The organism is Mesosutterella multiformis (assembly GCF_003402575.1).
Classification (GTDB): Bacteria; Pseudomonadota; Gammaproteobacteria; order Burkholderiales; family Burkholderiaceae_F; genus Mesosutterella; species Mesosutterella multiformis.
In genome coordinates this window covers 1052501-1110171 of sequence record NZ_BGZJ01000001.1, presented here as the reverse complement: position 1 = coordinate 1110171, position 57671 = coordinate 1052501, and the positions used below count along the sequence as shown (strand labels likewise).

Genomic DNA, 57671 nt, shown 5'->3' with positions numbered 1-57671 from the left:
AAGCCGATCACGGACTTCCAGTACCGCTTCAACGGCGTAGCCGCCAAGGCTGTGCGTGAAGCGCTCGCCTCTGTCCGCCAGCAGGCTCAGAAGTAATTCTCCCCCAGGCAGCGTCTCTCTTAAAGAAAGCCCTCAGGTTCCATCGGGAACCTGAGGGCTTCATTCTGTCTGTCTCCGGGAAAGAGACGTGAGGCTAATCTTCCATACCGGCCTCTGGCTTCACTTCCTTCCAGGCCAGACGCACAATCTCACCGGCTTTCTTCGTTTTCCAGAGCGCCGGATCCGTGAGGAGCCGTCTCCAGTGACGGGCGCCCGGAAGTCCCAGCGCGAGTCCCATCAGATGGTTCACCGCGGTTCTCGCGGCGAGCGGTTCGCGCTCCTGCACGAGATCCACATAGTCCGCCATCTGCTCCACCACTTCATCCCGCGTGAGCGTGCTCTCCGGGTCGCCGTACAGCGCGTGATCCACCTCCGTAAGAAGCCAGGGGTTGTTGTACGCCTCACGCCCGAGCATCACACCGTCAAAACGCCCAAGTTCCGTCTGACATTCGCTGAGCGTCTTGATCCCGCCATTCACGACAAAGATGCTGTCCGGGAAATCCGCCTTCAGCTGTGCGGCAAGCTCACGGTTAAGCGGCGGAATATCGCGGTTCTCTTTCGGGGACAGCCCCTTCAGCCAGGCGGCTCTCGCGTGCACGATGAAGACCCGGGTGCCGGCCTCATGAACCGTGCCGACGAAGTCACGGACAAAGCCGTAGGAGGTCTGATCATCCACGCCGATCCGGTGCTTCACGGTCACCGGTACCGACACGCTGTCCTGCATGGCTTTGAGACAGTCCGCAACCTTCTGCGGGGAAAGCATCAGGACCACGCCGAAGTCCCCGGACTGCACGCGGGGCGATGGGCAGCCGCAGTTGAGGTTGATCTCGTCAAACCCAGCCTCTTCCCCCCATTTCGCGCACTGGGCGAGCTCCGCCGGATTGGATCCGCCAAGCTGCAGCGCGACAGGATTCACACCCTTCTCATACCCGAGGAGCCGTGCCCGGTTCCCATGCACCAGCGCGGGCGACGCGATCATCTCGGTGTAGAGTCTCGCGCGCTTTGAGAGGAGCCTGTGAAAGTGCCGGCACCACTCGTCCGTCCAGTCGATCATCGGCGCGACGCAGAATCGCCAGTCCTCAGGCTTCAGCTCTGTCTGAAGTGCCATTATCTTTTTCCGTCCTGATAACACCGGCGGGAAGCCTCCCGCCGATTGAAAAAAAGAGCGGCATTTTTTAATCTGCCGCCCTTCTCCAAACCTACTTCTCGAAGCAGTCGCCGTCGAGATAAAGCCATCGTCCTTCCCGCTTCACGAACCGCGACAATTCATGAAGCCTGAAGGCTCCGGCGCCTCCCGAGCGGCCTCGCGCCACGTATTCAACCTCTGCGGTGTCAGGCCCCGTTTCCCGGAATGAGCGGATTTCAAGCCCGAGCCACATGATGGGATTGGCCTTCAGATCCAGGTCCGCGGGGCAGTTTTCCTCGCACCACGTGTCCCGAACGTACTTCTCCAGTCCCAGCGCGTAGGCGCTGTAGCGGCTTGCCATCAGACTCCGGGCGTCAGGCGCCGGAGTCCCGGCGTGATACCTGCCGCAGCAGTCCTCATACGTCTTCCCGCTGCCGCAGGGGCAGAGGGAAGGAGCGGTATGCTTCGATTTCTTCACTTTCTGAAGCGATTCCGAAGGAATTATTCCTCGGAAACGTCCGGATCGCCGAACTCAGCCTGAGCCGCACGGGCAGCGCGCTTGCGTTCGAATTCCTTCAGATAGCGCTTGCGCAGACGGATCGACTTCGGGGTGATTTCCACGAGTTCGTCGTCGTTGATGAATTCCACAGCGCTTTCCAGCGTGAGCTGGGTCGGGGGCACGAGGCGGATCGCTTCGTCGGAGCCGGAAGCACGCACGTTGGTGAGGTGCTTCGTACGGATCGCGTTCACGACGATGTCGTTTTCACGCGAATGCTCGCCGATGATCATGCCTTCGTACACAGCGTCGCCCGGGCTCACGAAGAGACGGCCGCGTTCCTGGATGTACCAGAGAGCATAGGCCACGGCATTGCCGTCTTCACCGGAGATGATGGCGCCGGAACGGCGTTCGCCGACGCTGCCCTGCTTGATCGGGGCGTAGTCGTCAAACACGTGGCTCATGATGCCGGTGCCGCGGCACATCGTCATGAAGAGGCTCTGGAAACCGATCAGGCCGCGGGCCGGGATACGGTACTCAAGGCGCACACGGCCCTTGCCGTCCGGCTCCATGTCGGTGAGTTCGCCCTTGCGGCGGCCGAGCTCTTCCATCACGGAACCCTGATGTTCTTCTTCAACATCAACCGTCAGGAGCTCATACGGCTCCATCTTGACGCCGTTCTCTTCCTTGATAATCACGCGCGGACGGGAAACGGCAATTTCGAATCCCTCGCGGCGCATATTTTCAAGAAGAACCGTGAGATGCAGTTCACCGCGGCCGGACACGAGGAACACCTTCTCATCCTTCGTGTTCTCGACGCGCATGGCGACGTTCGACTTCAGCTCGCGGGCGAGACGCTCACGGATCTGGCGGCTCGTCACGAACTTGCCTTCCTTGCCGGCGAGAGGCGACGTGTTCACCATGAATTCCATCTTGAGGGTCGGCTCATCGACGTGCAGCATCGGGAGCGCTTCCGGATGATCCGTGCTCGTGATGGTTGTGCCGATGTTCAGATCTTCAATACCCGTGACGAGAACGATGTCGCCGGCCTGAGCGGAGGGCGTTTCCTTGCGTTCAAGGCCTTCGAACTGAAGAATCTGATTGATCTTGCCGCGCTTCGGCGTATCTTCCGGACCGTCCATGAAGCAGACATTCTGGCCAGCGGTCAGGGTGCCGCGGTGCACACGGCCGATACCGATCTTGCCGACGTAGCTCGAGTAGTCGAGCGAGCAGATCTGGAGGATCAGGTTGCCGTTCGGATCGTCTTCACGGACCGGAACCTTTTCGAGCACGGTGTCGAGAATGGCGTCAAGGTTGCCGATCTTCTTCAGCTCTTCGACGTCGTCGGTGAGGCCTGCGTAGCCATTCAGGGCGGAGGCGTAGATCACCGGGAAGTCGAGCTGTTCCTCGGTCGCACCGAGCTTATCGAACAGATCAAACGTCTGGTTCACAACCCACTCAGGACGGGCACCCGGACGGTCAACCTTATTCACGATCACGATCGGCTTCAGGCCCTGGGCGAGTGCCTTGCGGGTCACGAAGCGGGTCTGCGGCATCGGGCCGTCAACCGCGTCAACGAGCAGCAGCACACCGTCCACCATGGAGAGCACGCGCTCCACTTCACCGCCGAAGTCGGCGTGCCCGGGGGTATCGATGATGTTGATGTGAACGCCCTTCCACTCAACGGCGCAGTTCTTCGCGAGAATCGTGATGCCGCGTTCCTTTTCGATCGCGTTGCTGTCCATCACGCGCTGTTCAACTTCCTGGTTTTCACGGAAGGTGCCGGCACACTTCAGAAGGCCGTCCACCAGGGTCGTCTTACCGTGGTCAACGTGGGCAATAATCGCAATATTGCGAATGGCTCTTGTCATTTCTCTTAGTCTCTTTAATCAGTAGCTATTAATCTTTCCGGAGCAAGCACGCCGCGTTCATTCACCGTAGCGGTCCCCAGCAATTCCTTTCCCGGTCCATAGACCCGCACTCTCCCGCGTTCCGCGAGGTGAAGCGCAAGCCTCTGTCCGTTCTTAAACCTCTCAGTCTCAGCGGCCGCCAGTTCAACGGGCGCGAGGCTCTGGATCAGCTCATCTGGCGGACGGAGCATCGCCCGGCGTTTTATCGCGTCGGGTTCCCGCTCCAGTGTCTCCAGAGTAATTGCATCCTTCAGATCCAGATCTCCAACGCGGGTCCGGCAAAGCGCTGACATCGTCGCGCCACATCCGAGGAGGTGTCCAAGATCTTCAATCAGAGTGCGGATATAGGTTCCTTTGGAAACCACACACTCCATTTCCACCGTATTTCCATCAAGCGACAGAATGTCAAAACGGTAGATTGTAACCAGTCTCGGCTCTCTTTCCACCGTTTCACCCTGCCGGGCGAGGCGGTATAGCGCAACTCCGTCACGCTTCAGAGCCGAATACATCGGCGGAACCTGTTTGATCGGGCCGGTAAGTTTCGCGGCAGCGGCCTTCACTTCATCCAGTGTCACAGAGACTTCATGCGTCTTCAGCACAGTCCCCGTACGGTCGCCGGTATCCGTTTCCACGCCAAGCGTTGCCACGGCTCTGTAAGCCTTGTCAGCGTGCAGCAGATCGGCGGAGAACTTCGTTGCCTCACCGAAAGCGAGCGGCAGAAGTCCGGTCGCCATCGGATCGAGCGTTCCGCAGTGCCCGGCCTTCGCCGCGTTCAGCAGGCGGCGGGCCGTCTGCAGTTCGCGGTTAGAGCTCGCGCCTTCCCCCTTATTCAGGAGGAGTACGCCGTTCACGCGGTCGCCATGATGACCTCTTGGCACGTTACTTCCCCGGATTCTGATCCAGCGCTTCCGCGATCAGCTTATCCATCGCGAAGCCGCGGTCCACACTCGTGTCATACACGAAGTGAAGCGTCGGAACCGTGTGGATGCGCAGCTGCCTGAAAATCAGGCTGCGGAGCATACCGGCCGCGGCGTTGAGCCCTTCGCGGCAGGCTTCCGGTTCAGAACCGATCACCGTGAAATAAATGTTCGCGTGCGCGTAGTCCGGCGTGATTTCGCAGCCGGTCACAGTGACAAAACCAACCCGAGGATCACGCACCTCTTTCGGGATCAGTTCGGCGATATCATGCGCAATCTGATCGGCAATTCTGGTCGAGCGCCCGGGCTTAGCCTTTCTCACGTTATCTCTACCTCAAATCAAAATTCAAAAAATCAGAATGCCACCTGCCCCCGGATTGCTCCGGGGAGAGGCGGCATGCGTTCCGCTGCTTAGAGCGTACGGGCGACTTCCGTCACCTCGAACACTTCCAGCTGATCGCCTTCCTTGATGTCCTCGTAGCCCTTCAGCGAGATACCGCATTCCTGGCCGGCATTCATCTCGCGGACGTCATCCTTGAAGTGCTTCAGAGAGGCGAGTTCGCCGGTCCAGATCACCACGTTGTCGCGCAGCAGGCGGATATTCGCGTTGCGGCGGATAACGCCTTCCACGACACGGCAGCCGGCGATGTTGCCAACCTTCGGCACGTGAATAACCTGACGGACTTCGGCAAGACCAAGGTTCGTTTCCTTCTTCACCGGGGCAAGCATACCGCCCATGGCAGCCTTGATCTCGTTCACGGCATCGTAAATGATGTCGTAGTAACGGATCTCAACGCCTTCGTGCTCGGCAAGCTTTCTCGCACCAGCATCGGCTCGGACATTGAACCCGACGATGATGGCGCCGGCAGCAATGGCGAGGTTGACGTCGGTTTCAGAAATACCGCCCACCGCGGAGTGAACGATCTGAACGCGGACTTCGTCGGTCGACAGCTTCTGGAAGGCCTGGACGATAGCTTCCTGGGAACCCTGAAGGTCAGCCTTGACGATGAGGGGCAGAGTCTTCTGCTTGCCGTCATTGTCCTTGAAGATGTTCTGCAGGCTGGCGGCCTGAGCCTTCGCGAGCTTCACGTCACGGTACTTGCCCTGACGGAAGAGAGCGATTTCACGTGCCTTGCGTTCATCAGGCAGGACGAAGAATTCGTCACCGGCCTGCGGAATGCCGGAAAGACCCTGGATTTCCACCGGGATCGACGGACCGGCATCTTTCACCGGCTTGCCGTTTTCACCGACCATCGCTCGGACACGGCCGAACTGAGCACCGGCGAGCACCACGTCACCGCGGTTAAGACGGCCGGACTGCACGAGGACAGAGGCCACCGGGCCACGGCCGCGGTCGAGTCGGGATTCCAGCACGACACCGCGGGCCAGACCCTGATCCGGAGCCTTGAGTTCCAGCATTTCGGCCTGGAGCAGTACGTTTTCGAGCAGCTCATCGATACCGAGACCGGTCTTCGCGGACACGTTCACGAACGGAGCGTCGCCGCCGTACTCTTCCGGAATCACCTCATTCTGAACGAGTTCCTGCTTCACCACTTCCGGATGGGCGCCGGGCTTATCGCACTTATTGATAGCGACAACGATCGGCACGCCGGCGGAACGGGCGTGAGCAATAGCTTCCTTCGTCTGGGGCATGACACCGTCATCGGCGGCCACCACCAGAATCACGATATCCGTCACCTGGGCACCGCGGGCACGCATGGCGGTAAACGCCTCATGGCCCGGGGTATCGAGGAAGGTGATGATGCCGCGCGGCGTCTTCACGTGGTAGGCGCCGATATGCTGCGTAATGCCGCCCGCTTCGCCAGCCGCCACACGGGTGCGGCGGATGTAGTCGAGGAGGGAGGTCTTGCCGTGGTCAACGTGACCCATGATCGTAACGACCGGGGGACGCGGAACCGCGGGGTATTCATTCTTGTCACCGATTTCGCCGAGGAAGGCTTCCGGATCGTCAGCCTTAGCAACGACCGGCTTGTGGCCCATTTCCTCAACAACGATCATCGCGGTGTCCTGATCGAGCATCTGGTTGATGGTGACCATCTGGCCATCCTTCATCAGCTGCTTGATCACTTCCGTCGCCTTCACAGCCATCTTGCGGGCGAGATCCGCGACCGAAATGGTCTCCGGAACTTCCACCTCGCGCACGATCGGTTCATTCGACTGATTCTGCGAGGAGTTGCCGCCATGATGACGGTCCTGACGACGGCCGCGGCCGCTGCGCCAGGAGGATCCATCATCATCCATGCCGCGGGTCTTGATCTGACGATGACGGCCTTCGTCATCGCGGTGTTCGCCGGCCTTGCGGGTCTTCTTCGCGGGGCGGGCGGAGGCACCGTCACCGGAAGCCTTCGGAGCGGCGGCCGGACGCAGATGAGCCGGGCGCTTCTGCTCGGTCTTCTTGGCGGCGGTCTTCGCGGGCTTTGCTTCTTCAGCCTTGGTCTCGGGCTTCGCTTCCTCAGCGGGCTTCGGCTTCGGAGCATTCTTCGGACGGTTCAGCATTTCGCGGATGGCGGCAGCTTCAGCCTCAGCCTTCGCACGGGCAGCGGCGCGGCGCTTCTCTTCCTCTTCGCGCTGCTTTGCGCGGGCGGCATTCAGAGCGGCAGCCTCAGCAGCAGCCTTTGCGCGGGCAGCCTCACGGCGGGCGGCTTCAGCCGGATCCACCTTGGCGGCCTTTTCAGCGGCAGCCTTGGCCTGCATAGCGTGGGATGCGCGGATAGCAGCCGCGTCACGCTCGGCGCGGGCGCGTTCCTCAGCCTGACGGCGGGCGCGCGAGGCGTTCTTCTGCTCACGCTGGTTCTTTTCATGCTCAGCCGCAGCGCGGGCCTTTTCTTCAGCGGCGCGGCGTTCAGCCTCTTTGCGGGCGGCTTCTTCAGCAGCCTTCTTCTCGCTTTCTTCAGCGGCGCGGGCAGCCTCTTCAGCCTGGCGGGAAGCCTGTTCAGCTGCCTCACGCTCGGCGCGGGCTTTGTCCTCAGCATTGCGGGCCGCAAGTTCCTTCTGGATCTCAGCGTCACGGGCAGCTTCGGCAGCCGGATTCTTCACGAAAACACGGCGGCGGCGCACTTCCACCTGAACGGTGCGGGTGCGGCCCGTGGAGTCAGCCTTCTTGATCACGGACTTTTCCTTGCGGGTAACCGTAATTCTGCGGGGCTTTTTCGGCGCCTCGCTGCTTTCCTCATTCGCGCGCTCTAGGCGGAGCGATTCAAGCAGCTTCGTCTTATCGCCTTCGGAAAGTTCGTCGGTTTCAGAGTTCTTGCTCACACCGGCTGCCTTCAGCTGAGCGAGCAGGGTCTTGGCTGCTACCTTCAATTCCTGGGCGAATTCGAAAACTGTTTTATTTGCCATAAATATTTTTTCCCCTAATCTCTTTCAGCCTACGGATAAACCACTGCGCGAGCTGCAATAATCAGATCGGCGGCCGTTTTCTCATCAAAGCCAGTCTTTTCAACCAATTCGTCAGTGGCCAAATCAGCCAAATCATTAACGTTTCTGACGCCGGCGGTCACAAGAGCGCTCACCTTGTCGCCGTCAAGCCCCGGAAGCTCCAGCAGGCTCTTATCGGCGAGGCGGAGGTTCTCTTCACGCTTGATAGCGCGGCGCGTCAGCACTGAACGGGCGCGGGAACGAAGTTCCTTGACGGTATCTTCGTCAAAAGCGCCGATTTCGAGCAGCTCCTTCTCGGGGATGTAGGCAACGTCTTCGATGGAGGCAAGGCCTGCATCGATCAGAGCATCAGCGGCATCTTCGTCAAGATCAAGCTGTTCCATGAACTCGCGGCGGCTGGCGTCGGTTTCGGTCTTGTGCTTTTCGTCTGCCTGATCTGCCGTCATGATATTGATCTGCCAGCCGGTCAGCTCAGAGGCGAGACGCACATTCTGACCGCGGCTACCGATCGCCACGGCGAGTTTCTCTTCCGGAACCACCACATCAGCGCTCTTGTCGTCTTCGTTCAGAACGATGGACTGAACTTCAGCCGGCTTCAGAGCCTCAAGCACGTAGAGGGCCGGATCCTCGTTCCAGAGCACGATATCAATATGCTCGTTGGAAAGTTCGGCGGTCACCGCGTTCACGCGGCTGCCGTGGATACCGACGCAGGTTCCGATCGGGTCAATGCGGGAGTCGTGAGCAAGCACAGCCACCTTGGCGCGAAGGCCGGGGTCGCGGGCGACGCTCTTGATCTCGAGGAGACCCTCTTCGATTTCGGGAACTTCAAGCTCGAACAGCTTCTTCAGGAAGTCCGGGCTCGTGCGGGAAAGAATGACCTGCTTGCCACGCTGGCTGTCTTCGACACGCAGCACGTAAGCCTTCACACGGTCCCCAGGATGAATATTTTCGCGCGAGATCATCTGATCACGCGGGAGGCGGGCATCAAGACGGCCGAGTTCAACGATCGCGTCGCCCTTATCCATACGCTTCACCTGTCCGCTCACGATCGATTCGCCGCGGTCCAGGAACTCCTTCACGATCTGAGCGCGCTCAGCATCGCGGAGGCGCTGCAGGATGACCTGCTTCGCATCCTGAGCAAAACGGCGGGCGTCAGAGTGAGCCGGAGTCACCGGGCGGACGATGTAATCGCCCTCGGAGAGATCCGGGTAGTCATCATGAATGTCGCTGTACATTTCCTCGCGGTCAGGCTCCTGCAGACCCTGATCGTCAGGAACAATCAGCCAGCGGCGCTCAGCGGAATAGTCGCCCGTTTCGCGGTCGATATGCACCACCACATCCGCATCCTCGCCCGGGAAAGTCGAGCGCTTGATTGCCGTGGCGAGAGCCACTTCCACAACGCCAAACACAACGTCGATGTCAACGCTCTTCTCGTGGGCAAGAACCTCGACCATATCAAGAAGATCTTTGCCGCTCATCGCTTTATTCATTTACGTCCACCTTTAAAATCAAGTTCTGCAATCAAGTGCGCGTGTTCTACTTCGGAGAGGGGGAATTCCACCGTAATGGGGGCTGCCTGCTCATGAGAACGTCCGCCCTTGCGGGCCTCCAGCCGACCGCGGAACGCCTGGGACGGCGTGCGGAAGGGCTTCTCGCCCGTGAATTCAAATTGAATCTGTTCGCTGCCCGGCTCGCCTGAGACCGAAAGAATCCGGCCATCAAGCTTGCGGCGCCCCGCTTCAGGAAAACCTTCGGCAAACATCGGGGCGAAGAGTTCCACGTGAGCCAGAGAACCCGCGAAACGGATCCAGTCCTTTGCTTTCTTCAGAGGTCTTTCAACACCCGGGCTCGTGACTTCGAGCCGCTTGTAATCCACATCTTCCGCGGCGAAAAGAGCGGTCAGCTGATTGCTGACGGCCTCGCAGTCGTTGACCGAAATGCCCCCCTCCTGTTCCGTGTCAATCGTGACGCGGAGCATAGAGCCAGGAAGGCGTTCCAGTTCAACAAATTCATATCCCATGCCCTCGACGGTATGGGCAATTGCCTCGCTCAAATCCATTGTTCTGGCAGTCATGTACTCTTTATATGTTCTTCGTTAGATAACTAACTGACAATTAAAAATGTTCAAAAAAAAATGGGCACAGCGCCCATTTTCATTCGCCCGAATTCATTCCGGGCATTCCGGAATCTGAAAAAACGAAACCGGATATATGAAACCGAGACGCAGGACCAAACAGCAGTCCTGCGATTTAATTTTTGAATTATAACCTATTTTTTTCTCTCATTGCTAGGAAAATCCCGCAAAGTTAAAGGCGGGTACCGCTTCCATGGGCCCTTGGACGCCGGGCTCCGGTACGGCCTGATCCACCCTCCCGGTTTTCCCTCTTTGGAGCCTGTGATCGACGGTCTCTTCGCGGCGCGGACTTTCTGCCGTGGCCGTGTGAAAACTCCCCCTTCTCTGCCGCCTTCTGCTGCGCGAGCTTCAGGTGAAGGAGCCACTCCTGCACCGATTCCCGGCTCATTTCTGACTTTTCGCCGCGCCTCAGGCCGCGCGGCAGCTCGAGGTCGCCGAACCGCACCCGGATCAGCCGGCTCACCACAAGTCCCACCGCTTCAAACATGCGGCGCACTTCACGGTTCCGGCCTTCAGAGAGTCTCACGAGATACCAGTGATTCAGTCCCGTGCCGCCCTGATCAGAAATATGGGCAAAACGGGCCGGACCGTCGTCCAGCATGACACCGGTCACCAGACGCTCTCCCATTTCGTCGGTGAGCTCACCCGTCACACGCACCATGTACTCACGCTCGATCGCGTTTCTTGGATGCATGAGAAGGTTAGCGAGCTGGCCGCTCGACGTAAAGATCAGCAGCCCTTCCGTATTGAAGTCGAGACGGCCGACCACAATCCAGCGGCCTTTGTCGATCGGAGGCAGGTGATCAAAGACACTCGGCCGGCCTTCCGGATCCTTCATAGAAACAATCTCGCCCTCAGGCTTGTTGTACAGAAGAACGCGCGGCAAATCTTCCTCAGCGTCATCCCGCGAGACTTTTTTCCCGTCCACGCGGATTTCATCCTCGGGAAACACCCGGAGTCCGAGATAGGCGGTCTTCCCGTTCACTTCCACCCGGCCTTCATCAATCACAACTTCCATGGCGCGGCGCGAACCGAGTCCCAGATCAGCGAGCACCTTCTGAAGCTTCTCAGACTTGCCGCTTGCTTTGGCCTTCATTGCGGAAAGCGTACGCTCAGCCTCGAGCTCCGAGCCGGAGGGCACTTCCGGCATGCCGGGCTTTTCTTCAGGATTCGTCATTTTTCTGCTCTTCCGTTTCTAAAGGTTCATCAGGTTCATTGGGAACCGGTTCCTGGACAGGTTCAGGATCCGGTTTGATATCAGATCCCGATCCCGCGCCGTTTTTCGAGAGATCCTCGAACCCCGGCAGCCGGGGCTGCACTTCCGTGCTTTCAGGAATAACCGGCAGCGCTCTGAGGGACTCAAGTGAGAAGTCCTCCAGAAACTTAGCGGTCGTAGCCCAGAGGGATGGCCGGCCCGGCGTATCGCGGTGACCGACACACTCGATCCAGTCCCGGTCCTGGAGCTGCTTCATGATATTGGAATTCACCGTGACGCCGCGGATATCTTCAATATCACCACGCGTCACCGGCTGCTTATAGGCGATAATCGCCAGCGTTTCGAGAAAACTTCGTGAGTAACGAGGCGGTTTATCAGTCGTAAGCCGCCTCAGATAAGGCTCAAGTTCCGAGCTGCCCGAGAACCGCCATCCACCAGCGACCTCTGTGAGGTGCACAGCGAGACCGGACCATTTCTGCTGAATTTCGCCCAGCCACTTCAGGATGTCGCTCCGGCTGTAGGCATTCGAAAAAAGGAGCCGCATTTCGCGGACAGTCAGCGGACGGCCGGCGGTTAAAAGCGCACCCTCCAAGATCACCAGAGGATTTTCTAGCGGCATCTTCTCTAAACGTCTATTAAAAAGCGATTAATCGATTAATATTTTTTGGTCCGGAATATTCCCCCTGAGATGGAGAAACCGCCGGAGAAATTCCCCCGGTCAGGGACACATCAGACCGGCACTGAGTTTAACACGACCCCCCGGCCGCTGACCGGGCTAGAAATACGCCTGAAGGCGATGGAGATACGGATGCCCGCAACCAACGGAAGAAAGAAGCGACTCACACCGAAACAGTTTGCCGTCTTCAAATTCATCCGCGATCAGATTTCCACCTCCGGAGTCCCCCCGTCACGGAAGGAAATCTCGGACCATTTCGGCTTTTCTTCCCCGAATGCGGCGGAAAGCCACCTCAGGGCGCTGGAAAGGAAAGGACTGATTTCTACCATGCCGCACCAGGCTCGCGGCATCCGTCTGGAGGTCACATCGGCTCCAAAGTCCTCGCTTCCCAAAGAAGAAAAAAAACTCGGTCTGAAAAATATTCCGCTTGTAATTCAGAACGAGAGGCTTCACGTGGGAGGTTCTGATGTTCAGGAAATCTTCGAGGTAATGGACAGCGAGCTGGAAGCCGATGGCATTTCGAAGGGCGACCTGATGGTCATCCGCTCTATACCGGCCCAGGAACCCTCAACAGGTTACTTTCTCATCCGTGAGGACGGGAAGAAGCGCCTGATGAGGGCCGACGAGTATCTGGAAAAGAAAGAAAAAGCCGAAGCCGTCCCGGAGCTGATCGGAAGGGCCGTGACACAGTATCACATGCGCTTCATCGCTCCGGATGTGGCTCCGGCTGATGGGACTCAGAAGAACTGAAGCCCGGCCGCCTTACAGAATCTTCGAGAAGAACTGCTTCGTACGGTTATGCTGCGGGTTCGCGAAGACTTCTTCCGGAACACCCTGTTCAACAATCTGGCCGTCGGCCATGAAGATCAGGCGGTCACCCACTTCACGGGCAAAACCCATTTCATGCGTCACGACGATCATTGTCATGCCGTCATTCGCAAGCTTCTTCATAACGTCGAGCACTTCCTTCACCATTTCCGGGTCAAGGGCTGACGTCGGCTCATCAAACAGCATGACTTTGGGATTCATCGCGAGAGAACGGGCGATAGCAACACGCTGCTGCTGGCCGCCAGACAGATTCTTCGGATAAACGTTCGCCTTGTCCTTCAGACCGACCATATCAAGAAGCTCAAGCGCCTTCTTCTCAGCCACTTCACGGCTTTCACCGCGGACCCGCATCGGGGCCAGCATGATGTTCTGAAGAACGGTCTTATTCTCAAACAGATTGAAGTGCTGGAACACCATGCCGACTTCAGCACGGATCCGGTTGAGGTTCGTCTTCGGCTCAATCTTCTCGCCATCCACCCAGATTTCGCCCGAGGAAGCTTCCTCCAGGTAGTTGATACAGCGCAGCATGGTCGACTTGCCGGAACCCGACGGGCCGATCACAACGACCACCTCTTTCGGAGCCACGGTCAGGTTGATGCCGTGGAGGACCTCGATATCACCATACCGCTTGTGAAGGTCCTTAATCTCAATCATGGTTTTATTATCGTTCATCTGTTCTGAATTTCCGTTCAAGGAAGGCAACAAACTGAGAAATCGTGAGCGTCATCGCAAGGTAAATAATGGCGACGCTGGTCCAGATTTCAAACGAGCCGTAGGTCTGAGCAATAATCAGCTGACCGGAACGGGTCAGTTCTTCGAAACCGATCACGGACACAAGGGAGCTGTCCTTCAGCATGGCAATGAATTCGTTGCCGAGCGGGGGAATGATCCGCTTGAAAGCCTGCGGAATAACGATCTCGCGCATGGTCTGGAACCAGGTGAGACCGAGTGAGCGGCCGGCCTCAGTCTGACCGCGGTCCACGGACTGAATACCAGCGCGGAAGATTTCCGCCACATAGGCACCGGAATTGATAGAACAGGCCGACACCGCCGCAACGAACGGGTCAACTCGGGTATTGAGAATGACCGGCAGAGCGAAATAAATCAGGAAGATCTGAATCAGAAGCGGAGTGCCGCGGATGAAATCCACGTAGCAGCGCGCGGGAATCCTCACCCACCAGTACGGCGTGAGTGACGCGACGCCGGCGAGCAAGCCGAAAATCAACCCCAGGCCGACAGAAAGGGCCGTAATCTTCAATGTCACTAGCGCGCCCTGCAGGAGTAGCGGCAGAGATGACATCACGAGTGAGAAGTCAAAATCCATTGGGAAGATCCAAAAGTTTATTTAGAAATTTTTATGGCAATGAAAACCGCGTTTCATTTGCTTGAATTGGATTGCTAATAATAGACCACACAGCGTGCAGATACCACTGAAAAAGCTAACTTTAGGCAGAAAAAAAGCTGACCCGGGGAAGGGTCAGCTCTTTTTATAGTTGAAAGACGGTATCAGCCGGCTTTCTGTTTCTCAATTTTATCGAGGAACGTTTCCTTTTCACCTTCCTCGTGCCAGCGGTGGAAGACCGTTGCAAGGATCGGACCGGAAACGTTATGCCAGAAGGAGAACACCGCGGACGGCACGGCAGCCATCGGCATAGCGGCGAAGTGAGTGGTAGCAAGAGCAACACCAAGGCCGGAATTCTGCATACCCACTTCAATAGCGAGGCACTTACGCTTGGCAAGGTTGAGACCAAGGAGCTTCGCGGTCCAATAACCGAAGAGATAGCCAAAACCGTTATGAAGCACGACAACCAGGAAAACGAGCGGGCCGACAGCGAGAAGCTTATTCGCAGTCGCGGCAACCACGGCAGCAACAATCAGAGCGATGGCGACAACCGAGATAAGCGGCATGGCCGCAGCGAAGCCTTCAACCTTCTTGCCGAGCACTGTGTGAACCACAACACCGAGAGCGATCGGAAGCAGCACGATTTCCACAATGCTCACGAACATGGCAACAGGGGAGATATCCACCCACTGTTTAGCGAACACCCAGATCAGGAACGGAGTCACAACCGGAGCGAGAAGCGTGGTGCAGGAAGTGATGGTCACAGAAAGCGGAAGATCACCGCGGGCAAGGAACGTCATCACGTTGGAAGCCGTTCCGCCAGGGCAGCAGCCAACCAGAATCACACCAACAGCGATCTCGGGCGGCAGATGCATCACGAGGCAGAGCAGATAGGCAACGATCGGCATAATGAGGAACTGGGACAGAATGCCGATAATCACATCACGCGGCTGACGAACGACTTCCCGGAAGTCAGAGGCCGTAAGAGTCAGCCCCATGCCGAACATCACGATACCAAGCAGCGGGGCAATGTAGGCACCAAGAGGCTTAAAAGTGGACGGGAAGGCATAGGCGAGCGCACCGACAACGATGACCCAAAGCGCAAATGTCTTATTGAAGAAAAGACTTAATTTTGCTAACAGCTGCATGATGGTGGTTCCAATATAAGAAGGAAATCCGGCGGATCCTGTTTTATTTCTTCCTCTGCCAGTTCTCAGGGAAGACAGGCTGACTGCCGGTAACCAAAATCCTCTCCAACGGAATAAATGTTGGAATATATATATTTTATATTTCTATCCAGAAAATGCCGTTCTGATAGCCTTTATGCGCTATTTTTAGTGTGATTATTCTGATTTAAAAGCTAAAACGTAGGTAACTCTGCTTAGATAAAAGATGTCAGAAACATCCCTGGAAATAGATTAGGTTCAGAAAATATATAAATATCTAACAAAAATCGAATAAAAAAAGAGGCGGGAGCGCCAGCTCCTGCCTCTTTTTATCTGTTTTATCAGCCTTGTATAAAACAAAACCCTCGAAAGAAAAACTTTCGAGGGTTTTGAAAGGGGGAGCCTGACAGTGACCTACTTTCACCGGAAATACAACCGACTATCATTGGCGCGAGAGCGTTTCACCGTCCTGTTCGGAATGGGAAGGGGTGGGGCCACTCTGCTATGGCCGTCAGGCAAAGGCTTTGCTTTCGAAGTTTTTTAAGGACTTCTCAAGCGAATTCTTTGGGAAGGAATGAAATCACATGGCTTGCTTTTCCACATTCACATACTTCTTTCTTTTTGCAAGCTTCCTTTCAAAACCATTTGCTGTCATTTAACTAAGCAGCACGGTTATAGGATCAAGCCGCACGGGCAATTAGTACCAGTTAGCTTCACGCCTCACAGCGCTTCCACACCTGGCCTATCAACGTCCTGGTCTCGGACGACCCTTCAGGGAGGTCAAGCCTCCGGGAAGACTAATCTTCAGGCAAGTTTCCCGCTTAGATGCTTTCAGCGGTTATCTCTTCCGCACATAGCTACTCGGCAATGCGACTGGCGTCACAACCGATACACCAGAGGTGCGTCCACTCCGGTCCTCTCGTACTAGGAGCAGCCCCTGTCAATCTTCCAGCGCCCGCGGTAGATAGGGACCAAACTGTCTCACGACGTTTTAAACCCAGCTCACGTACCTCTTTAAATGGCGAACAGCCATACCCTTGGGACCGGCTACAGCCCCAGGATGAGATGAGCCGACATCGAGGTGCCAAACACCGCCGTCGATATGAACTCTTGGGCGGTATCAGCCTGTTATCCCCAGAGTACCTTTTATCCGTTGAGCGATGGCCCTTCCATACAGAAGCCACCGGATCACTATGACCTGCTTTCGCATCTGCTCGACTTGTCTGTCTCGCAGTCAGGCACGCTTTTCCCATTGCAGTATCCTCACGATTTCCGACCGTGATTAGCGTACCTTCGCACTCCTCCGTTACCCTTTAGGAGGAGACCGCCCCAGTCAAACTGCCCACCATGCACGGTCCCCAGCCAGGATCACTGGCCCAGGTTAGAACCTCAAACAAATCAGGGCGGTATTTCAACGACGGCTCCGAATGAACTGGCGTCCATTCTTCAAAGCCTCCCGCCTATCCTACACAGATCGGTTCAAAGTCCAATGCAAAGCTACAGTTAAGGTTCATGGGGTCTTTCCGTCTAGCCGCGGGGAGATTGCATCATCACAAACATTTCAATTTCACTGAGTCTCGGGAGGAGACAGTGTGGCCATTATTATGCCATTCGTGCAGGTCGGAACTTGCCCGACAAGGAATTTCGCTACCTTAGGACCGTTATAGTTACGGCCGCCGTTTACTGGGACTTCGATCAGGAGCTTGCACCCCATCAATTAATCTTCCAGCACCGGGCAGGCATCACGCCCTATACGTCGACTTTCATCTTTGCAGAGCGCTGTGTTTTTAGTAAACAGTTACAGCCACCGATTCTCTGAGACCTCTTCGCCCTCCGGGTTTCTCTCCCGTCAAGCTACAAAGGCACACCTTCTTCCGAAGTTACGGTGTCAATTTGCCGAGTTCCTTCTCCCGAGTTCTCTCAAGCGCCTGAGCATATTCAGCTCACCCACCTGTGTCGGTTTACGGTACGGTCGCCGTTGAACTGAAGCTTAGAGGTTTTTCCTGGAAGCGCTTCCAGTGGCTTCGCCTTCAAAAGAAGGCCCGATCCTTCGTCCTGGGTATACGCCTGCGGATTTGCCTGCAGGCACCCATCGCTCGGAAGCCGGGACATCCAACACCCGGTCCACTCTGGCTGCTCCGTCACCCCATCGCATTCAACGCCGGTTCAGGAATATTAACCTGATTTCCATCAGCTACGCTTCTCAGCCTGGCCTTAGGAACCGACTCACCCTGCTCCGATTAACGTAGAGCAGGAAACCTTGGGTTTGCGGCGAGCGGGCTTTTCACCCGCTTTATCGTTACTCATGTCAGCATTCGCACTTCTGATACCTCCAGCAGACCTTACGATCCACCTTCGCAGGCTTACAGAACGCTCCCCTACCACTCACACTCAAAGTGTGAATCCGCAGCTTCGGTTATCAACTTAGCCCCGTTACATCTTCCGCGCGGAAGGACTCGATCAGTGAGCTATTACGCTTTCTTTGAAGGATGGCTGCTTCTAAGCCAACTTCCTGACTGTTTTAGCCTTTCCACTTCGTTTTCCACTTAGCTGATATTAGGGACCTTAGCTGGCGGTCTGGGTTGATTCCCTTTTGAGTCCGGACGTTAGCACCCGGTGCTCTGTCTCCTGCGCGAAGCTTTCTGGTATTCGGAGTTTGCCATAGTTTGGTAAGACGCCATGTCCCCCTAGCTATAACAGTGCTCTACCCCCAGAAGCTCATGCGCAAGGCACTACCTCAATAGTTTTCGGGGAGAACCAGCTATCTCCAGATTTGTTAAGCCTTTCACCCCTAACCACAGCTCATCCTCTGGTTTTGCAACACCAGTAGGTTCGGCCCTCCAGTGTGTGTTACCACACCTTCAGCCTGGCCATGGTTAGCTCATCTGGTTTCGGGTCTATGCCATGCGACTGAATCGCCCTGTTCGGACTCGCTTTCGCTGCGCCTCCCCTAGTCGGTTAGGCTTGCCACATAACATAAGTCGCTGACCCATTATGCAAAAGGTACGCAGTCACCCCGAAGGGCTCCTACTGTTTGTATGCATGCGGTTTCAGAATCTATTTCACTCCCCTCCCGGGGTTCTTTTAACCTTTCCTTCACAGTACTAGTACGCTATCGGTCGATCACGAGTATTTAGCCTTGGAGGATGGTCCCCCCATGTTCAGCCAGGGTTTCACGTGCCCCGACCTACTTTTCGAATCCTCAGTACCTTGAGATGAACGTCCCGTACGGGGCTATCACCCACTATGGCGAGCCTTTCCAGACTCTTCCAGTGTTCTTCTCAATATCGAATTCAGGCTGTTCCGGTTTCGCTCGCCGCTACTTCCGGAATCTCGGTTGATTTCTTTTCCTGCAGCTACTGAGATGTTTCAGTTCGCCGCGTTCGCCTCCATACGCTATGTATTCACGCATGGATCAAGCTAAAGCTTGGAGTTCCCTCATTCGGAGATCCCCGGATCAAAGCTCGTTGTCAGCTCCCCGGGGCTTTTCGCAGACTGCCGCGTCCTTCATCGCCTGTGATCGCCAAGGCATCCACCACATGCACTTAGTCGCTTGATCCTATAACCCTGCCGCCTTTTACCCGGCACGGTTTCAATCGACTTGTAACGTGTCGCTGTTCTCTAAATGTTGCTTCGGTTTCTTGGAGAAACTTGCAAATTTGTGAATGCAATCACAACCCATGTTCATAACTGCCCTGAAATACCCTCATCAAGTATTCCAAGCACTTAGAACTTTCATTCCTTCCTAATTGTTAAAGAACAACCGAACATAGTCTCCATTTCTCAGAAGACAACGAACGATAAGTATGAGCACCTGTCTTGAGAACTTCGTTCTCTTAAAAGGAGGTGATCCAGCCGCACCTTCCGGTACTGCTACCTTGTTACGACTTCACCCCAGTCATGGAACCCACCGTGGTCGCCGTCCTCCTTGCGGTTGGACAAACGCCTTCTGGCAAACCCCACTCCCATGGTGTGACGGGCGGTGTGTACAAGACCCGGGAACGTATTCACCGCGGCATGCTGATCCGCGATTACTAGCGATTCCGACTTCATGCAGTCGAGTTGCAGACTGCAATCCGGACTACGATCGGTTTTCTGGGATTAGCTCCGCCTCCCGGCTTCGCTGCCCTCTGTTCCGACCATTGTATGACGTGTGAGGCCCTAGCCGTAAGGGCCATGAGGACTTGACGTCATCCCCATCTTCCTCCGGTTTGTCACCGGCGGTCTCATCAGAGTGCTCTTGCGTAGCAACTGATGACAAGGGTTGCGCTCGTTGCGGGACTTAACCCAACATCTCACGACACGAGCTGACGACAGCCATGCAGCACCTGTGTTCAGGCTCCCTTGCGGGCACTCCAGACTTTCATCCGGATTCCTGACATGTCAAGGCTAGGTAAGGTTTTTCGCGTTGCGTCGAATTAATCCACATCATCCACCGCTTGTGCGGGTCCCCGTCAATTCCTTTGAGTTTTAATCTTGCGACCGTACTTCCCAGGCGGTCAGCTTCACGCGTTGGCTTGGTTACCCAGGAATTGCTTCCCGAACAATCAGCTGACATCGTTTAGGGCGTGGACTACCAGGGTATCTAATCCTGTTTGCTCCCCACGCTTTCGTGCATGAGCGTCAGTCATGTCCCAGAGGGCTGCCTTCGCCATTGGTGTTCTTCCGCATATCTACGCATTTCACTGCTACACGCGGAATTCCACCCTCCTCTGACAAACTCTAGCCGTGCAGTCACAAATGCAGTTCCCAGGTTAAGCCCGGGGATTTCACATCTGTCTTGCACAGCCGCCTGCGCACCCTTTACGCCCAGTAATTCCGATTAACGCTTGCACCCTACGTATTACCGCGGCTGCTGGCACGTAGTTAGCCGGTGCTTATTCTTCAGATACCGTCAGCGGAACGTATTATTCGTGCGTCCCTTTTCGTCTCTGACAAAAGCGGTTTACAACCCGAAGGCCTTCATCCCGCACGCGGCATGGCTGGATCAGGGTTTCCCCCATTGTCCAAAATTCCCCACTGCTGCCTCCCGTAGGAGTCTGGGCCGTGTCTCAGTCCCAATGTGGCTGATCATCCTCTCAGACCAGCTACTGATCGTCGCCTTGGTAAGCTTTTATCTCACCAACTAGCTAATCAGACATCGGCCGCTCCTGTCGCGCGAGGTCTTGCGATCCCCCGCTTTCACCCTCAGGTCTCATGCGGTATTAGCTGATCTTTCGATCAGTTATCCCCCACAACAGGACACGTTCCGATGCATTACTCACCCGTTCGCCACTCGCCGGCAGGAGCAAGCTCCCCCGCTGCCGTTCGACTTGCATGTGTAAGGCATGCCGCCAGCGTTCAATCTGAGCCAGGATCAAACTCTTGAGTTCAATCACTGCTATTACTTCATTTGCCTCAGTTTCCTGAGGCGTCGCGCTCAAAATTATCGACTGGTAATTCTCAGAAGCTCTCGCTTCTGCATCATTCCATTCGTCTTTTCAAGCACCTGATTTTTTATGAGCTGAAGCTCTTCAAAACCAGATGCTCACGCTTATCGGTTCGTTATTCAGTTTTTAAAGATCGTCACTGCATCGCAGCGACAGGATGAGTATCTTACCCTCTCAATTTTAAAAATGCAAATTTTTTTTGCTCTGAAGTTGATTATTTCGATATTTTGCCATTAAGCATTTAATTTTTATTGAGAAAAAATTTAAAAAATTTTTTCTCAATTCATCTTATCCTTCCGGACTAATAACGAAAAGCTTCTGATCAAACGCCTGCTCGACTAAACTTTCCGTAACTTTCTGCTCATAGCTAGTAAATGGAGGCAGCATGCCCAATTATCCCCACCGCCCTTCAATCACGGCCGACGAAGCCAGGGCGCGCATTGATTCACTGTGCCACGCCGTTTCTGAAACGGAACAGCTTCCGATTGCCGACGCTCTTGGCCGCGTTCTGGCAGAGGACGTTGCGAGCCCCGTTAATGTTCCTGAAGCCAACAATTCCGCGATGGATGGCTATGCGATGAGATTCTCGGATCTCAATGCCGATGGTTCCGGAGCTCTCCGGGTTGCGGGGAAATCTTTTGCTGGACATCCTTTTGAGGGTGAACTGGGATCCGGCGAATGTATCCGGATTATGACCGGGGCGGTTGTTCCTGCCTCCTGTGACACCGTGATTCAGCAGGAGCTTTCCTCCGTTGACGGCGATACAGTCACTTTTGAAGCCGGCATCCGTCAGGGAGACAACGTTCGCCTGAAGGGGGAAGAGCTTGCGCTTGGCAAAGTGGCCCTCTCGAAGGGGCTTCGTCTGACTCCTCCGCAGATCGGACTACTGGCTACCCTTGGTATTCCCACGGTCCGTGTATTCAGAAAACCGGTTGTCGCCATTCTCGCGACTGGTGATGAACTGGTCCAGCCGGGCACTCCGCTGAAGGATGGTGAAATTTATGACTCCAACTCCTTCTCTCTTGAAGCCCTGGCAAAGAAGGCAGGCGCTGATGTAATCCGCGTTGGCATTGTGAAGGATTCCCCGGATGCGCTTTTCAGCGCCCTGGAAAAAGCCTTTACGGCTGATATCGTACTGACAAGCGGCGGCGTTTCTGTCGGTGAAGCGGATTTCACCCGTTTCGTCATCTCTCACAGCGGCGAGATCTTCGACTGGGAAATCAACATGCGTCCAGGCCGGCCGATGGCGGTAGGCGTAATCAGCGGCAAGCCGCTCTTCTGCCTACCGGGGAATCCAGTAGCAGCCGCTGTGACCTATCTCGAATACGCCCGTGCCGCTATTCGCAGAACCGGCGGTGAGTCCGGTGACCTTCGCCCCGTAACTCTGACTGCCGTCGCCGAAGGCCGATTCAAAAAACGCCTCGGCCGCTATGAAATGCAGCGGGGAATTTTCCGTATCAATGAAAACGGCGTCTGCGTGGTCAAGAGCACCGGAATGCAGTCCTCGGCCATGCTCACTTCGCTCTGCCGCGGAAACTGCATCGTCTGGCTGGATGCAGACCGCGACATTGTTCAGCCCGGGGAAACCGTTGAGGTTCAGCCCTTCTTCGGCCTGTTTGACGTCTGATCGAGACTCCGCCAGGGCTGGGCAATTACCTTGCCCGACAGGCCCTGGCCGCGGCTCCCGGCTTTATCCGGAAAGACGAGGATAGAGGTTTCACCTTTCGTCTCAACAACGGCGTCGCCCCGCGCTTCAAGCGCGGCGGCATCTTTGGGGTCAATCTGCGCTTCGACCACTACCTCTCCCCGCAGATTCACAATCCCTCTGAGCCCTACCGAACAGACCTGAATGCCGCTGTATTTGCCGTAGCTGATACTTTCATGCTGATGGCCGTGAAACAGCCATTTCACATGAAGATCCATCGCCAGACGGTCAATCGCGGCAAACCCTTTCCGATGGCAGGACGGCGCCTCATGCGTCACAAGGATATCCGCATGCTGACGGGACAGGTTTTCATAGACGGAAGGGAAAATAGAGGAGCGATGACGCCTCGGCAGTCCACCTCTCCACGTGTTGTTTTTCCCAACCCGATGCAGAAAAGCTCCAACCGAGGCATAGTTCGGCTTTCCGTCCGGCATCCAGATCTGCCCCCGGAACACGCCCCCGAGCCCGGCAATCCGAACCCCTTTCACATTGCCGACACGGCCGTGCAGGTTATGTGCCGCAAGCGGGCTCTTCCAGAGATTGTCATAAATCGCGTCAGAATCGGTATCGTGATTCCCCGGAATCCACCAGATTTCCGTAAATGCCATGGCTTCCGCCAGTACTTCCTCAAGCGGCTTTGATGGCTGAAGATCACCGAGAATCACCATGGCCGCCGGCTTGTAGTCTCTCGCCGCGGACAGAATCTGGGAAAACTCTCCATGCGGATCGCCGCAGAAAAAGATCTCCGGCAGTTCCTGTTTCTTTCTCTGTTTCTGAGGACGGTGACCGTGACGGCGTTTCTGCTCTTCTGTCATGATGCGTTCTCCAGAAAAGCAGCGAGCCCTCTCTGCGATACGAAATGGGTGCGGGTCTGAAGCTCACGGGCTGACACAATCCGGTCAACCGGAAGCAGCGCAAGCGCGGAAGCCTCATGCATCCAGACAGCAAGCAGCCAGCCGATTCTGCGGGAAATCATCCGAAGCGGGGAAATTTCTAGCGAGCTGACGCCAGGCATCACTGAAACAGACAGACGCCGCTGAGAAACCAGAGCATGCCCCACGGTTTCAAAAACGCCGGCCTCCGGAATCGACTCCGGTTCTTCCTCGAGAGTCACACGTTTCAGAAGCTCTTTCCTTTCTCTGTCACCAGAGCCGAGCTTCATATAAATCCGGGCGAGTTCAGCCCGTGCCTCCGCCTCGGTAAGGCGAGAAAAGGCACCGCTCTCGAGCAATCGGCGAAGCGACTTGTAGCCGGCGAGAAGGACTGGCAGTTCAGAGGGCGAAAACCAGAGATGCGGAAGCACCGCTTCCGCGGGAACACGGACCGGCTCTCCGCCGCTCTCACTTCCATAGCGGTAGCCGTTATTTTTCCGTGAATAAACAATGGGAAAGCCCAGCTTCCCACGCATATACTTCAGGTCACGCCTGAGAGTCGGAATACTGCTCCCAGTCGCACGGAGCAGACCTTCCAGGGGGACGATGCCGTCCGACTGAATGGCCTGATCAATGCGCTGGACGCGCATGTTGAAATCCATCAAGGACCCCCAGCAACGGATCAAGGGGCACGAGGCCCATCGACCCTTAATTCTTAAGATTCTTTGATTATAAGAATATTGCGGGGATTCTCGTGAAAAACTGCGCTTTTACTGACGGAGAATTTCCGCCCCTTTCGGGGGACGGAATTCAAACGCTGAGCTGCTGATAGAAGGATTCTTTTTCATATCAGACATATGAAGCGTAATCGTCTGTCCAAACGAATCTTTAAGCGTCATCGCAGCGGGAAGTCCATCCCTGAATCCGATGCGGATATCGGTGAAACTCGTATCGTGCAGCTTCGGCACAGCGTCGATCCACTCAAGACCATCCTTCGTGCCGGCATCCTTCACCGTGAAATCGCGCCGGAAATCATTGTTTCCGAAAAGAATGGCCGCCGGGCTTGACGGCATGGAGGAAGCAATTGCCTTCACCGTCACCTGTCTCAGATCCGGATCCCAGACAGAAATCGTCCGGCCGTTGCAGTAAATGCCCTGCTCGTAGGGCTTTTCGTAATTCCAGACAAACTTTCCCGGTCTCTGGAATTTGAATACCCCGGACATGGCCTGTCCGGTCTTTCCCTTCCGGTCCGCGGTCACCTGGGAGAAGGATCCGCTCGCCGAATGAGTCCCTTTCAGGAACGACGCGAGCTGCTCCGTTCCGGAGGCAAGCGAAGGAATGGAAAAACTGCCGAGAAGCAATGCGGTGGCAAGCGCCGCACACGCATTTTTTTGCATCTGATTCTGTCCCAATCAATAGTGAAGCCTGACGGCCTCTTCTTTCTCCTCGACATTTCGGTAAAGGAGTTCGCCGTCGGAAAGCGTCTCTGCCCCCACCGCCATCAGCGCCATGACAGAATCACGGCGGCTCGGCACCCGGAGGCAGACACGATCACCCACTTCAGCTTTCAGGAGCGCCGGCAGTCCTTCGGGCGCCGGATTCTGCGTGCAGACATACGGAAGCATGCCGCAGGCTCTTCCGTACCGTGCCGCGTAGCAGAGCTTATCGAGGAAGGTGTGACCAAGACGGGATACCGTACCCGGAAGATCCTCAATGAAGAACATCCGGAAGGGCAGCAGGTCACGCCCGGCCGCGGCAGACGCCGCATTGTAATGCGGGAGGTTATTGGAGCCAGCCTCATGCATCACATCAAAACGGCGGTTCTGTTCCTCGACAAAGGTTTCGAGCCGCGAAAAAATCTCAGCCGGTTCGGAAACCGCGGTCACATCCTTCCGTCCCTCGGCCCAGGCGGGCAGCGTCTGACCAGCCCAGATAAGCTCGGCGTTTCCGACGCACTCCTGATGGAAAAGACTCTCCAGCTGAGCCGATGCGAGAGCCCGCAGCGCCTCCGCGTCAGAGCCCGAGGCGATGATTCCATGGCTCTCATGAAGAGCCAGCGGCCAGATGGCGCCTGAATCGGTCCGCCCAAGCACGAGCCTGAAGCTGTATCGGTTCAAATCTACCTGAGAAGGTTCTGTCATATTGCAAATTTCCGTTACGGTTGATGAGAGACTGCGCGGAGTCTCTGGTTAATCCGGTCCAACAGGGGTGAGAATCGTACGCTTTCCTGAGGAATCAGGGGCTGACACAATACCGGCTTTTTCCATCGCTTCGATCAGATTGGCTGCGCGGTTATACCCGATTGAAAGATGACGCTGGACAGAAGAAATCGTCGGCCGCTTGGTGGACAGCACAATCTCAACCGCCTTGTCGTAAAGGGCATCTGACTCACCGCCGTTCTGCGTGGGACCCGCTTCCGGCTCCACCTTCTCCATGACGTCATCCACATACTCGGGGCTGCCGTATTTCTTCAGTTCAGCCACCGCGCTGTCCACGTCATGGTCTGAAACATAGCAGCCCTGCAGACGCACCATGGAGCTCATGCCGGGGACGCGGAACAGCATGTCGCCGTTTCCGATCAGGTTCTCCGCTCCCGGCTCACCCATAATCACCTGCGAGTCGTAGCGGGTCACCACCTGGAATGCGATATGTGCCGGAATGTTGGCCTTGATCAGCGGAGTCACCACATCGGTGCTCGGCCTCTGGGTCGCAAGGATCAGATGGATACCGGCCGCGCGGGCCTTCTGGGCGAGACTCGTGATGAGGACTTCGACCTCGCGGCGGGAGCCGACCAGAATCAGATCAGCGAGCTCATCCACCACAACCACGATATAAGGCCAGGGTTTCAGCTCTTCCATCTCATCAGGATTGGAAGCCGAAGGCACTGAGATCGGGCGGCCCTGCTCCTCCGCTTCCTTCACCTTTTCATTGAACGCCTCAAATCGCTTGACACCAACGCGGCGCATGAGCGAATAGCGGCGGTTCATTTCCCGGGTCAGCCACTGCAGAGCGTTCACAGCCTTGCTCATATCTGTTACCACCGGGCAGAGCAGATTCGGAATCCCTTCATAAGGCGAAAATTCCACCATCTTCGGATCGATCATCACGAAGCGGACTTCGTCCGGGGTGCTGCGGTAAAGGATCGACAGAATCATGGCGTTGATGCCGACTGACTTCCCGGAACCGGTCGTACCGGCAACCAGCAGATGCGGCATCTTCGCGAGATCAACCACGTAGGGGTTGCCCGCGATATCTTTGCCAAGCGCGAGGGAGAGCTTCGACTTTGAGTTTGTGAATTCCTCGGACGCAAGAATCTCGGAAATCCTGACCGTCTGACGATTGGCGCTTGGCATTTCCAGCCCCATGCTCGTCGTGCCGGGGAGACTCATCACGATACGGAGATTGCCGACACCGAGGGCCCGGCCAAGATCATCACAGACATCCGCGATACGGGATCCTTTCACGCCTTCCCCAGGCTGAATCTCAAACTGCGTGATCACGGGACCGGGGCGGGCGGCAACCACAGCCGCATCAATGCCGAAACTCTTCAGTTTCGATTCAATAAGACGGCATGTGAGCGCGAGAGAATCCTCATCCACCGTATCCACTTCCGGATCCGGAGGATCGAGTACAGAGAGCGGGAATCTCGGACCGGCGGGGAGATCAGTTCTGAGAGGAATGGGAGCGGAGGGCCTTGTCGCCGGACGCTTCGGAGCCTCTGCTGCGGAAGATTCATCCGCGTCACCAGCGACGTCCTCGTGCTCAGCCTCCGGCGTCGCGGCTGCCGGTGCCTTTTCAATACTCACTTCGTGCTTCACCGGGAGGGTCTCTGAACTCTTTTCCTGACGGACCTGTTCGCCGATCCGCCGGTCTTCAGCCTCCGCTCTGCGGATTGATCCCCAATGGAGAACAGTGTCAATCGCTGTGCCGATCCTTTCGCAGATATCCATCCAGGAAAAACGGAACAGCAGCGAGGCACCCAGAATGACCATCACGAGGAAGACCGCCATTGCGGGATAGACACCGATTGTGTGAACAATCGGGCGGCTGAAGAAATGCCCCACAACGCCGCCCGGTCCCGCGGGAAGCAGACCATAGACTCCAAGCTCAAGGAACCGCTCGAGGCAGCAGGAACCAAACATCAGGCAGACGAAACCGATGATGCTTACGATCCATGAGAGCCCTCGCTCCTGCTCCCGGACTTTATCTGAGCGCCTCGATCCGAGAGCCAGCGACAGAAGCGAAAACACGCCCGTCACCACAAGCCACCATGAGGACACCCCGAACATATAGATCAGGGCGTCCGAGATCCAGGCTCCGGTCCGGCCGAGCCAGTTTTCCACCTGATCAACATGCATGGAAATTGAGAAACCGGGGTCCGCCGGACTGTAAGTCGCCAGCGCAACCGTGAGCAGGAGGATCAGTATGGCAATCACGAGCCAGACTGCTCCGCGGCTGATCCGCGTGAGGAAACGTCTCACACCGGTGAAATCTCTCCGCTTCGGTGCCTCAGTCTGCTTCATGGACTGTCTGAGATACGGACGGACGACCGGTGCGCGGCGCCTTTTCACACTGGTGGAAGGTGAAGGATTCTTAGTCATGGGTGCCATTATATGAAAGCGCAAAGCGGAGAAATTCTGCCATTTTCCCCCAAGGCGCCTCTCCTGAAAAGCGGGCTTTAATTAACATACAGAAAAATGCGTGCCATTTACAGGAACACAAAATGACTTCTTCTCTGCATAGCCCCGTTATTATCCTTGGTTCAGGCCCTGCGGGCTGGACCGCCGCGATTTATGCCGCCCGGGCGGGGCTGAATCCCACCCTGATCACCGGTCTCGAGGCCGGGGGTCAGCTGACTACGACAAACGAAGTCGATAACTGGCCGGGTGCCGTTGAGGGTATTTTCGGCACGGAGCTGATGGACCGGATGGCGAAGCACGCTGAGCGCTTCGGCACCAAGGTGGTGAACGATGTCATCACCTCAGCTGATCTGTCCGCCAAGCCCTTTGCCCTTACCGGCACCCAGGGTGTCTACACAGCTGACGCGGTCATCATCGCGACCGGCGCCTCTGCCCGGTACCTCGGTCTGCCGAGCGAAACCGCGTTCCGCGGCAAAGGGGTCTCCGCCTGCGCGACCTGTGACGGATTCTTCTACCGCAAGAAGCCTGTGGCTGTTGTTGGTGGCGGAAGTTCCGCCTGCAGCGAGGCGCTCTACCTGTCAAACATCGCCTCTGTCGTGCATCTCGTCCACCGCCGTGACACCTTCCGTGCGGAATCGATTGAGGTCGCCCGGATTATGAAAGCCGTGGAAGAAGGAAAGATCATCCTTCACCTGGAGCGTGAAGTGGATGAGGTGCTTGGCGACAAGATGGGGGTTACCGGCCTCAGGCTTCGCAGCACATCTACCGGCGAAACGGAAGAAATCAAGGTGGACGGCGTCTTCATCGCGATCGGCCACAAGCCGAACACCGATATCTTCGCCGGACAGCTCGCGCTTGAAAACGGATATATTGTCACGGGCCGCGGCACCGACGCGAAGACTGCGACGTCAGTCCCCGGAGTCTTTGCCGCGGGCGATGTGCAGGATCCGGTCTATGCCCAGGCCATCACTTCGGCGGGCACCGGCTGCATGGCCGCGCTCGACGCTCAGAAGTGGCTTGAGGCGCTCGACCGCTAAAATCGCAATACCGTCCGGTTAGGTTTAAGGCATCAGAATGACAACACTCAGCAGTTTTCAGGATCTGAAGAAAATCGGCAAGGAGCTTGAGGAGAAAGCCCGGGCCGCAGAGGAAGAGCGGAAACGCGCTCAGGCTTTGAAGGAAAAGCAGGCGCATGACGCCCAGACGTTCGCATCCGCTATGTCCAATATGGGCGTGGAACCGATCCGGACAAAAAAGCGCGCGGAGCTTCCTCACCCGAAACCCGCACCGATTCCCCGTCAGACCCAGGCTGAGCATAAGGCAGTCCTTCAGGCCTCCATCTCGGACGATGTTGATCCCCTCACCTTCCTGCAGAGTGAGGACGGGCGATGCTTCTGGCGCGACGGCCTGCCGCCGGATATCTGCAAAAAACTGCGCCGCGGCGACTGGACCGTGCAGAACCACATTGATCTCCACGGTCTTCGGGTGGATCCGGCGCGTGAGGCCGTCATGCAGTTTCTGAAGGCCTCGCAGAAATCAGGAGCCCGCTGTGTCCGTATCGTTCACGGAAAGGGGTATGGAAGCGAGGGCGGACACTCAGTGCTGAAGGAAAAGGTGCGCCGGTGGCTGAAGCAGTGTGACTGCGTGATGGCGTTTGCTGAAGCGCAGGAAATTGACGGCGGATCTGGGGCCCTGATTGTGCTTCTGAAGGGTCTCGCCCACGCCCCGTACTCGGCTCCGAGACCGTAAGGACCGTAACCGTCAGAACATGCTGCTTTTTTCCATTATCTCGGCCTGCCTTCTCGCGACTGTCATCGCGATTGTCACAGCGTATTCGCTGAACGGCCGCATTCTGGACCGCTGGGGCGCAGGGCTTTCCTGCGTTTCCACCGGTCTTCTCCTTACGCTTGCCTTCACTCACCTGCTGCCTGAGGCATTCGAGCACGCGGCGGATCCCCGTCACATCGGCATCGCGCTATGGGCAGCCTGCGTGCTGCTTTTTACGCTTGAGCAGCTTTTCGATCTGCATCACCACAGCCACGGCTGCGAGAAGCCGATAGACGGCTCTCTCCGGATCCGCGGAGTGTGGCCGATCGTGATCGGTGACTCTCTGCATACGTTTACGGACGGCATCGTGATCGCGAGTTCGTTTCTTGTCTCGCCGCACCTTGGCTGGGCCATTACGGCGGGCATTCTCCTTCATGAGCTTCCGCAGGAAGTGGGGGATTTTGTGCTGCTCACCCGCTCCGGACTCAGCCGCGAAAAGGCCTTCCGGCTTCTGCTGCTCGCGGGAGCCTCTGCCGCGACCGGCGGCCTTCTCGGCTATCTGGTGCTTGACTGGATCCGCGGGATGCTTCCCTACGCGCTCGCGCTGTCCGCGGCAAGCTTCCTCTACATCTCCATGTGTGAACTGATTCCGAGGCTTGCGGTGGAAGGCGGCGGTCACAAAGCCTTCCGGAACCGCATTCTGCTTTTCGGACTGGGCTCAGTCATTGCTTTCCTGATCGGACTCGAACACTGATTCAAAATCAAAAAAGGGCGCCCGCTAAGAAAGAGGCGCCCTTTCTGCTGCCAGACGGCAGCGCACAGCACTCAGTCTGATCAGACCGCCGCGTCCCCGGTTTCACCCGTACGGATGCGGATAACCTGCTCAAGCGAGCTCACAAAAATCTTGCCATCACCGATCTTGCCCGTGTAGGCCGCTTTCTGAATCGCTTCAACGCAGGTGTCACAGAGATCATCCGACACCACGGTTTCAATCTTCACCTTGGGAAGGAAGTCAACAATGTACTCGGCTCCGCGGTAGAGCTCCGTGTGGCCCTTCTGGCGGCCGAATCCCTTGACCTCCGTGACCGTAAGCCCGGAGATCCCCAGATCCGCCAGAGCCTCCCGGACTTCATCAAGCTTGAACGGTTTGATGATCGCGACAATCTGTTTCATCTTTCCCTATCCTTTTTTGGAATGCAGACAAATTAGAAATTAACTTTCCCCGTGATGGGATACCGCCAGTCGCGGCCGAACCCCACAGGCGAGATTCTCGGACCGGTCGGGCTCTGACGGCGTTTGTATTCAGAGCGGTGGATCATGGTGATTATGCGCTTTACCGTCTCAGGATTCATCCCATCAAGGCGCGCAATGTCACCGGGAGCCATGCGTTTCTCAACATAGCTTTCGATGATCCGGTCAAGCACCGCGTAGGGCGGAAGCGAGTCCTCGTCCTTCTGCCCTTCACGCAGCTCAGCGGACGGAGCACGCGTGAGAATACGCTCAGGAATCACGGGCTCCTGCCGGTTTCTCCAGGCACAGAGCCGGTAAACCCGTGTTTTCAGTACATCGCGGATCAGCGCAAAGCCGCCCGCGAGGTCACCGTACAGCGTCGAATAGCCGACCGCGCTTTCGCTCTTATTCCCGGTCGTGAGAACGAGGGCTCCGGTCTTGTTGGAAAGCGCCATCAGAATCATGCCGCGGATCCGGGCCTGAAGATTCTCTTCAGTCACATCCCACGGACGCCCTTCAAAGTAGGGGTTGAGCATCGTCATGTACTGATTGAAGACGCTGCTGATCGCGATAACGTCGTAGCGGACTCCCAGCGTGCGGGCGAGTTTCTCCGCGTCTTCAAGACTGATATCTGCCGTGTATTCAGTCGGCATCATGACAGCGCGGACGCGATCCGGTCCCAGAGCGTCCGCGGCAATGGCAAGTGTCAGCGCGGAATCGACGCCGCCCGAAAGCCCGAGAATCACGCCCGGAAAGCGATTCTTCCCCACATAATCCTGAACCGCGAGCATCAGGGCGCGGTAGACCGATTCATCCTCTTCAAGCGGCTCAGACGGAGCGGCATCAGAAAGAATCCGGCCGCCCGGCGCGAAAACCGCTTCGCCGCACGCTTCTCGGAACTCAGGAAGCCGGCTGATCACTGTGCCGTCACCATTCAGGACAAAACTGCCGCCATCAAAGACGAGCTCATCCTGACCGCCCACCATATTGACGTACACCGCCGGGAGGCCTGTCGAAGTGAGACAGTTCCGCGCGGTCTTCAGCCGCTCATCAGCCTTTCCGACTGAGAAGGGAGAAGCATTGATGGAAAGGAGCACCTCAGCCCCCGCGGCCCTGGCTTCCGCCGCGGGATCCGGGTACCACCCGTCCTCGCAGATCAGAATGCCGAACCGGACGCCGCCCGCCGTAAAGACAAGAGCGCCTTCGCCCGGAGCAAAAAGCCGGGGCTCATCAAACACGCCGTATTCCGGCAGATGGTGCTTCAGATAAAAAGCTTCAACCGCGCCATTCCGGATCAGGGCCGCAGCGTTATAGGTTCTGCCATCCTTCTGAACCGGCGTGCCGACAATGACCGCGAGATCCGTGAGATCACGAAGGTCAGAGGCAAGCTTCCGGACCGCGTCGCCGCAGGAAGCGAGAAACTCCTTTCTCGACACCCAGTCTTCAGGCGGATAGCCGCAGATCGAGAGTTCAGGCGTCACAAAAACCGAGGCGCCGGAAGCCGCGGCTTCCCTCGCTTCAGTCAGTATCTTTGCGGCATTCCCCGCGATATCACCCACCATCGGATTGATCTGGGCGAAAACCACTTTTGCCTGCATTTCCATTGATCCTTTCTGAGAAAAAGCCGTTTGCCGGAGTCCCTCAGCCGATATCAGCCGAGCCCCTCCGCACAGGCGATCACGTTCTTCTCGACTTCGTCATCGATCGGGGAGGACATCCGCACGAGATGGAATCCCGCCTCGAGCACCTTCGATTCACTTCTCGGATGAATCACCACAACCGCGCCGGAGGTGATCCACTCCCAGGCTCCCTCCACCGGATGCACAGCCCGGAGCAGCGACACAATCGCTTCCGAACTCGTGATGTAGGTCACCGGGGCCGGTCCCTTCATCGCTTCCCGGAGTTCATCCTCCTGCTGCACCGTGAGCTGCAGCGGGAGGCGTTCGTAGCACATCAGTTTCTGCACATCAGCGCCTTCCGAGAGAAGCTCTTCTGAAAGCCACTCGCGTCCGGTCTGCCCGCGGCAGATCAGCACCCGGGAAGGAATGCCCCGCTTCCGGAGCTCCGCCATCAGCGCTTCGCTTCCGGAATGCGCGGCGTCACCCGCCGGATAAATGATCGGCACGGACTCACCCCAGGCCGCGCGGGCAACCCGCGCGGTTCCCTCTCCCACCGTGGCAAGCGTCACGTGAGAGGGCCAGTGATCCACCCAGTGAGCCACCGCGGCCACCGAGGCCGGACTCACCAGCAGCACGAGATCAATATCCGAAAGGTCGGAAAAACGCTTCACAACGGGCGTCTCGTCCTCCGGCAGCCTGATCGTGAAGGCAGGCCAGGCGAACGTCCTGAAGCCGAGCTTCGAGAACCGGAGGGCGAGCCTCTGATTCACCGCCCCGGTCCTCGTAAGGATCACAGGGTGCTGCTTCAGTTGAGTCTCCGTCATGAACCGAGCACCTCCTTCAGAATCCGTTCAGCGCCCTTCGCCCGGAGGGCTTCAAGCACTTCAGCCGCCACATCGAGCGGGGACTCCATCGGACCGCGGGCTTCTGCAAACACCGCTTCGCCCGTGTGATGATTGCCGACCATGGCGCGAAGCCAGATCCGGCCGTCAGACTCGGGGACGGCGTAGGCCGCGAGCGGCACCTGGCAGGAACCGCCGAGAGACCGTGACACTTCCCGCTCCGCCGCGGTGCAGGCCCGGACTTCAGGCGAATTGATAAAGGAAACGAGAGAGAGCGTCTTTTCATCCCCCTCACGCACCTCGATGCCCAGTGCCCCCTGCCCGGGAGACGGGAGGCTCACCGAGGCGTCGATCACGGCGCGGATCCGGTCACCGAACCCAAGGCGCTTAAGACCGGCGGACGCCATGATGAGCGCGTCAAACTGACCTTCGTCGAGCTTACGGAGACGCGTTCCGACGTTGCCCCGGACCGGCTTCACAACGAGCTTCGGGTAGTGGCTGCGGATCATAAGTTCCCGCCTCAGTGAGGCGGTGCCGACAACCGCGCCGTCCGGCATCTCATCGAGACTCGCATACTTCGGGCTCACGAAGGCGTCGCGGGGATCCTCACGCTCGGATACCGCGCCGAGCACGAAACCCTCGGAAAGCTCCATTGGCACATCCTTCAGCGAGTGGACCGCGATGTCAGCCTTTCCCTTCCGCATCGTTTCCTCGAGCTCGACCACGAAAAGCCCTTTCCCGCCGATCTTCGAGAGAGTCTTATCGAGGATCTGGTCGCCCTTTGTCGTCATGCCGAGAAGTTCGACCGCCATGCCTTCATAACGGTTTTCAAGAAGAGCCTTCACATGCTCCGCCTGCCAGAGCGCAAGCGGGCTTTCGCGTGTCGCGATCACGCAGCGAGAATTATCCGACATCAGTGTCCTGCCTTTATATGTAATCAGAGACCGGACCGTGCGCTCTGCCGCACCGTACCCGGTCAGGTGCTCCGATTGTATCAGCGGGACAGAAGCTGATCCTTAAATGACGCGATGCGGTGCCGAAAAAAGGAGCATTCAGGCGCGCTCTGCCCGGCAATCGAAGTAAAATTACGTTTTTCCTCCAAATTAATGACGTTGGTCATGGCAAATACGAACGACTCTTCTGATCCGCTGCACGCGAAAAACAAGGCCTGGTCGGGCCGCTTCTCCGAACCTGTCGCAGACTTCGTGCTGCGATATACCGCTTCGGTGAATTTCGATAAACGGATGGCGAAAGCCGATATCAATGGCTCTCTCGCCCACGCTGCCATGTTGGAAAAGGCCGGTGTGATTTCCGAACAGGATCTCGCCGATATCCGCCGCGGCATGAAGCAGATCAGTGAGGAAATTGCCGCAGGCAAGTTCGAGTGGCAGCTCGCACTCGAAGACGTGCATCTCAATATCGAAGCCCGTCTGACGTCCCTGATCGGCGACGCCGGCAAGCGCCTCCACACCGGACGCTCCCGTAACGACCAGGTCGCGACTGACCTCCGTCTCTATCTCCGGGACGAAATCGACGGCATCGTCGCGCAGCTGAATGAACTGCAGAAGGTGCTCGTGCGCGTGGCGGAGAAAGAGTCCGACACGGTGATGCCGGGCTTCACCCACATGCAGGTCGCGCAGCCGGTCACCTTCGGTCACCACATGCTCGCCTACGTCGAAATGTTTGAGCGAGACCACGAACGCATGCTTGACCTCCGTCACCGCGTGAACCGTTCTCCGCTCGGCGCCGCCGCTCTCGCCGGCACCACCTATCCGATCGACCGTGAGTACACGGCTGAGCTTCTCGGGTTCGAAGGCGTCATGCAGAATTCGCTTGACGCGGTTTCTGACCGCGACTACGGCGTGGAATTCCTCGCCGCGGCCAGCCTCATCATGATTCACATCTCGAGGCTCTCCGAAGAGCTCGTCTACTGGATGAGCCAGCGTTTCAACTTCATTCACCTGCCGGACCGCTTCACGACGGGGTCTTCAATCATGCCGCAGAAGAAGAACCCGGACGTTCCCGAAACCTCCCGCGGCAAGGCTGCCCGCGTGATCGGCGAACTCTGCGCTTTCTGCGTGCTGCTGAAGGGCCTGCCCCTCGCCTACAACAAGGACCTGCAGGAAGACAAGGAACCGATTTTCGACGCGATCGATACGGTGCGCGACACGCTCCACGCCTTCATCGAGATGATGCCGGGCGTCGAACCCCAGCGTGATGTGCTCCGCGAAGCCTGCCACGCGGGCTACCCGACGGCGACTGACCTTGCTGACTACCTCGTCCGCAAGGGCGTGCCGTTCCGCTCCGCCCACGACATCGTGGGGCAGATCGTCCGCGCCGCGGTTGAGATGAAGTGCGGTCTCCACGAGATGCCGCTTGAGAAACTGCAGTCCTTCAGTGACAAGATCGGTGAGGACGTTTATGACAGCCTCACGCTTGAAGGCGCTCTCAAGGCCCGCAACCACACGGGCGGCACGGCGCCTGCGCAGGTGCTCCGTCAGGTCGGTCTCTGGAAGGACCTCTTCGCCCGCCGCGAAAAAGATCCTTCGGCCGGTGAATATTCAAAGTAAACTGTTGTTCCGGGGAAACTTCGGGCGGATCTCCGCCTGATGAACACACCGCCTTCCGGAGTCTTTCCCAAGGCGGTGTTTCTGTTTCTTCAATTCAAGATTTTTTAAAAGGCGCAATACATACATGCAGATCATGGTCAGAGATGCCTACGCTTTCGGTGACGACGGCGAGGAAGAGTACGACGGCCCCAGCAAGTCTGAAGTGAAGCGCCAGCTGCTTGCCCTCCAGGATCTCGGCAAACAGCTGACCGCCATGCCGCAGGAAACCCTTTCAAAGCTCTCTCTCCCGGACGACGTGCTGAGGGAAGTGCAGGAGTTCCAGCGCATCAAGACCTTCAAGGCGAAGCAGCGTCAGATTCAGCATATCGGGAAACTGCTCCGGAATGCCGACGCGGACGCGATCCGGAAGGCCATTGCTGACGTCAAGGGACAGAGCGCCGGCATGGTGGCGCTGCAGCATCGCTGCGAGAAACTGCGCGATGAACTGATCGCGTCGGATGAGCCGCTTACGGCCTTTGTTTCCTCACACCCTGACGTGGACCTTCAGAGCCTGCGTCAGACGATCCGCATGGCGCGGCGCGAAGCCGCGAAGGAAGATCCCGCGAAACGGAACCCGAAGTTCCAGCGCGAACTCTTCCGCGTGCTGCGTGAGGCGCTGCTCCCGGAATTCCAGAGCAGCCCGGAAAAGACCGGTGACACCGCCGGGGAGGATGAGGCATGAGTGACAGGGACGAAGAAGGCATTCTGATCGGTCTCGTTTCGGTTTCTGACCGGGCGAGCAGCGGCGTTTATGAGGATAAGGGCATTCCGGCTTTGCGCGAATGGTGCACCGCCGCGATCGAAACCCCGGTCCGCTTCGCGGAACGCCTGATTCCGGATGACCGCTACACGATCGAAAAGACGCTGACAGAACTGGTCGACGATGAAAAATGCGACCTCGTTCTCACGACCGGCGGCACGGGCCCCTCGCGCCGCGACGTGACGCCTGAAGCCACGCTCGCCGTGGCGACCCGCGAGCTCCCCGGGTTCGGCGAGCAGATGCGGGCGATCTCGCTTAAATTCGTCCCGACCGCGATTCTTTCGCGCCAGGTCGGCGCGCTTCGTGAAATACCGGATCACGCGGCCCTCATCATCAATCTGCCCGGTCAGCCGAAGGCCATCGCGGAGACCCTCGGGGGCCTTCGGGATGAAGACGGGAAGGTGATCGTTCCCGGCATTTTTGCCGCGGTTCCCTACTGCATCGATCTGATCGGCGGTCCATGGGTGGACACGCGTCCTGAGGTCTGCAAAGCTTTCCGTCCGAAATCCGCCCTGAAGGCGCGGGAAGAGGCTCTGAAGGCCGCGGCCGAAAAGGCTGTCCCTGACGTGCCGGAAAAGACAGAAGCGCCCCAGCCCCCGGAGAAGGCGCCTGAAGCGGAAACCCGCCAGACACCCCCCTTTGTGGATCCGGCACCGGTTCGGATTCCCGGAAACCGGAACGCTGTTCCGGAACCTCCGGCGTCTGACCTCGAAACCATTGTGATTGAGCCCTCTGATACCCGGCTCCCCCCACCCTGCACCGTTGTGTGGCTCGGAGGCATGGGGGTCGACATTCATGACTTCTCAGATCTGCCTTCCGAAATCGAGCAGCTTGGCGGCCCTGCCGCCCGGTATGTGATGGTGAACGCTCCTGAGATGCAGCTCTCCATGGATCCCGCGAATCCTCTCCGCGCCTGGTACGACCTGCCGGGACGGAACCTGATTGATTACGAGGATGAGGAAGGCATTCGGATGAGCGCCCGCCGGATCAGCCGCCTGATCGACTCGATCACGGCCCGCGGCATGCCGCGCCAGAGAATCTTCCTCGCGGGCTTCTCGCAGGGCGGCTCGATGGCGCTCTTCACCGGACTCCGCGAAGAGCTCTCGATAGCCGGCATCATTTCGCTCTCCGGATACCTGCCGCTCGCCGGCCGGATCGCTGATGAAATCCGCCCGGGCGGTCTTGCCACGCCGGTCTTCATGGGGAACGGTGACTTCGATGAAATCGTGCCGATTCCGGTCGCTCAGCAGTCGCTTCAGGCGATCAGCCACGCAGGCGCCGCGGTTTCCTGGCGTGATTATCCGACCGAGCACACGCTGAGCGGCGAAGCGCTCCGCGACACCGCGCTCTTCATGCGCCGTGTCCTGGGGGGAAAGCACTGATCAGGGCCCCCGGTTCTGACTCCGCGTAAAAGCGAAAAACCTCTGCTTTATCAAAGGAGCAGAGGTTTTTTCGTGGTCTCAGTCACGATCATCGCTCGACGCACCCCCTATTGACTAGTTCATTCGAATTACATAGAATCCGTTTCCAGTTGGGAGACGAATTCGAATAAAAATAAGAAAAAACCGAGCATTTAGGAGAGTTGCATGAAGTTCCGTACTTTTGCAACCGCACTTCTGGCCGGAGTTTTTCTCGCATCACCCGTTCTCGCGGCCGATCAGCACTTTCTCGCTGACCGCCATGTAGCGAAGGGGGTGAAATGCGAGTCCTGTCACAATCCTGGAGCGCCCAGCTCCAAAAACGTCACGCCGCAGAACTGCCTCAAGTGTCATGGCGGAAGCTATGAAAAGCTTGCTGAGCAGACAGCCGGCGGCGATATCAATTACCACAACACGCACCTTGGCCCTATCGCCTGCACCGAGTGTCATCAGGGACATAAGCCCCCGAAGCTCGTCTGCGATCAGTGCCATGAGTTTTCCGTGAAAGTTCCGTAATCGTTTTTTTGCTGACTCCCACTCCAGGAGAAAAATTATGAATTTCAACCGCAGAAATCTGCTTAAGGGCGGTGCTGCCGCTGTTGCGTCCCTTCCGTTTGCCAGCGCTATCGCGAAACCCTATTCCAAGGACATCCGCTGGGATAAGGAGACCGATGTTCTCGTGGTCGGCTACGGCAGTGCCGGCGCCTGTGCCGCTATCACCGCGCATGACGCGGGCGCGAAGGTGCTGATCGTCGAAAAGATGAAGGAGGGCGGCGGCAACACCGCGGTTTCCTCCGGCGGCTTCATGATCCCGAAGAACGAAGCTGACGCCCTCACCTATCTCAACGCGACGTATGACTTCGCGGATTCGGAAAAGGATCCTGAACTTCTCAAGGTCTTCTGCAAAGAGATCATGGGCGTGAAGAGCTTTATGGAAGGTCTTAAGCCTGACACCAAGCTCTGGGTCTACGGCCACGCCGGGTTCCAGAATCTGAAGGGCTGGGAAGCGATTGACAAGTGGCGCGTCCGCGGCAAGAAGCGCGGCGGCGACTGTCTCTTTGACCTCTACCGCTACGCCGTCGAAGAAAACCGCCGCATTCCGATCATGCTGAACACCGCGGTGAAGCAGCTGATCAAGAACGGCGACGAAGTGGTCGGCGTTGTCGCGGTGGCCGACGGCAAGGAAATCAACATCAAGGCGAAGCGCGCCGTGATCCTTGCCTGCGGCGGCTATGAGTTTGATCAGGAATCCCTCACCACTTTCGCCCAGGGCCACAAGTTCCACGCTCTCGGCAACCCGGGCAACACTGGTGACGGCGTCCGCCTCGCTCAGTCTGCCGGCGCCCGTCTCTGGCACATGACCGCCTACTCCTGCCCGCTCGGCTGCGAGCTCCCGGGCTGCAAGGCTGCCATGCAGATTCAGATGATGTCTCCTTCCTTCATCTGGGTGGATCAGGACGGCAAGCGCTTCTGCGACGAGTTCTCGGCTGACGGCCACACCCGTGCCTACATGGTGAACCGTTTTGACCCGATCACCCATCGCTACCCCTATATCCCCTGCTACGTGGTGTTTGACGATGTCGCGTTCAAGCGCGGCCCGATCGGCAGCATCACGTCCGGCTACTCCGTGAACCGCGAAGGCTACAAGTGGTCCTTCGACAATTCGAAGGAAGTCGCGAGCGGCGTGATCAAGAAGGCCGATTCCCTTAAGGAACTCGCCAAGATCATCGGCGTCCCGGCTGAAAACCTCGAAGCCTCGGTGAAGAAGTGGAATGAAGACGTGAAGGCCGGAAAGGATACGCAGTTTGCCCGGCCGATCCACAATCCGCATAAGAGCGTTGTTCATATCGAGCGCAAGTCGGGGAGCATTGTTTCCGCTCCGCTCGCTGAGAACGGCCCGTACTACGCGATTGTTCTCTACCCGACCATGCTGAACACCCAGGGCGGTCCGAAGAAGGACGTGAACGGACACGTGATGACCCCGGAGAATAAGCCGGTGCCGCGTCTTTACGCTGCCGGCGAACTCGGTTCCATGTGGGGCAACATCTATCAGGGCGCGACGAATAACGCTGAGTGCATCGTCTTTGGACGTCTGGCCGGGCGCGCCGCCGCGGCTGAAAAGAGCTGGAGCTGACGCTTCTCAGAAGCCGGACCGCGGGATGTCTCCTTCGGTCCGGTTTCTGACCGCAATATTCAAACGCTGAGTCCAATAAAAACCGGCTGACTCCTTTTCATTTCAGGAACCAGCCGGTCTTTTTATTCACTTCAGAAGAGGTTCAGTGAATCAGTTCCCGAACCACTTCTTGTAGATCTTCGCCGTTTCGCCGCTCTTCTCCATCTGGAGCAGCGTGCGGTTCAGCTGATCAAGCAGCTTCTTATTGCCCTTGCGGACAGCGAAGGCGATTTCTTCCTTCGGGAAGCCGGTCTGTACTTCCACCATCGAGCGGGTGCCGCGCTGCTTCAGGTAGTACTCTATCGCGGGCTTATCGGAAATCACCGCGACGCAGCCGCGGTTCTGCATTTCCAGAATATCGTCAGCGAGAGAATTGAAGGTCTTCAGCTTCGCGCCCGGGATCGTTCTCGCCAGCTCAGCGCCGGCAGACGCGATTTCAACGCAGACGGTCTTGTTGCGGAGATCCTTTTCGCTCCGGATGGCGTGTGCGTCGGACTTATTCACGAGCAGGACCTGGGAGGAGTGATAAACCGGGCGGGTAAAGTCAATCTTCTTCTGACGCTCGGGGGTAATCGTGAGACCAGAGGTAATCAGATCAATGTTGCCGGTCATGACGGCAGGAATCAGGCCGTCGAGCCCCATCGGGGCGAATTTGATCTCATAGCCCATGTGCTTCGCCGCGGCGCGGATCAGGTCAATATCGTAACCGACCAGCTGCTTCGTACGGCCGTCAACAAATTCGAACGGCTGGAAGACCGGCTGCGTACCGACATTCAGCACCGGGAGGGCGAGTGCTGAACCCGCGCAGGTCATGGCCGCTGCGGCCGCAATCAGAAATTTCTTCAGCATTGAGTATTCTCCGTATCAATAGCCTCTTTTGGGCTTTTTGGCGATTCCTTGGGGAATCTTTGATTGGTTGGGTGGAAAAACGGAACTCATCACGCGTTGCGTGAGCACGGAAAGGACTGTGGAAAAACTGAAGAAGCCGGTGCCTTTCCGGTCCCGGCTTCTTCTGCCGCCTTCCGGCGGCGAATGGATTCAGGACGCTTTACTTCGCGGTGCTGAACCACTTCTGATGAATCTTAGCGGTTTCGCCGCTCTTGTCCATCGCGGCCAGCGCCTTATTGAAGGCATCCAGCAGCTTCTTGTTGCCCTTGCGGACAGCAAACGCCATTTCTTCCTTCGGGTACCCGGTCTGGACTTCAACCATGTTGCGGCCGCCGCGCTGCTTCAGGAAGTATTCGACAACGGGCTTATCAGCGATAACTGCCGTGCAGCCACGGTTGTTGAGCTCAAGAATCGTGTCAGGAAGGGTATTGAAGGCCTTCACCTTCGCGCCCGGAATCTTGCGGCCGAATTCAGCGCCGACCGTGCCGATCTGCGCGCAGAGGTTCTTGCCTTTCAGGTCCTTTTCACTCTTCACAGAGCCGGCATCAGACTTGTTGACAAGAATCACCTGGGTCGACTGGTAAACCGGGCGGGTGAAATCAACCTTCTTCTTGCGTTCAGCGGTGATCGTCATGCCGGCAGCAGCGGCATCGATATTATTCGTCATCAGAGCCGGGATCAGACCGTCGAACCCCATGTTGACGAACTTCACCTGATAGCCCATGTGCTTCGCAGCGGCGCGGATCATGTCCATATCGTAGCCGACGAAATCCTTCGTACGGGCGTCCACGAATTCAAACGGCTGGAAGGTGGGCTCGGTACCGACGGTCAGCACCGGAGCCGCCAGCGCGGAACCCGCACAGGCCATGGTTACGGCAGCTGCCATCACTAGATTCTTAAACATTCAATTTCTCCGTGTCATCTGAACCCGCTTCCGAGAGCGGGCTTCTCTTATAGAGAGCTTCCTCAGAACCGGGAAGCACAGGGGGTAAAAGTTGTTGAAGCAGGGGAACTCTCTTGCTCAATCCGACTGAAGATACTCGGAAACATTCCCCTGCGCAAGATGGATCTGGATCTTAGTTGTTGAACCACTTCTTGTGGATCTTCGCGACCGTGCCGTCCTTCTGGAGGGAGACCAGCGCGCTGTTCAGAGCGTTCAGCACCTTCTTGTTGCCCTTCTTCACGGCAAAGCCCCAGTCTTCCGTCGTGAGCTGGGTCGGAAGCTCATGGAAGTAGCGGCTCTGGCGGCTTTCCTTCAGGAAGTATTCAATCACGGGCTTATCGGCCACGACGGCATCGCAGCCGCCGTTGCGGAGTTCCATCATGGCTTCGGCCGCGTTATTGAACGTACGGGCCTTCTTGCCGGAAATCTCCTCAGCCTTCAGCTGACCGGTCGTGCCAAGCTGTGCGCAGACCTGTTTGCCCTTGATGGCAGCAGGAGTCTTATAGGCCGCAGCGTCCTTCTGACGGACCACAGCAACGAGACCGCCCTTGAAGACCGGCACCGTGAAGTCGACCTTCTTCTTACGCTCCGGGGTGATCGTCATGCCGGAGACACCGACATCCACCGTACCGGTCATCAGAGCCGGAATAATGGCGTCAAACCCCATCGACTGAACGGAAATGTTGTAACCCGCCTTCTTGCCGACAGCGTTGATCAGATCGATCTCGTAGCCCACGAACTGTTTCGTCTTGACATCAACGAATTCAAAAGGCGGGAAGGTCGTTTCGGAACCGACGCGGAGAGTCGGAGCCGCAAGGGCGGAAGCGGTATAAAGGGAAGCCATGACGGCGGCACAGACCGCAAATTTTTTCAGCATAAGTTATCTCCTCTGAGCCTGAGATTCTTCAGGGAATCAGAAACTTTTTACGTGTGAGAAAACCGGAGCAGGACCTCATCAGCCGTTCCGGGATCGAGGTTTCATCAAGCTCAAAGCAAATAAGGCGATGTGCGGCGCACAGTACGGCTGCCGTGACTGGTGACAGTACGGCCGTAGAAGATAAAGCTATCCGACGGAAATGTTCCTGCCGGCCCCACGCGGAGCACCTTGCCAGCAGAAACAACGCCGTTCAGCTTTCCTTCACCGGTGAGAGCCGGGAAAGCGAACTTCGTCTGCATTGTTTTAATCCTTGTCTCTTTTCTTAAAGAGGCCTGCCGGGAACTCTTGATACGTCCCCGCCAGTGCGTGATGAATGCCCAATTCATTTGTACGGATCGGGCCTAATAACAGTACTCTTTTCAGACGGATTTCTGCCGCCTCACGCTTGGATTTCTGACGCAGGGCAAAAAATATCCCCTGTATTCCTGAGGGGATAGCTTATTGATGGGATAGCTGAAGAGGGTTCTCCGGTCAGCTGTTCAGGTGCCGGTCATCACGCGGCGCCACACCGAAAAACCGCCGGTAATCATTCGTGAGCTGGGAACTGCTTGCGTAACCCACAGCTCCTGCGGTGAATCCGACTGACTTCCGGTCTGCCATCAAAAGGCGCCGAGCTTCGTAGAGTCTCAGGGTCTTCTGATACTGGATCGGCGAGTATCCGGTCAGCGCCTTGAAGTGGCGATGGAAACTGGCGGATGACATTCCGATAGAGGACGCGAGCGTTTCCACGGAAAGATTGGTGCGGAAATTTTCCTTGATCACAGCGATCGCGTGCGAGATCTGCTGCAGGTGCTGGCTGCCGGCGCAGATACTCCAGAGCCAGGTACCGGCCTCACCAAGAAGAAGTCTCGCGTGCATTTCCCTGATCAGAATCGGCGCGAGGAGCTGCACAGCCTCCGGCTTATCGGCGATATCAAAGAGCCGCAGGGCATTTTCTCCGAGATCCGCCGAGCAGGGAAACACGGCGTACGGGGGCGTATCACCGGAGCTCAGAGGTTCTCGCCGAGGGGCAAGTGACAGCGCGAGCTCCGTGAGAAGCGCCCGGTTCAGCTCCATTACGACTGACACAAAGGGAGTCTCGGGGGATGCCTCTTCAATATAGGTAACGGATGGGAAATCAATACAGGTGATGATGCAGTCTCCTGGACCGTACACATACTCGTACTGCCCGATCTGAGTCCGCTTCTTTCCCTGAAGCACAATCGCGAGGTACGGACGGGAAAAAGACCGCTTCTCCCCAGCCTGGGTCCGGACCACAACGGACAGCCCCGGAATGCCGGTCGGATTGAACCCCACGCTGGTGTCTTTTTCCAGCGCCCGGCGCTTCAGTTCCGTCAGGACTTCTGTCAGATGATTATCTTCCATTTTTCCCCTGCGATTCGTTTTCTGTCTGATAAAAGCATCATACGCCTGTTCTCTTAATTTCTTTCTGTATTGATATTTTTTAGCAGATAAATGAGGAAAACAAAACAATTTGCGACCCGATCCGGCAATAAGATTTTCCACATCAGACAGGCAGACAGTTATCAGGAGACAGAATGGAATTACGAAATTTATTCCCAGTTGCCGGTGCCCTTGGAGCCGCCTTTTTCCTCATTGCTGACGCTGGCGCCGCTCCGTCACTTCCGGCCAGCCTGAACGGATTTGTTCACTACAGCACGTCGAACTACGGCGGAAAGATCAGTGACAAGTACGTTCAGAAAACAAGCATCCAGGCACTGCAGTCCGGAAAAACTCTTCCTTACGGCACGGCTGTCGTCGGAATTGAGTACCGGGATCAGAACGGGAAGCGCGGCCCCGTGCTTCGCTACATCATCATGGAAAAGGTGAGGAACGGCGGGAAGGACTATCCGGCCTCTGTCCGAAACGGAGACTGGGAGTTCGCTTCCTTTACTCCTGCCCGTGCCCTGATCACGAATGATCCCGTTACACGGTGCCTTGCCTGCCATAAGAGCCAGGCCCAGAGTGACTATCTCTTCGGTCTGAACGAGATGAAGAGCTACAAGCTGAAGTAAGGATGATCTGATCATGGAACGAAGAACGTTGATCAAAGGTGCCGCAGCAGCCGGTCTCAGCCTCCTCTCTGGAACCGGTTTTGCCGCCGCTCCGAAGAAAAAAATTCTGGTTGCCTATTTTTCCCGGGCTCGCAGCATTTCCCGCGGTATGGATGCGATCACTTACGCCACACCCTGGGTTGGCAATACGGCAGAAGCTGCCCGCGTTATCGCTCAGACACTGAATGCCGATGTTCACGAAATTGTGACGACAGAAAAGTATCCCCTGCTTCACCGCGAGAATTCGCGTATTGCCGAGCAGGAAATGAAGAGTGACGCGAGACCGGGAATCGCCCCCTCAAACCTCTCACTGAACTCTTACAGCGTGGTCTTCCTGGGATTCCCAATCTGGTGGTACCGGGAGCCCATGGTGATCCGGACATTTCTGAGCCGCTATCAGTGGAAAGGCAAAACGATCATCCCCTTCTGCACGTCACTTGAAGTGGATATTCCTCAGGCCCGAAGTGACATCATGAAGCTCGCGCCGGGAGCCGCTGTCCTTGAGGGCCGCCGGTTCGCGACCGAGAACGCGAATCTCGCCTCTGAAGTGAAATCCTGGGTTCAGGGCCTCCATATCTGAGGCCAAAGGAAAAGGAAATGAAAACTGCAGCCCTGATTTTCGCGGCCGCGCTGGGAATAGCTTCGCAGACCGCATCCGCCGATACGCCGGTTCAGATGGTGATTAACGGGAAAGCCTATACCGCCACAGTCACCGACACAGCGGAAGGCCGGAACTTTCTCGGCATGCTGCCGCTTCACGTCAGAATCAGCCGCGGAGAGCATGACTTCTGCGGCGATATGCCGCCTCTCACGCATTCAGAATCCAGTGTGAAAAACGGCTTCCGGAACCGCGACATTGCCTATTGGGTCCCGGGGCATGACTTCGTGATTTTCGTGAACGGCGAAGAGCACTCTTCCTCCATCGGCGGAATTGTTCACCTTGGAAAGCTCCAGATCCCGCAAAATGATCTCCTGAAGCTCTCCGGCACGCTCGACGTCAGAATCCTTAAAAAATAAGGAATCCCTATGAAACGCAGAAATTTTCTTCAATTACTCGCAGCCTCGGCTGCAGGAGCCGCCCTCACTATGAGTTCCGCTGAAGCCAAAAACACCGGCCGCCGCGTCCGGATTTCCGCCGGAAACCGCACCTGGTACGCCACACTGGATGACAACGCCACCGCCCGCGCGCTGATCGCCAAACTGCCTCTTACCCTTCCTCTTGAAGATCTCTACGGACGTGAACTCTGTTACCGGTTCCGCGACGCGCTGCCGGCAAACGAAGTTTCCTACCGCGGCTACGAAGTGGGTGAAATCGTCTACTGGCCTCCGCGGCACAGTTTCGTGATTCTCTACGCGCAGAATGGAGAGCATTTCGATATGCAGCCGATCGGCCGCATTGAGAAGGGCGTGGAGGAAATGGGACGTGTCGGTTCCATGAAGGTCACCATCACGCTGGACAAGTAGCTTTCTCTGGTCCTCTTCTGGAATGACAAACCCGCCTGATCCGAAAGGATTCAGGCGGGTTCTTTTGCCTTATTACAGGAGCGGGGGAAGAAGCCCGCTCCGTCAGGCCTGGATTACATGCCCTTCTTCTGCTGATCGATGATGTTCTCGACAGCAATACGGGAAGAGTTAATAGCGAAGGAAGAAGCCGTGCCTTCACCGATCCTCAGGTCATAGGAGTCACCGTACACACCGCCGGCGTCATGGCCCAGAGCGTAGAGACCCGGAATCACCTGATCCTTGGCATTCACAACCTGCAGGTTCTCAGTCACCTTGACACCGTTCAGAGAAGCGAGCGTGTGGAGCTTGCCCTTCACGATGTAGAACGGAGCCTTGGAGACCGCGCGGATGTAGTACTTATCCTTTCCGAACTCGGTGTCCTTGCCCTGCTTGGCAAACTTCGTCATATCAGCCGCAGCGCGCTTCAGGTTATCCGCGTTGAGACCGGCCTTCTTGGCCACTTCCTCAATCGTCTTGCCTTCAAAGACATCGCCGCGCTTCACGCCATCCTGCAGCAGCTTCGGCAGTTCCTTCGCCACCTGGCCGCGCTGGATGAAGTTGCCGCAGGGGTTGAGGTAGCCCTTGCCCTTCGTGCCGAGTTCCTTTACGAACGCATCATCGAAGAAGAGGTAGGTCCATTCACCGGAACGCAGAATAGCGTTCGAAGCCACAGGCCAGTCAAGCGTCAGCTGCTCGTTGAAGTAGCGGTTGCCGGCTCCATCCACATAAAGCTGGCTCTGACGGAAGATAGCGCGCAGTTCCTTATTGGGGCCATTGCAGATCGCTTCACCCGGCAGCGGATTGAAGGCGCCGTTAATCATCATCGGGCCCATGTTGTCGCCCACAGCACCGGCGGACATTGCCATGCGGATACCGTCACCGGTACGTCCAGGAGCGCCGGACGGAACCAGATCCTGTCCGGTGTACTTCACCACCATGTCCTTGTTGAAGTTATAGCCGCCGGTCGCCAGCACAACGTACTTTGCGTTGACGGTCACCTTTTCACCGGTCTTCAGATCCTTGGCCACAACACCAGCCGCACGGCCGTCCTTCATGATCAGGGTTTCGCCCGGAGTCTGAAGCAGCAGCGTGCCGCCCTTCTTCTGGAAGGTATTCACCATAGCTGCCGGGAGAGAGCCGGCATGCGGGTAGATGTGCCAGGTCAGGTTCTTGTTGCCTGCCCAGACGGACTTCACTTCCTTCCAATGCACACCATGATCCCAGACCCACTGAATGGTCTTCGGGGATTCTTCAATGAAGCGCTTCACCAGAGGAGCATTGATGCGCCAGTGGTGGTATTCGCCCATCCGGTTGAATTCCTCAAGCTTCGTCAGCTTCACGCCGGCCTTCTTCTGCATGAAGGATTCAACAGCGAAGGAGCCTTCCATGAAGTTGCCGGCGCCGCCCGCAAAGGCATTCTTTTCCAGAAGAACCGTCTTCAGACCGGCTTCCTGAGCGCTCGCGGCAGCAACCGTACCGCCCGCGCCGGCACCGACCACAACCACATCAGCATTGAGCACGCGGTCTGCCATTGCAGGGATTGCCATCGCCATAGCGAGGGTGGCAACGGAAATGGAACGAATGAATTTCTTCATATATCTCTCCTCGATTCAAGTGCGTTTTTATTTCTAGTCAATATGACGAATAAAAATCTCACACGAGGTAATACTAACGAATGATAAAAATGTTATAAACAGCAATAATTAGCACAAACTGTTTTAATAATTGAAACAATAGAACGCTATGGATCTTCTGCCTTCTCTCAGTGTTTTTCTTCGCGTAACGGAAACCGGAAGCTTCAGCCGGGCGGCTGACAGCCTGGGAATGACACGGTCAATGGTTACGCGCCGGATCCAGGCTCTTGAAGAGGATCTCGGCACGAAGCTGTTTTTCCGTTCGACACGAAAAGTGACCCTTTCCTCTGAAGGCATGGAGCTGCTTGTCCGGGCTCGCGACCTGCTTGCGAAAACGAACGCTCTCTATGTTGAACTGCGGGATCAGGCCGGCAAACCGCTTTTCGGTTCCATCCGTATCGCGTCAAGTGTCATCATCGGCTGGGTCTTTCTGCAGAAGGTTGTGCAGGAATTCCTGGACGCCAACCCGGGGGTAACGATCGAACTGGTCACTGAAGATCAGCCGATCAAAATGGTGGACGAGGGGATCGATCTCGCGTTCAAGGTTGGTAACCGGCTTCCGGATTCCTCAGTCGCCAAAAAAATCGGAGTTGTCCAGAATTACTTCTGCGCGAGTCCCGAATTCCTCAAAAAGTCGCGCAAGATTTCCCGCCCGAGTGACCTCGAAAAAGTCAATTTTCTGGTGAACACCTATCTCGGCTCGAGCATTCAGCTGGTAGGGCCAGAGGGTAAAAAGGCTACAGTGAACGTCCGGGGCCGTTTCATCAGCCGAAACACTTTCATCAACTGCCGATCCTGCCTGAGAGGCGACGGGGTTGCCATGCTGCCGGCGGAATTCGCCCAGAACTATATCGATAAGGGTGAACTCGTCCGGGTGCTGCCGGAATGGGAAGGTGAAGAATACGGGTTTTACGCGCTTTACCCGGATCGGGCTCTTTCCCGCCCAGCACGCGCCTTTCTTGAACTGACTGTAAAGCGAATGGAAGAACTGTCCGGGCATGTTTATGGCCTGGTACGGCAGGATGATCAGTCAGAACCCCGGTACTGAACTTCTCTGACATCACGGCCTGAATTCCGCTCTTCGTTATTTTCCTCACTTTCCCGCCGCACGCCAAAGGCGCGCGGCAGGGGAAACCCGTTTCCCCATAATCAGGGGGATTCATACCTTCTCCCCACTGTTTTCTTCATAGCTTTTTCAGCAACTTCTCCAATTAAGTTCTACGCAAATTAAATTCGGAATATATGGAACTTATTGCTTTTAAAAAGCATTTAAACAGTAATTAGGCTGAAATGAGGACACATTAAAGTATCAAATAAGTAGGCGTACGGGGCTCAGGAATGGCAGAATTAATAAGAATCGCTTGCTGTTCCGCACACGTCGCGTACGGAATCCCGCCCGCAAAACGTACCGACTGACACGCCGACCTCGGGAGGGGCCGCCAGGACATACGGACTTACGAAAGCAGGATCACTCGCTCCGGCCTGAACGTCTCCGGGCTTTCCGTCGGCATCTTGCATCACCTCACGTCAAAGGGAGAATAAAAATGCATGATGCAATGCCGTATATTGCGCTGCTGATTGTCGTTCTGACAGGCATTGGAATCGTTAAAAAACTGCAGGTGAATATCCTGCTGCTCTTCGCGGGCATCGCTCTCAATGTGCTTGCCATTCTGGGCGGCAATATGGACCTGCTGCCAAAAGGAACTCATTCCACCGGATTCATCGGTTTCGATCTTTTCGCACTGCTTGCCGCGCTCTCGAAGCACCAGGTCGCCACAACCGGCTTCATCATTCTGGTGTCCGGAGGCTTCGCGGCCTACATGGATCAGATCGGCGCAACCGATAAGCTCGTTAGCGTCTGTCTCAAACCACTCAGGAAACTCCGGAACCCTTATCTGATCATGGGTGCCGTTTTTATCCTCGGACACTTCCTTGGGTTCGTCGTGACATCCGCTGCCGGTATGGCGATGCTCCTCGCCGTTTCGGTCTATCCGCTTCTTATCGGTCTCGGTGTGTCAGGCGTTGCCGCGGCCGCAGTGATCGGCTCGGTTCTCGTTGTGAGCTACGCGCCGTCTTCCGCGATTGCGGTTCTTGCCGCGAATACCGCCGGTATCGATCCGATGAGCTACCTGATCCAGTACCAGCTTCCGGTCGCAATCCCGGCGGTCATCACCATGGCGGTGCTTCACGTTCTCGTACAGAGCTATCTCGATAAGAAGGACACCGCGGCCGGCATTCTTGTCAAAACCGATCCGAAAATGATTGAGGCAAAAACCTCCAAGGCTGAAAACCTTCCCTGGTACTACGCGCTCCTGCCGATTGTTCCTCTGATCCTGCTCTTCATCTTCAACAAGATGGTTTATAAGACCATCGTACTGGATGTGGCTGTTGCCATGTTTATCGGCTGGGTCATCGGGATCCTGGTGGATCTGCTCCACCGCAGATCCCTCAACGCCTGTTTTGAGGATGGATTCGCGATGTTTAAGGGTATGGGACACATGATGCAGAGTGTCGTCGGTCTCATCTTTGTCGCCGCGCTTTTTGCTGCCGGGCTGAAGAATGCCGGACTTGTCGCACTGCTGATTGATGCCGCGAAGTCCGTCGGGTTCGGCATTACCGGTACAGGACTTGTCATGTCTGGCGTGATCGGTCTCGTTACGGTTCTCACGGGGTCTGGTGTCGCATCCTTCACTGGTCTTGTGCCGATTGCGCCTTCCCTTGCTGCCGGTCTCGGCGGCGATCCGATCCCCCTGGTGCTGATGATGCAGATTTCAAGCGAATTCCTTCGCCCGCTGTCCCCGGTTGCCGGTGTCATCATTATCGTTGCGGGGTTCGCCAACGTTTCGCCGCTCACTGTCATCCGCCGCACCTGGCTTCCCTGCTGCGCCGGCATGGCTGTCGCTCTTGGTGCATCCGTTCTGTTCTTCTGAAAACAGAAAAACGGACTCATTTCCCCTGGCCTCCGCCAGGAATGGGTCCGTTCTCAAACAGCCAAAGAAAAATCCCAGCGACCTTTGTCTGCTGGGATTTATCTGGCGGAAGGGGAGGGATTCGAACCCTCGATACGGCATAACCGTATGCCGGATTTCGAGTCCGGTGCATTCGACCACTCTGCCACCCTTCCAGTGATCGTACGAGGCTATGAATCTTAGCAAAAAATATACCGAAATGCCACTACCCCCTTTTATTGTGTCAGTTAAACTAATTAGAATAGGAGAAATAGGCAGAAAAACGCCGCAACAAGCGCGCTTTTGTTACTCAGCATTCTCATAAATTGGAGAGTTCCATGAAATCAGGCACCACCAAGACCAGCAACAAGGACGATCTCCGCAGCCGTTTTGCTGCTGCGCTGAAAGACATTGACGAAAAGACTCAGCTTATCAATGGCAAGAAAGCTGTTGTAAAAGAAACTTTTGACAATCTGGTCAAGCTCGCCCGCGAGTATGTCGAAGCCGCGGCTGAGTCCGCTGAGGAAGCGAAGGCAACCGTGAAGGCAAAGACCGAAGTTGCCAAGGCGAAGGCCAAGGCCGTGAAAGCCACGGTTGAGCAGGTCAAGAAGGATGTCGAGGAAGGTGCCCGCAAGGTAGCCGCTGTCAAGGCTCCCGCAAAGAAGCCGGCTGCCGCTAAGAAGGCTTCCGCCGCTCCTGCGAAGAAGGCTCCTGCCAAGAAGCCGGCCGCAGCCGCGAAGACGGCTGACGCTAAAGCTGTTCCTGCCGCCAAGACCGCGGCCCCGAAAAAAGCCGCGGCTCCCAAGAAGGCCGCCGCTCCGAAGAAGCCCGCTGCTGCCAAGAAGGCTCCGGCTGCTGCAAAGAAAGACACTGCTGCCGCCGCTCCTGCTGCCAAAAAGCCCGCGGCCAAGCGCCCGGCCAAGAAGGCTGCCGCGAAGTAATTCCGCGCAGTTTCTTCTTCGCCCATAGCAAAAGATCCAGCGCATAGCGCTGGATCTTTTTTATTTATTCCGTCAGAACCTGAATCAGGCCTTCTTCGCCGGCGGTTCGATCTTTTCAAGACCGCCCATGTACGGACGAAGCACCTTCGGGATCGTGACAGAACCGTCCGCGTTCTGATAGTTCTCAATCACAGCCACGAGGCAGCGGCCGACAGCAACACCAGAACCGTTCAGAGTGTGAACGTAATGGGTCTTGCCATCCTTGCCCTTATAGCGGGTGCCCATACGGCGGGCCTGGAAGTCCTCGCAATTGGAGCAGGAGGAGATTTCGCGATAGGTGTTCTGAGCAGGAACCCAGACCTCAATATCAAAGGTCTGAGCAGCGGAGAAGCCCATGTCACCGGTAGACAGCATGATGACGCGGTAGGGTAGCTCGAGGAGCTGCAGCACTTCTTCCGCGTTCTTTACCATTTCCTTCAGGTGCGCGTAGGAATCCGTTTCCGGAACGATACGCACCATTTCCACCTTCTCAAACTGATGCTGGCGGATCATGCCGCGCGTGTCACGGCCATAGGAGCCGGCTTCGGAACGGAAGCAGGGAGTCTGGGCGGTAATCTTGATCGGGAGATCGGATTCCTTCAGCATCTTGCCAGAGACGGTGTTCGTGAGCGGCACTTCAGCGGTCGGGATCAGATACTGGAGCTCATGCTCTCCCTCTTCCTCATATCCGCCGATGCGGGCAGAGTAAAGGTCCTCAGCAAACTTCGGCAGCTGACCGGTTCCATACATGGTCGACGCATTGACGATGTACGGCGTATAGCATTCGGTGTAGCCATGCTTCCGGGTGTGAAGATCGAGCATGAACTGCGCGAGGGCGCGGTGCAGATGAGCGATCTCACCCTTCATGAAGCAGAAACGGGAGCCGGAAAGCTTGGCAGCCGTATCGAAATCCATGCCAAGAGGCGCAGCCACATCAACGTGGTCCTTCACCGGGAAATCGAACTGACGGGGGGTGCCCCAGCGCCACTGTTCAACATTCGCACGGTCATCACGGCCAATCGGACATTCCGGGTTCGGCAGATTCGGAACGCGCTGAAGCAGATTGTTCAGCTTGTTGCGGATTTCGCCAAGCTGTTTCTCGAGGTCAGCAAGCTTTTCCGGCAGAGCGGCAGCTTCCTTCATCAGATCTTCTGCCGATTCGCCCGACTTCTTGGCCTGTCCGATCTGACGGGACAGGGAGTTACGCACAGCCTGCAGTTCTTCAGTCTTCGACTGAATCTCCTTACGCTCATTTTCAAGAGCGAGGAATTCTTTCTCAGGGAACTCAAAGTTGCGGGTCTTCAGCCGAGCAACCACTTCAGGCAGCTGTTTGCGCAGAAGATTGATGTCAATCATGGTGAAATCCTTTGGAAAACGAAAAGCAGAGCTGCAGTTCTGTTTTCCATTTACAAAATTGCAGCGTCGCATAGGATCAGGGCTAACCGATCTTATGTCATTCAATGTTGATCTGTTATTTTGCAACAGGAACCAAAAGGGTTCAAGTCTTGCGCCGCCTGCCCTTGCCTTCCCGCCAGGCCTCCTGATTGAGGTCGTGAAGATGCTGCATCTTTTCCGCTATCTTGATCTCAAGACCTCGAGGATTCGGGTGATACCAGGTTCTGCCTTCCAGCCCCTCAGGCAAATAAATTTCACCGGCCGCGAAAGCGCCAGGCTCATCGTGAGCGTACCGATACCCATCACCGTACCCAAGATCACTCATCAGCTTGGTCGGTGCATTTCTCAGATAGAAAGGCACGGGACGCGTCTTATCCTGTTTGACGAACCGTCTCACCTCGTTAAAGGCGTTGTAGACCGCATTGCTTTTTGCGGCAATCGCGAGGTACACAATCGCCTGGGCAATAGCCAGTTCTCCTTCAGGAGATCCCAGACGCTCATAGATTTCGGCTGCTTCAAGCGCAAGCTGTGTGCCGCGGGGATCCGCAAGACTGATATCCTCGATCGCCATGCGGATTACCCGGCGGGCAATATACCGGGGATCGCATCCGCCATCCAGCATCCGGGCGAACCAATAAAGAGCCGCGTCAGGATCCGAGCCGCGGACTGATTTATGCAGCGCGCTGATCTGATCGTAAAAGAAGTCACCGCCCTTATCAAAACGGCGCTGCGTCGCGGGGATGGATTTCCGAAGAAAGTCTGCGTCGATTTCCGAAAGGTGGCGGGCGGAGGCCATTTCCGCCGAAACCTCGAGCGCATTCAAAAGACGTCTTGCATCACCGTCAGCAAGCGCCGCATAGAGATCCTCCGCTTCCGGAGTGATCTTCAGATCCGGATAGACCTTCTCCCGGGCACGGTGCAGGAGTTCCTTAACCTCATCCTCAGACAGAGCCTCCAGCGTGTAAACCGATGCGCGGGACAGCAGTGCGTTATTCACCTCAAAGGAGGGATTCTCCGTTGTCGCTCCGATAAAGATAAACAGACCTGACTCAACATGAGGCAGAAAAGCGTCCTGCTGCGATTTATTGAAGCGATGAACCTCATCAACGAAAACCACCGTAGGCTCACCGGTTGCAGCCATATGCTCTTTCGCGGCTTCCACTGTCTCCCGGATTTCCTTCACTCCGGACAGAACTGCAGAAATAGAAATGAACGGAAGATTGAACGCATTTGCCATCAGTCGGGCAAGTGTGGTCTTTCCGACTCCGGGCGGCCCCCACAGAATCATGGAGTGAGGATGCCCTGACTCAAATGCCGTACGGAGAGGCATGCCGGGGCCCAGCAGATGCTTCTGCCCAATCACCTCGTCAATGGTTTTCGGGCGCATCCGTTCTGCCAGAGGCGGTTTTTCCACGCTTCGGCCATGGCCCGGTTTCGTTGATTCCTGGGCTGTCTGAGCCAATTCCGGCAACGTTGTGCCAAACAGATCTTGTGTCATGACAATGAGGGTATCACGGAAGGAAACAGATGAGGCGGCAGTGATAACAAAAAAGCTTCGGACCAGCGGTTCTGCCGGAGCCGAAGCTTTTTCAGTTGTTTTGTGAACGCTTTTTAAGCGCTGTGCCCTCCGAAACCGGAAACCAGAGACCTCAGTCGATCCAGATCGGTTTTCTTAATAAGGAGAAGGACGACACCAGCAGCGAGGGCAGCGAACCCGAGATAATTGGCGAAAGGCCAGATCAAACCAGCAACAAAACCCAAATACCCGAACCCGGCCAATCCAAGAGCTACCTGCATAGAGTGGATTGTCTTACGTTCGAAAATAGACACAAAATCACCTTAGATCTAATCAAGATTTTGTAATTATACCACACCATAAATGTGCCGTCCAGAGGTGTGACAAAAGCATATTTAGTAGGTGTAAGCCCTCTAAATTCTTTTTAGGTCCAAAAATCGATTACAGCAATATTCCTGTGAGAGGATCTTTCGTAACTTTCTGAGGGTATCTGTGAGAGGATGAACGAGTCGGAAAACGCGGCTGCGGTGGCCTTATGGAACCTTTTCGCTGGACCAGAATAGAAAAGGAGGAGCGCCAGCTCCTCCTTTCTTTTTCCTGGTTTTTCAAAAGCGCATAAAACAAAACCCTCGAAAGAAAACTTTCGAGGGTTTTGAAAGGGGAGCCTGACAGTGACCTACTTTCACCGGAAATACAACCGACTATCATTGGCGCGAGAGCGTTTCACCGTCCTGTTCGGAATGGGAAGGGGTGGGGCCACTCTGCTATGGCCGTCAGGCAAAGGCTTTGCTTTCGAAGTTTTTTAGGACTTCTCAAGCGAATTCTTTGGGAAGGAATGAAATCACATGGCTTGCTTTTCCACATTCACACACTTCTTTCTTTTTGCAAGCTTCCTTTCAAAACCATTTGCTGTCATTTAACTAAGCAGCACGGTTATAGGATCAAGCCGCACGGGCAATTAGTACCAGTTAGCTTCACGCCTCACAGCGCTTCCACACCTGGCCTATCAACGTCCTGGTCTCGGACGACCCTTCAGGGAGGTCAAGCCTCCGGGAAGACTAATCTTCAGGCAAGTTTCCCGCTTAGATGCTTTCAGCGGTTATCTCTTCCGCACATAGCTACTCGGCAATGCGACTGGCGTCACAACCGATACACCAGAGGTGCGTCCACTCCGGTCCTCTCGTACTAGGAGCAGCCCCTGTCAATCTTCCAGCGCCCGCGGTAGATAGGGACCAAACTGTCTCACGACGTTTTAAACCCAGCTCACGTACCTCTTTAAATGGCGAACAGCCATACCCTTGGGACCGGCTACAGCCCCAGGATGAGATGAGCCGACATCGAGGTGCCAAACACCGCCGTCGATATGAACTCTTGGGCGGTATCAGCCTGTTATCCCCAGAGTACCTTTTATCCGTTGAGCGATGGCCCTTCCATACAGAAGCCACCGGATCACTATGACCTGCTTTCGCATCTGCTCGACTTGTCTGTCTCGCAGTCAGGCACGCTTTTCCCATTGCAGTATCCTCACGATTTCCGACCGTGATTAGCGTACCTTCGCACTCCTCCGTTACCCTTTAGGAGGAGACCGCCCCAGTCAAACTGCCCACCATGCACGGTCCCCAGCCAGGATCACTGGCCCAGGTTAGAACCTCAAACAAATCAGGGCGGTATTTCAACGACGGCTCCGAATGAACTGGCGTCCATTCTTCAAAGCCTCCCGCCTATCCTACACAGATCGGTTCAAAGTCCAATGCAAAGCTACAGTTAAGGTTCATGGGGTCTTTCCGTCTAGCCGCGGGGAGATTGCATCATCACAAACATTTCAATTTCACTGAGTCTCGGGAGGAGACAGTGTGGCCATTATTATGCCATTCGTGCAGGTCGGAACTTGCCCGACAAGGAATTTCGCTACCTTAGGACCGTTATAGTTACGGCCGCCGTTTACTGGGACTTCGATCAGGAGCTTGCACCCCATCAATTAATCTTCCAGCACCGGGCAGGCATCACGCCCTATACGTCGACTTTCATCTTTGCAGAGCGCTGTGTTTTTAGTAAACAGTTACAGCCACCGATTCTCTGAGACCTCTTCGCCCTCCGGGTTTCTCTCCCGTCAAGCTACAAAGGCACACCTTCTTCCGAAGTTACGGTGTCAATTTGCCGAGTTCCTTCTCCCGAGTTCTCTCAAGCGCCTGAGCATATTCAGCTCACCCACCTGTGTCGGTTTACGGTACGGTCGCCGTTGAACTGAAGCTTAGAGGTTTTTCCTGGAAGCGCTTCCAGTGGCTTCGCCTTCAAAAGAAGGCCCGATCCTTCGTCCTGGGTATACGCCTGCGGATTTACCTGCAGGCACCCATCGCTCGGAAGCCGGGACATCCAACACCCGGTCCACTCTGGCTGCTCCGTCACCCCATCGCATTCAACGCCGGTTCAGGAATATTAACCTGATTTCCATCAGCTACGCTTCTCAGCCTGGCCTTAGGAACCGACTCACCCTGCTCCG

At 56.4% G+C, this 57671-nt stretch carries 48 protein-coding genes, 1 tRNA gene and 5 rRNA genes (2 of these 54 running past the window's edge); 18 read left to right on the top strand and 36 right to left on the bottom strand.

Going from position 1 to position 57671, the window contains the following annotated elements; genetic code table 11:
• A protein-coding gene (locus M4NBBH2_RS05195; RefSeq protein WP_116269984.1) for a hypothetical protein crosses the window boundary here: on the top strand, nt 1-96 show its 3' portion. The gene continues 1215 nt to the left of window position 1, outside the view; the window shows 96 of its 1311 coding nt (coding positions 1216-1311); the start codon falls outside the window, past its left edge; it ends in the stop codon at nt 94-96.
• Between the two features lie 97 nt (nt 97-193).
• Here the strand turns inward: M4NBBH2_RS05195 and dusA are convergent, their stop codons facing one another.
• The 10 genes from dusA to scpB all read right to left on the bottom strand — a co-directional run bounded on the left by dusA (nt 194) and on the right by scpB (nt 11916).
• Nucleotides 194-1207, bottom strand: a complete 1014-nt coding sequence (gene dusA, locus M4NBBH2_RS05190; RefSeq protein WP_116269983.1) for a tRNA dihydrouridine(20/20a) synthase DusA — start codon at nt 1205-1207, stop codon at nt 194-196.
• Between the two features lie 91 nt (nt 1208-1298).
• Nucleotides 1299-1703 (bottom strand): YchJ family protein, encoded by a 405-nt coding sequence (locus tag M4NBBH2_RS05185; RefSeq protein WP_116269982.1) that lies wholly within the window; start codon nt 1701-1703, stop codon nt 1299-1301.
• Nucleotides 1704-1726: 23 nt separating this feature from the next.
• Nucleotides 1727-3592, bottom strand: a complete 1866-nt coding sequence (gene typA, locus M4NBBH2_RS05180) for a translational GTPase TypA (RefSeq protein WP_022443461.1) — start codon at nt 3590-3592, stop codon at nt 1727-1729.
• 14 nt (nt 3593-3606) lie between these two features.
• Nucleotides 3607-4509, bottom strand: a complete 903-nt coding sequence (truB, locus tag M4NBBH2_RS05175) for a tRNA pseudouridine(55) synthase TruB (protein WP_116269981.1) — start codon at nt 4507-4509, stop codon at nt 3607-3609.
• A gap of 1 nt (nt 4510) precedes the next feature.
• On the bottom strand, nt 4511-4870 hold the full coding sequence (gene rbfA, locus M4NBBH2_RS05170; protein WP_116269980.1) for a 30S ribosome-binding factor RbfA: 360 nt from the start codon (nt 4868-4870) through the stop codon (nt 4511-4513).
• An 89-nt stretch (nt 4871-4959) separates the two neighbouring features.
• Complete coding sequence (gene infB / locus M4NBBH2_RS05165) at nt 4960-7908, bottom strand: translation initiation factor IF-2 (protein WP_116269979.1); 2949 nt, start codon at nt 7906-7908, stop codon at nt 4960-4962.
• 29 nt (nt 7909-7937) lie between these two features.
• Nucleotides 7938-9437: a transcription termination factor NusA gene (nusA, locus tag M4NBBH2_RS05160; protein WP_235005556.1), complete on the bottom strand. Its 1500-nt coding sequence runs from the start codon at nt 9435-9437 to the stop codon at nt 7938-7940.
• Nucleotides 9434-10021 (bottom strand): ribosome maturation factor RimP, encoded by a 588-nt coding sequence (gene rimP / locus M4NBBH2_RS05155; protein ID WP_174703614.1) that lies wholly within the window; start codon nt 10019-10021, stop codon nt 9434-9436. Before rimP ends, nusA begins: the two co-directional genes overlap by 4 nt.
• Before the next feature lie 232 nt (nt 10022-10253).
• Nucleotides 10254-11258 (bottom strand): 23S rRNA pseudouridine(2605) synthase RluB, encoded by a 1005-nt coding sequence (gene rluB, locus M4NBBH2_RS05150; RefSeq protein WP_116269978.1) that lies wholly within the window; start codon nt 11256-11258, stop codon nt 10254-10256.
• Nucleotides 11245-11916, bottom strand: a complete 672-nt coding sequence (gene scpB, locus M4NBBH2_RS05145) for an SMC-Scp complex subunit ScpB (RefSeq protein WP_116269977.1) — start codon at nt 11914-11916, stop codon at nt 11245-11247. Before scpB ends, rluB begins: the two co-directional genes overlap by 14 nt.
• A gap of 69 nt (nt 11917-11985) precedes the next feature.
• On the opposite strand from scpB, the gene M4NBBH2_RS05140 reads away from it, so the two are divergent.
• Nucleotides 11986-12723, top strand: coding sequence for a LexA family protein (locus M4NBBH2_RS05140; protein ID WP_116269976.1), 738 nt, complete (start codon nt 11986-11988; stop codon nt 12721-12723).
• A 12-nt stretch (nt 12724-12735) separates the two neighbouring features.
• Here the strand turns inward: M4NBBH2_RS05140 and M4NBBH2_RS05135 are convergent, their stop codons facing one another.
• From M4NBBH2_RS05135 to M4NBBH2_RS05110, 6 genes are all read right to left on the bottom strand, one after another.
• Nucleotides 12736-13455 (bottom strand): amino acid ABC transporter ATP-binding protein, encoded by a 720-nt coding sequence (locus M4NBBH2_RS05135; RefSeq protein ID WP_049686468.1) that lies wholly within the window; start codon nt 13453-13455, stop codon nt 12736-12738.
• 7 nt (nt 13456-13462) lie between these two features.
• Nucleotides 13463-14125, bottom strand: a complete 663-nt coding sequence (locus tag M4NBBH2_RS05130; protein ID WP_116269975.1) for an amino acid ABC transporter permease — start codon at nt 14123-14125, stop codon at nt 13463-13465.
• A 182-nt stretch (nt 14126-14307) separates the two neighbouring features.
• Nucleotides 14308-15291: a bile acid:sodium symporter family protein gene (locus M4NBBH2_RS05125; protein WP_116269974.1), complete on the bottom strand. Its 984-nt coding sequence runs from the start codon at nt 15289-15291 to the stop codon at nt 14308-14310.
• Nucleotides 15292-15710: 419 nt separating this feature from the next.
• Nucleotides 15711-15825: ribosomal RNA gene (gene rrf, locus M4NBBH2_RS05120) — 5S ribosomal RNA — on the bottom strand.
• 160 nt (nt 15826-15985) lie between these two features.
• Nucleotides 15986-18868: ribosomal RNA gene (locus M4NBBH2_RS05115) — 23S ribosomal RNA — on the bottom strand.
• Between the two features lie 280 nt (nt 18869-19148).
• Nucleotides 19149-20681 (bottom strand): 16S ribosomal RNA (locus tag M4NBBH2_RS05110).
• Together the 16S, 23S and 5S rRNA genes form the textbook arrangement of a ribosomal RNA operon.
• A 442-nt stretch (nt 20682-21123) precedes the next feature.
• Between M4NBBH2_RS05110 and moeA the strand changes: the two genes are divergently transcribed.
• Nucleotides 21124-22365 carry a molybdopterin molybdotransferase MoeA gene (gene moeA / locus M4NBBH2_RS05105; RefSeq protein WP_116269973.1) on the top strand — a complete coding sequence of 414 codons (1242 nt, stop codon included), beginning with the start codon at nt 21124-21126 and terminating at the stop codon, nt 22363-22365.
• Here moeA and M4NBBH2_RS05100 read toward each other — a convergent pair.
• The 5 genes from M4NBBH2_RS05100 to M4NBBH2_RS05080 all read right to left on the bottom strand — a co-directional run bounded on the left by M4NBBH2_RS05100 (nt 22335) and on the right by M4NBBH2_RS05080 (nt 27916).
• Entirely contained in the window at nt 22335-23258 is a 924-nt protein-coding gene (locus M4NBBH2_RS05100) for a metallophosphoesterase family protein (RefSeq protein ID WP_116269972.1), read from the bottom strand. The genes moeA and M4NBBH2_RS05100 overlap by 31 nt on opposite strands.
• Nucleotides 23255-23977 carry a helix-turn-helix transcriptional regulator gene (locus M4NBBH2_RS05095; RefSeq protein ID WP_116269971.1) on the bottom strand — a complete coding sequence of 241 codons (723 nt, stop codon included), beginning with the start codon at nt 23975-23977 and terminating at the stop codon, nt 23255-23257. Before M4NBBH2_RS05095 ends, M4NBBH2_RS05100 begins: the two co-directional genes overlap by 4 nt.
• A 108-nt stretch (nt 23978-24085) precedes the next feature.
• Entirely contained in the window at nt 24086-24712 is a 627-nt protein-coding gene (gene lolA / locus M4NBBH2_RS05090; RefSeq protein ID WP_116270595.1) for an outer membrane lipoprotein periplasmic chaperone LolA, read from the bottom strand.
• 15 nt (nt 24713-24727) lie between these two features.
• A complete protein-coding gene (locus M4NBBH2_RS05085) occupies nt 24728-25456 on the bottom strand; it encodes a hypothetical protein (RefSeq protein ID WP_116269970.1) in 729 nt (242 codons plus the stop codon).
• 48 nt (nt 25457-25504) lie between these two features.
• Entirely contained in the window at nt 25505-27916 is a 2412-nt protein-coding gene (locus M4NBBH2_RS05080; protein ID WP_170135105.1) for a DNA translocase FtsK, read from the bottom strand.
• Between the two features lie 122 nt (nt 27917-28038).
• Here M4NBBH2_RS05080 and trxB point away from each other — a divergent pair, with 122 nt between their 5' ends.
• The 3 genes from trxB to M4NBBH2_RS05065 are packed head-to-tail and all read left to right on the top strand — an operon-like array spanning nt 28039 to nt 30476.
• Nucleotides 28039-28992, top strand: a complete 954-nt coding sequence (gene trxB, locus M4NBBH2_RS05075) for a thioredoxin-disulfide reductase (protein WP_116269968.1) — start codon at nt 28039-28041, stop codon at nt 28990-28992.
• Nucleotides 28993-29029: 37 nt separating this feature from the next.
• A complete protein-coding gene (locus M4NBBH2_RS05070; RefSeq protein WP_116269967.1) occupies nt 29030-29704 on the top strand; it encodes a Smr/MutS family protein in 675 nt (224 codons plus the stop codon).
• A gap of 19 nt (nt 29705-29723) precedes the next feature.
• Entirely contained in the window at nt 29724-30476 is a 753-nt protein-coding gene (locus M4NBBH2_RS05065; protein ID WP_116269966.1) for a ZIP family metal transporter, read from the top strand.
• 80 nt (nt 30477-30556) lie between these two features.
• On the opposite strand, the gene M4NBBH2_RS05060 is transcribed toward M4NBBH2_RS05065, so the two are convergent.
• The 4 genes from M4NBBH2_RS05060 to hemC are packed head-to-tail and all read right to left on the bottom strand — an operon-like array spanning nt 30557 to nt 34327.
• On the bottom strand, nt 30557-30895 hold the full coding sequence (locus M4NBBH2_RS05060; protein ID WP_022442896.1) for a P-II family nitrogen regulator: 339 nt from the start codon (nt 30893-30895) through the stop codon (nt 30557-30559).
• A 32-nt stretch (nt 30896-30927) separates the two neighbouring features.
• The gene (locus tag M4NBBH2_RS05055; protein WP_170135104.1) at nt 30928-32550 is read right to left on the bottom strand and encodes an NAD+ synthase; all 1623 of its coding nucleotides are present in this window, start codon (nt 32548-32550) and stop codon (nt 30928-30930) included.
• A 53-nt stretch (nt 32551-32603) separates the two neighbouring features.
• A complete protein-coding gene (locus M4NBBH2_RS05050) occupies nt 32604-33395 on the bottom strand; it encodes a uroporphyrinogen-III synthase (protein WP_116269964.1) in 792 nt (263 codons plus the stop codon).
• Nucleotides 33392-34327 (bottom strand): hydroxymethylbilane synthase, encoded by a 936-nt coding sequence (gene hemC / locus M4NBBH2_RS05045; protein ID WP_116269963.1) that lies wholly within the window; start codon nt 34325-34327, stop codon nt 33392-33394. The genes M4NBBH2_RS05050 and hemC overlap by 4 nt, the downstream gene beginning before the upstream one ends.
• 204 nt (nt 34328-34531) lie before the next feature.
• On the opposite strand from hemC, the gene argH reads away from it, so the two are divergent.
• The 5 genes from argH (at nt 34532) to M4NBBH2_RS05020 (ending at nt 40334) form a co-directional block, all read left to right on the top strand.
• The gene (gene argH / locus M4NBBH2_RS05040) at nt 34532-35983 is read left to right on the top strand and encodes an argininosuccinate lyase (RefSeq protein ID WP_116269962.1); all 1452 of its coding nucleotides are present in this window, start codon (nt 34532-34534) and stop codon (nt 35981-35983) included.
• Between the two features lie 124 nt (nt 35984-36107).
• Nucleotides 36108-36704, top strand: a complete 597-nt coding sequence (yjgA, locus tag M4NBBH2_RS05035; RefSeq protein WP_235005583.1) for a ribosome biogenesis factor YjgA — start codon at nt 36108-36110, stop codon at nt 36702-36704.
• Entirely contained in the window at nt 36701-38164 is a 1464-nt protein-coding gene (mog, locus tag M4NBBH2_RS05030; protein ID WP_116269961.1) for a molybdopterin adenylyltransferase, read from the top strand. The genes yjgA and mog overlap by 4 nt, the downstream gene beginning before the upstream one ends.
• A gap of 204 nt (nt 38165-38368) precedes the next feature.
• Complete coding sequence (locus M4NBBH2_RS05025; protein WP_022442903.1) at nt 38369-38716, top strand: cytochrome c3 family protein; 348 nt, start codon at nt 38369-38371, stop codon at nt 38714-38716.
• 37 nt (nt 38717-38753) lie between these two features.
• The gene (locus M4NBBH2_RS05020; RefSeq protein WP_116269960.1) at nt 38754-40334 is read left to right on the top strand and encodes an FAD-dependent oxidoreductase; all 1581 of its coding nucleotides are present in this window, start codon (nt 38754-38756) and stop codon (nt 40332-40334) included.
• 150 nt (nt 40335-40484) lie between these two features.
• On the opposite strand, the gene M4NBBH2_RS05015 is transcribed toward M4NBBH2_RS05020, so the two are convergent.
• From M4NBBH2_RS05015 to M4NBBH2_RS04995, 5 genes are all read right to left on the bottom strand, one after another.
• A complete protein-coding gene (locus M4NBBH2_RS05015) occupies nt 40485-41222 on the bottom strand; it encodes a basic amino acid ABC transporter substrate-binding protein (RefSeq protein WP_116269959.1) in 738 nt (245 codons plus the stop codon).
• 199 nt (nt 41223-41421) lie between these two features.
• The gene (locus tag M4NBBH2_RS05010; RefSeq protein WP_116269958.1) at nt 41422-42165 is read right to left on the bottom strand and encodes a basic amino acid ABC transporter substrate-binding protein; all 744 of its coding nucleotides are present in this window, start codon (nt 42163-42165) and stop codon (nt 41422-41424) included.
• Nucleotides 42166-42337: 172 nt separating this feature from the next.
• Nucleotides 42338-43081: a basic amino acid ABC transporter substrate-binding protein gene (locus M4NBBH2_RS05005; RefSeq protein WP_116269957.1), complete on the bottom strand. Its 744-nt coding sequence runs from the start codon at nt 43079-43081 to the stop codon at nt 42338-42340.
• Nucleotides 43082-43191: 110 nt separating this feature from the next.
• Entirely contained in the window at nt 43192-43380 is a 189-nt protein-coding gene (locus M4NBBH2_RS05000) for a hypothetical protein (RefSeq protein WP_116269956.1), read from the bottom strand.
• A gap of 232 nt (nt 43381-43612) precedes the next feature.
• Nucleotides 43613-44506, bottom strand: a complete 894-nt coding sequence (locus M4NBBH2_RS04995; protein ID WP_116269955.1) for an AraC family transcriptional regulator — start codon at nt 44504-44506, stop codon at nt 43613-43615.
• A gap of 173 nt (nt 44507-44679) precedes the next feature.
• On the opposite strand from M4NBBH2_RS04995, the gene M4NBBH2_RS04990 reads away from it, so the two are divergent.
• Genes M4NBBH2_RS04990 through M4NBBH2_RS04975 form a run of 4 tightly spaced genes read left to right on the top strand, consistent with a single transcriptional unit; the run spans nt 44680 to nt 46659 of the window.
• The gene (locus M4NBBH2_RS04990; protein WP_116269954.1) at nt 44680-45156 is read left to right on the top strand and encodes a cytochrome P460 family protein; all 477 of its coding nucleotides are present in this window, start codon (nt 44680-44682) and stop codon (nt 45154-45156) included.
• A 13-nt stretch (nt 45157-45169) separates the two neighbouring features.
• Complete coding sequence (locus M4NBBH2_RS04985) at nt 45170-45775, top strand: flavodoxin (RefSeq protein WP_116269953.1); 606 nt, start codon at nt 45170-45172, stop codon at nt 45773-45775.
• Between the two features lie 17 nt (nt 45776-45792).
• The gene (locus M4NBBH2_RS04980; RefSeq protein WP_116269952.1) at nt 45793-46212 is read left to right on the top strand and encodes a cyclophilin-like fold protein; all 420 of its coding nucleotides are present in this window, start codon (nt 45793-45795) and stop codon (nt 46210-46212) included.
• Between the two features lie 9 nt (nt 46213-46221).
• Nucleotides 46222-46659, top strand: coding sequence for a cyclophilin-like fold protein (locus M4NBBH2_RS04975; protein WP_116269951.1), 438 nt, complete (start codon nt 46222-46224; stop codon nt 46657-46659).
• 113 nt (nt 46660-46772) lie between these two features.
• Here the strand turns inward: M4NBBH2_RS04975 and M4NBBH2_RS04970 are convergent, their stop codons facing one another.
• On the bottom strand, nt 46773-48293 hold the full coding sequence (locus M4NBBH2_RS04970; protein ID WP_235005584.1) for an FAD-dependent oxidoreductase: 1521 nt from the start codon (nt 48291-48293) through the stop codon (nt 46773-46775).
• Between the two features lie 148 nt (nt 48294-48441).
• Between M4NBBH2_RS04970 and M4NBBH2_RS04965 the strand changes: the two genes are divergently transcribed.
• Together M4NBBH2_RS04965 and dcuC are read left to right on the top strand one after the other, a co-directional pair.
• On the top strand, nt 48442-49380 hold the full coding sequence (locus tag M4NBBH2_RS04965) for a LysR family transcriptional regulator (RefSeq protein ID WP_116269950.1): 939 nt from the start codon (nt 48442-48444) through the stop codon (nt 49378-49380).
• Nucleotides 49381-49876: 496 nt separating this feature from the next.
• Nucleotides 49877-51262, top strand: coding sequence for a C4-dicarboxylate transporter DcuC (gene dcuC, locus M4NBBH2_RS04960; RefSeq protein WP_116269949.1), 1386 nt, complete (start codon nt 49877-49879; stop codon nt 51260-51262).
• A 103-nt stretch (nt 51263-51365) separates the two neighbouring features.
• Here dcuC and M4NBBH2_RS04955 read toward each other — a convergent pair.
• A tRNA-Ser gene (locus M4NBBH2_RS04955) sits at nt 51366-51456 on the bottom strand.
• 162 nt (nt 51457-51618) lie between these two features.
• On the opposite strand from M4NBBH2_RS04955, the gene M4NBBH2_RS04950 reads away from it, so the two are divergent.
• Nucleotides 51619-52221, top strand: a complete 603-nt coding sequence (locus M4NBBH2_RS04950) for a histone (RefSeq protein ID WP_116269948.1) — start codon at nt 51619-51621, stop codon at nt 52219-52221.
• A gap of 84 nt (nt 52222-52305) precedes the next feature.
• Here M4NBBH2_RS04950 and serS read toward each other — a convergent pair whose 3' ends face one another.
• From serS to M4NBBH2_RS04925, 4 genes are all read right to left on the bottom strand, one after another.
• Nucleotides 52306-53616, bottom strand: a complete 1311-nt coding sequence (gene serS, locus M4NBBH2_RS04945; protein WP_116269947.1) for a serine--tRNA ligase — start codon at nt 53614-53616, stop codon at nt 52306-52308.
• A gap of 142 nt (nt 53617-53758) precedes the next feature.
• A complete protein-coding gene (locus M4NBBH2_RS04940) occupies nt 53759-55042 on the bottom strand; it encodes a replication-associated recombination protein A (RefSeq protein ID WP_235005637.1) in 1284 nt (427 codons plus the stop codon).
• Between the two features lie 792 nt (nt 55043-55834).
• Nucleotides 55835-55949 (bottom strand): 5S ribosomal RNA (rrf, locus tag M4NBBH2_RS04930).
• Nucleotides 55950-56108: 159 nt separating this feature from the next.
• Nucleotides 56109-57671 (bottom strand): 23S ribosomal RNA (locus M4NBBH2_RS04925); it runs 1320 nt beyond the window's last position.

Excerpts from the sequence above, each read along its gene's own strand:
- M4NBBH2_RS04970 (WP_235005584.1), bottom strand. The coding sequence starts at position 48,293 with ATGAAGAAATTCATTCGTTCCATTTCCGTTGCCACCCTCGCTATGGCG.
- M4NBBH2_RS05055 (WP_170135104.1), bottom strand. The coding sequence starts at position 32,550 with ATGCAGGCAAAAGTGGTTTTCGCCCAGATCAATCCGATGGTGGGTGAT.
- lolA (WP_116270595.1), bottom strand. The coding sequence starts at position 24,712 with ATGCAAAAAAATGCGTGTGCGGCGCTTGCCACCGCATTGCTTCTCGGC.
- scpB (WP_116269977.1), bottom strand. The coding sequence starts at position 11,916 with ATGCCGCTAGAAAATCCTCTGGTGATCTTGGAGGGTGCGCTTTTAACC.
- hemC (WP_116269963.1), bottom strand. The coding sequence starts at position 34,327 with ATGTCGGATAATTCTCGCTGCGTGATCGCGACACGCGAAAGCCCGCTT.
- M4NBBH2_RS05070 (WP_116269967.1), top strand. The coding sequence starts at position 29,030 with ATGACAACACTCAGCAGTTTTCAGGATCTGAAGAAAATCGGCAAGGAG.
- M4NBBH2_RS05125 (WP_116269974.1), bottom strand. The coding sequence starts at position 15,291 with ATGCAGCTGTTAGCAAAATTAAGTCTTTTCTTCAATAAGACATTTGCG.
- M4NBBH2_RS04985 (WP_116269953.1), top strand. The coding sequence starts at position 45,170 with ATGGAACGAAGAACGTTGATCAAAGGTGCCGCAGCAGCCGGTCTCAGC.
- trxB (WP_116269968.1), top strand. The coding sequence starts at position 28,039 with ATGACTTCTTCTCTGCATAGCCCCGTTATTATCCTTGGTTCAGGCCCT.
- mog (WP_116269961.1), top strand. The coding sequence starts at position 36,701 with ATGAGTGACAGGGACGAAGAAGGCATTCTGATCGGTCTCGTTTCGGTT.
- M4NBBH2_RS05130 (WP_116269975.1), bottom strand. The coding sequence starts at position 14,125 with ATGGATTTTGACTTCTCACTCGTGATGTCATCTCTGCCGCTACTCCTG.
- rimP (WP_174703614.1), bottom strand. The coding sequence starts at position 10,021 with ATGACTGCCAGAACAATGGATTTGAGCGAGGCAATTGCCCATACCGTC.
- rluB (WP_116269978.1), bottom strand. The coding sequence starts at position 11,258 with ATGACGAATCCTGAAGAAAAGCCCGGCATGCCGGAAGTGCCCTCCGGC.
- M4NBBH2_RS05010 (WP_116269958.1), bottom strand. The coding sequence starts at position 42,165 with ATGTTTAAGAATCTAGTGATGGCAGCTGCCGTAACCATGGCCTGTGCG.
- M4NBBH2_RS05060 (WP_022442896.1), bottom strand. The coding sequence starts at position 30,895 with ATGAAACAGATTGTCGCGATCATCAAACCGTTCAAGCTTGATGAAGTC.
- M4NBBH2_RS05065 (WP_116269966.1), top strand. The coding sequence starts at position 29,724 with ATGCTGCTTTTTTCCATTATCTCGGCCTGCCTTCTCGCGACTGTCATC.
- M4NBBH2_RS05135 (WP_049686468.1), bottom strand. The coding sequence starts at position 13,455 with ATGATTGAGATTAAGGACCTTCACAAGCGGTATGGTGATATCGAGGTC.
- M4NBBH2_RS05100 (WP_116269972.1), bottom strand. The coding sequence starts at position 23,258 with ATGACAGAAGAGCAGAAACGCCGTCACGGTCACCGTCCTCAGAAACAG.
- serS (WP_116269947.1), bottom strand. The coding sequence starts at position 53,616 with ATGATTGACATCAATCTTCTGCGCAAACAGCTGCCTGAAGTGGTTGCT.
- M4NBBH2_RS05080 (WP_170135105.1), bottom strand. The coding sequence starts at position 27,916 with ATGACTAAGAATCCTTCACCTTCCACCAGTGTGAAAAGGCGCCGCGCA.
- nusA (WP_235005556.1), bottom strand. The coding sequence starts at position 9,437 with ATGAATAAAGCGATGAGCGGCAAAGATCTTCTTGATATGGTCGAGGTT.
- M4NBBH2_RS04965 (WP_116269950.1), top strand. The coding sequence starts at position 48,442 with ATGGATCTTCTGCCTTCTCTCAGTGTTTTTCTTCGCGTAACGGAAACC.
- M4NBBH2_RS05000 (WP_116269956.1), bottom strand. The coding sequence starts at position 43,380 with ATGCAGACGAAGTTCGCTTTCCCGGCTCTCACCGGTGAAGGAAAGCTG.
- M4NBBH2_RS04975 (WP_116269951.1), top strand. The coding sequence starts at position 46,222 with ATGAAACGCAGAAATTTTCTTCAATTACTCGCAGCCTCGGCTGCAGGA.
- dusA (WP_116269983.1), bottom strand. The coding sequence starts at position 1,207 with ATGGCACTTCAGACAGAGCTGAAGCCTGAGGACTGGCGATTCTGCGTC.
- M4NBBH2_RS05015 (WP_116269959.1), bottom strand. The coding sequence starts at position 41,222 with ATGCTGAAGAAATTTCTGATTGCGGCCGCAGCGGCCATGACCTGCGCG.
- M4NBBH2_RS05050 (WP_116269964.1), bottom strand. The coding sequence starts at position 33,395 with ATGACGGAGACTCAACTGAAGCAGCACCCTGTGATCCTTACGAGGACC.
- argH (WP_116269962.1), top strand. The coding sequence starts at position 34,532 with ATGGCAAATACGAACGACTCTTCTGATCCGCTGCACGCGAAAAACAAG.
- M4NBBH2_RS04950 (WP_116269948.1), top strand. The coding sequence starts at position 51,619 with ATGAAATCAGGCACCACCAAGACCAGCAACAAGGACGATCTCCGCAGC.
- M4NBBH2_RS05025 (WP_022442903.1), top strand. The coding sequence starts at position 38,369 with ATGAAGTTCCGTACTTTTGCAACCGCACTTCTGGCCGGAGTTTTTCTC.
- yjgA (WP_235005583.1), top strand. The coding sequence starts at position 36,108 with ATGCAGATCATGGTCAGAGATGCCTACGCTTTCGGTGACGACGGCGAG.
- M4NBBH2_RS04990 (WP_116269954.1), top strand. The coding sequence starts at position 44,680 with ATGGAATTACGAAATTTATTCCCAGTTGCCGGTGCCCTTGGAGCCGCC.
- M4NBBH2_RS05020 (WP_116269960.1), top strand. The coding sequence starts at position 38,754 with ATGAATTTCAACCGCAGAAATCTGCTTAAGGGCGGTGCTGCCGCTGTT.
- M4NBBH2_RS04940 (WP_235005637.1), bottom strand. The coding sequence starts at position 55,042 with ATGCGCCCGAAAACCATTGACGAGGTGATTGGGCAGAAGCATCTGCTG.
- M4NBBH2_RS04980 (WP_116269952.1), top strand. The coding sequence starts at position 45,793 with ATGAAAACTGCAGCCCTGATTTTCGCGGCCGCGCTGGGAATAGCTTCG.
- M4NBBH2_RS05095 (WP_116269971.1), bottom strand. The coding sequence starts at position 23,977 with ATGGATTTCAACATGCGCGTCCAGCGCATTGATCAGGCCATTCAGTCG.
- dcuC (WP_116269949.1), top strand. The coding sequence starts at position 49,877 with ATGCATGATGCAATGCCGTATATTGCGCTGCTGATTGTCGTTCTGACA.
- M4NBBH2_RS05085 (WP_116269970.1), bottom strand. The coding sequence starts at position 25,456 with ATGACAGAACCTTCTCAGGTAGATTTGAACCGATACAGCTTCAGGCTC.
- typA (WP_022443461.1), bottom strand. The coding sequence starts at position 3,592 with ATGACAAGAGCCATTCGCAATATTGCGATTATTGCCCACGTTGACCAC.
- infB (WP_116269979.1), bottom strand. The coding sequence starts at position 7,908 with ATGGCAAATAAAACAGTTTTCGAATTCGCCCAGGAATTGAAGGTAGCA.
- moeA (WP_116269973.1), top strand. The coding sequence starts at position 21,124 with ATGCCCAATTATCCCCACCGCCCTTCAATCACGGCCGACGAAGCCAGG.
- M4NBBH2_RS05140 (WP_116269976.1), top strand. The coding sequence starts at position 11,986 with ATGGAGAAACCGCCGGAGAAATTCCCCCGGTCAGGGACACATCAGACC.
- M4NBBH2_RS05005 (WP_116269957.1), bottom strand. The coding sequence starts at position 43,081 with ATGCTGAAAAAATTTGCGGTCTGTGCCGCCGTCATGGCTTCCCTTTAT.
- M4NBBH2_RS04995 (WP_116269955.1), bottom strand. The coding sequence starts at position 44,506 with ATGGAAGATAATCATCTGACAGAAGTCCTGACGGAACTGAAGCGCCGG.